Source organism: Anaeromusa acidaminophila DSM 3853 (assembly GCF_000374545.1).
Classification (GTDB): Bacteria; Bacillota; Negativicutes; order Anaeromusales; family Anaeromusaceae; genus Anaeromusa; species Anaeromusa acidaminophila.
In genome coordinates, this window is sequence record NZ_KB894587.1 from 1 (window position 1) to 57,671 (window position 57,671).

Annotated in this window: 50 protein-coding genes and 1 riboswitch (1 of these 51 running past the window's edge); of the genes, 2 read left to right on the forward strand and 48 right to left on the reverse strand. The window is 51.0% G+C overall.

The genetic code is table 11. The features are described from left to right. Positions 1–132: 132 nt before the first annotated feature. The 16 genes from C508_RS0105430 to C508_RS0105505 form a co-directional block, all read right to left on the reverse strand. Complete coding sequence (locus tag C508_RS0105430; RefSeq protein WP_026319377.1) at positions 133–1,707, reverse strand: IS1182 family transposase; 1,575 nt, start codon at positions 1,705–1,707, stop codon at positions 133–135. 95 nt (positions 1,708–1,802) lie between these two features. Continuing rightward, complete coding sequence (locus C508_RS0105435) at positions 1,803–3,041, reverse strand: M20/M25/M40 family metallo-hydrolase (RefSeq protein WP_018702529.1); 1,239 nt, start codon at positions 3,039–3,041, stop codon at positions 1,803–1,805. Between the two features lie 124 nt (positions 3,042–3,165). Further along, on the reverse strand, positions 3,166–4,671 hold the full coding sequence (gene lysS, locus C508_RS0105440; protein WP_018702530.1) for a lysine--tRNA ligase: 1,506 nt from the start codon (positions 4,669–4,671) through the stop codon (positions 3,166–3,168). A 23-nt stretch (positions 4,672–4,694) separates the two neighbouring features. Continuing rightward, a complete protein-coding gene (greA, locus tag C508_RS0105445; RefSeq protein ID WP_018702531.1) occupies positions 4,695–5,168 on the reverse strand; it encodes a transcription elongation factor GreA in 474 nt (157 codons plus the stop codon). Positions 5,169–5,320: 152 nt separating this feature from the next. Beyond that, on the reverse strand, positions 5,321–6,292 hold the full coding sequence (locus C508_RS0105450; RefSeq protein ID WP_018702532.1) for a hypothetical protein: 972 nt from the start codon (positions 6,290–6,292) through the stop codon (positions 5,321–5,323). 2 nt (positions 6,293–6,294) lie between these two features. After that, positions 6,295–7,296: a tRNA dihydrouridine synthase DusB gene (dusB, locus tag C508_RS0105455; protein ID WP_018702533.1), complete on the reverse strand. Its 1,002-nt coding sequence runs from the start codon at positions 7,294–7,296 to the stop codon at positions 6,295–6,297. Then, positions 7,280–8,044 carry a type III pantothenate kinase gene (locus tag C508_RS0105460; protein ID WP_018702534.1) on the reverse strand — a complete coding sequence of 255 codons (765 nt, stop codon included), beginning with the start codon at positions 8,042–8,044 and terminating at the stop codon, positions 7,280–7,282. The genes dusB and C508_RS0105460 overlap by 17 nt, the downstream gene beginning before the upstream one ends. A 27-nt stretch (positions 8,045–8,071) precedes the next feature. Beyond that, positions 8,072–9,046 carry a bifunctional biotin--[acetyl-CoA-carboxylase] synthetase/biotin operon repressor gene (locus tag C508_RS0105465; RefSeq protein ID WP_018702535.1) on the reverse strand — a complete coding sequence of 325 codons (975 nt, stop codon included), beginning with the start codon at positions 9,044–9,046 and terminating at the stop codon, positions 8,072–8,074. Positions 9,047–9,114: 68 nt separating this feature from the next. Next, complete coding sequence (gene panD, locus C508_RS0105470; RefSeq protein ID WP_018702536.1) at positions 9,115–9,498, reverse strand: aspartate 1-decarboxylase; 384 nt, start codon at positions 9,496–9,498, stop codon at positions 9,115–9,117. A gap of 1 nt (position 9,499) precedes the next feature. Beyond that, positions 9,500–10,357 carry a pantoate--beta-alanine ligase gene (gene panC / locus C508_RS0105475; protein WP_018702537.1) on the reverse strand — a complete coding sequence of 286 codons (858 nt, stop codon included), beginning with the start codon at positions 10,355–10,357 and terminating at the stop codon, positions 9,500–9,502. 260 nt (positions 10,358–10,617) lie between these two features. Then, positions 10,618–11,553 carry a cysteine synthase A gene (gene cysK / locus C508_RS0105480; RefSeq protein WP_018702538.1) on the reverse strand — a complete coding sequence of 312 codons (936 nt, stop codon included), beginning with the start codon at positions 11,551–11,553 and terminating at the stop codon, positions 10,618–10,620. 216 nt (positions 11,554–11,769) lie between these two features. Further along, positions 11,770–12,096 carry a YezD family protein gene (locus C508_RS17880; RefSeq protein WP_018702539.1) on the reverse strand — a complete coding sequence of 109 codons (327 nt, stop codon included), beginning with the start codon at positions 12,094–12,096 and terminating at the stop codon, positions 11,770–11,772. Then, on the reverse strand, positions 12,093–12,944 hold the full coding sequence (gene larE / locus C508_RS0105490; protein ID WP_018702540.1) for an ATP-dependent sacrificial sulfur transferase LarE: 852 nt from the start codon (positions 12,942–12,944) through the stop codon (positions 12,093–12,095). Before larE ends, C508_RS17880 begins: the two co-directional genes overlap by 4 nt. 60 nt (positions 12,945–13,004) lie before the next feature. Continuing rightward, positions 13,005–13,829, reverse strand: a complete 825-nt coding sequence (locus tag C508_RS0105495; protein ID WP_018702541.1) for a MetQ/NlpA family ABC transporter substrate-binding protein — start codon at positions 13,827–13,829, stop codon at positions 13,005–13,007. A 130-nt stretch (positions 13,830–13,959) separates the two neighbouring features. Next, positions 13,960–15,126, reverse strand: coding sequence for a pyridoxal phosphate-dependent aminotransferase (locus C508_RS0105500; RefSeq protein ID WP_018702542.1), 1,167 nt, complete (start codon positions 15,124–15,126; stop codon positions 13,960–13,962). Positions 15,127–15,224: 98 nt separating this feature from the next. After that, positions 15,225–15,342, reverse strand: a riboswitch (SAM riboswitch). Positions 15,343–15,435: 93 nt separating this feature from the next. Beyond that, a complete protein-coding gene (locus C508_RS0105505; protein WP_018702543.1) occupies positions 15,436–16,431 on the reverse strand; it encodes an asparaginase in 996 nt (331 codons plus the stop codon). A gap of 155 nt (positions 16,432–16,586) precedes the next feature. Here C508_RS0105505 and C508_RS17885 point away from each other — a divergent pair, with 155 nt between their 5' ends. Continuing rightward, positions 16,587–18,254 (forward strand): glycoside hydrolase family 26 protein, encoded by a 1,668-nt coding sequence (locus C508_RS17885; protein ID WP_018702544.1) that lies wholly within the window; start codon positions 16,587–16,589, stop codon positions 18,252–18,254. A gap of 296 nt (positions 18,255–18,550) precedes the next feature. Here C508_RS17885 and ftsH read toward each other — a convergent pair whose 3' ends face one another. The 12 genes from ftsH to C508_RS0105570 form a co-directional block, all read right to left on the reverse strand. Beyond that, on the reverse strand, positions 18,551–20,473 hold the full coding sequence (ftsH, locus tag C508_RS0105515; protein WP_018702545.1) for an ATP-dependent zinc metalloprotease FtsH: 1,923 nt from the start codon (positions 20,471–20,473) through the stop codon (positions 18,551–18,553). A 106-nt stretch (positions 20,474–20,579) separates the two neighbouring features. After that, positions 20,580–21,116 carry a hypoxanthine phosphoribosyltransferase gene (gene hpt / locus C508_RS0105520; protein WP_018702546.1) on the reverse strand — a complete coding sequence of 179 codons (537 nt, stop codon included), beginning with the start codon at positions 21,114–21,116 and terminating at the stop codon, positions 20,580–20,582. A 21-nt stretch (positions 21,117–21,137) separates the two neighbouring features. Beyond that, positions 21,138–22,517, reverse strand: coding sequence for a tRNA lysidine(34) synthetase TilS (tilS, locus tag C508_RS17890; protein ID WP_018702547.1), 1,380 nt, complete (start codon positions 22,515–22,517; stop codon positions 21,138–21,140). Next, positions 22,504–22,962, reverse strand: a complete 459-nt coding sequence (locus C508_RS17895) for a threonine/serine exporter family protein (RefSeq protein WP_018702548.1) — start codon at positions 22,960–22,962, stop codon at positions 22,504–22,506. The genes tilS and C508_RS17895 overlap by 14 nt, the downstream gene beginning before the upstream one ends. Before the next feature lie 2 nt (positions 22,963–22,964). Next, on the reverse strand, positions 22,965–23,729 hold the full coding sequence (locus C508_RS0105535) for a threonine/serine exporter family protein (RefSeq protein WP_018702549.1): 765 nt from the start codon (positions 23,727–23,729) through the stop codon (positions 22,965–22,967). Positions 23,730–23,825: 96 nt separating this feature from the next. Beyond that, positions 23,826–24,272, reverse strand: a complete 447-nt coding sequence (locus C508_RS0105540) for a S1 domain-containing RNA-binding protein (RefSeq protein WP_018702550.1) — start codon at positions 24,270–24,272, stop codon at positions 23,826–23,828. Positions 24,273–24,428: 156 nt separating this feature from the next. Further along, the gene (locus tag C508_RS0105545; RefSeq protein ID WP_039796922.1) at positions 24,429–24,716 is read right to left on the reverse strand and encodes an FtsB family cell division protein; all 288 of its coding nucleotides are present in this window, start codon (positions 24,714–24,716) and stop codon (positions 24,429–24,431) included. 99 nt (positions 24,717–24,815) lie between these two features. Beyond that, positions 24,816–26,876, reverse strand: a complete 2,061-nt coding sequence (locus tag C508_RS0105550; protein ID WP_018702552.1) for a methyl-accepting chemotaxis protein — start codon at positions 26,874–26,876, stop codon at positions 24,816–24,818. A gap of 109 nt (positions 26,877–26,985) precedes the next feature. Next, a complete protein-coding gene (gene pstA, locus C508_RS0105555; RefSeq protein WP_018702553.1) occupies positions 26,986–27,846 on the reverse strand; it encodes a phosphate ABC transporter permease PstA in 861 nt (286 codons plus the stop codon). Then, on the reverse strand, positions 27,846–28,751 hold the full coding sequence (gene pstC, locus C508_RS0105560; protein ID WP_018702554.1) for a phosphate ABC transporter permease subunit PstC: 906 nt from the start codon (positions 28,749–28,751) through the stop codon (positions 27,846–27,848). The genes pstA and pstC overlap by 1 nt, the downstream gene beginning before the upstream one ends. Positions 28,752–28,905: 154 nt before the next feature. Continuing rightward, positions 28,906–29,763, reverse strand: a complete 858-nt coding sequence (locus C508_RS0105565) for a phosphate ABC transporter substrate-binding protein (RefSeq protein ID WP_018702555.1) — start codon at positions 29,761–29,763, stop codon at positions 28,906–28,908. A gap of 113 nt (positions 29,764–29,876) precedes the next feature. Then, positions 29,877–31,013, reverse strand: a complete 1,137-nt coding sequence (locus C508_RS0105570) for an MGDG synthase family glycosyltransferase (RefSeq protein ID WP_018702556.1) — start codon at positions 31,011–31,013, stop codon at positions 29,877–29,879. Positions 31,014–31,234: 221 nt separating this feature from the next. On the opposite strand from C508_RS0105570, the gene C508_RS0105575 reads away from it, so the two are divergent. After that, complete coding sequence (locus tag C508_RS0105575) at positions 31,235–33,076, forward strand: HAMP domain-containing histidine kinase (RefSeq protein ID WP_018702557.1); 1,842 nt, start codon at positions 31,235–31,237, stop codon at positions 33,074–33,076. Between the two features lie 96 nt (positions 33,077–33,172). Here C508_RS0105575 and C508_RS0105580 read toward each other — a convergent pair whose 3' ends face one another. The 20 genes from C508_RS0105580 to C508_RS0105685 form a co-directional block, all read right to left on the reverse strand. Further along, complete coding sequence (locus tag C508_RS0105580; RefSeq protein WP_018702558.1) at positions 33,173–34,831, reverse strand: ABC1 kinase family protein; 1,659 nt, start codon at positions 34,829–34,831, stop codon at positions 33,173–33,175. A gap of 55 nt (positions 34,832–34,886) precedes the next feature. Continuing rightward, the gene (citX, locus tag C508_RS0105585; protein ID WP_018702559.1) at positions 34,887–36,269 is read right to left on the reverse strand and encodes a citrate lyase holo-[acyl-carrier protein] synthase; all 1,383 of its coding nucleotides are present in this window, start codon (positions 36,267–36,269) and stop codon (positions 34,887–34,889) included. Positions 36,270–36,374: 105 nt separating this feature from the next. Then, positions 36,375–37,430, reverse strand: coding sequence for a [citrate (pro-3S)-lyase] ligase (citC, locus tag C508_RS0105590; RefSeq protein WP_018702560.1), 1,056 nt, complete (start codon positions 37,428–37,430; stop codon positions 36,375–36,377). Positions 37,431–37,433: 3 nt separating this feature from the next. Continuing rightward, a complete protein-coding gene (gene citF, locus C508_RS0105595; protein WP_018702561.1) occupies positions 37,434–38,978 on the reverse strand; it encodes a citrate lyase subunit alpha in 1,545 nt (514 codons plus the stop codon). Between the two features lie 13 nt (positions 38,979–38,991). Further along, on the reverse strand, positions 38,992–39,864 hold the full coding sequence (locus C508_RS0105600) for an HpcH/HpaI aldolase/citrate lyase family protein (RefSeq protein WP_018702562.1): 873 nt from the start codon (positions 39,862–39,864) through the stop codon (positions 38,992–38,994). Beyond that, positions 39,855–40,157 carry a citrate lyase acyl carrier protein gene (gene citD, locus C508_RS0105605; RefSeq protein ID WP_018702563.1) on the reverse strand — a complete coding sequence of 101 codons (303 nt, stop codon included), beginning with the start codon at positions 40,155–40,157 and terminating at the stop codon, positions 39,855–39,857. Before citD ends, C508_RS0105600 begins: the two co-directional genes overlap by 10 nt. Positions 40,158–40,178: 21 nt before the next feature. Then, the gene (locus tag C508_RS0105610; protein WP_026319382.1) at positions 40,179–41,087 is read right to left on the reverse strand and encodes an alanyl-tRNA editing protein; all 909 of its coding nucleotides are present in this window, start codon (positions 41,085–41,087) and stop codon (positions 40,179–40,181) included. Positions 41,088–41,219: 132 nt separating this feature from the next. Further along, complete coding sequence (locus C508_RS0105615; protein WP_026319383.1) at positions 41,220–42,470, reverse strand: methylaspartate ammonia-lyase; 1,251 nt, start codon at positions 42,468–42,470, stop codon at positions 41,220–41,222. A gap of 137 nt (positions 42,471–42,607) precedes the next feature. After that, positions 42,608–44,059 carry a methylaspartate mutase subunit E gene (locus C508_RS0105620; RefSeq protein ID WP_018702566.1) on the reverse strand — a complete coding sequence of 484 codons (1,452 nt, stop codon included), beginning with the start codon at positions 44,057–44,059 and terminating at the stop codon, positions 42,608–42,610. Then, on the reverse strand, positions 44,050–45,447 hold the full coding sequence (glmL, locus tag C508_RS0105625) for a methylaspartate mutase accessory protein GlmL (RefSeq protein WP_018702567.1): 1,398 nt from the start codon (positions 45,445–45,447) through the stop codon (positions 44,050–44,052). The genes C508_RS0105620 and glmL overlap by 10 nt, the downstream gene beginning before the upstream one ends. Positions 45,448–45,468: 21 nt before the next feature. Then, positions 45,469–45,885, reverse strand: coding sequence for a methylaspartate mutase subunit S (gene glmS, locus C508_RS0105630; protein ID WP_018702568.1), 417 nt, complete (start codon positions 45,883–45,885; stop codon positions 45,469–45,471). 36 nt (positions 45,886–45,921) lie between these two features. Continuing rightward, positions 45,922–47,172: a dicarboxylate/amino acid:cation symporter gene (locus C508_RS0105635; RefSeq protein ID WP_018702569.1), complete on the reverse strand. Its 1,251-nt coding sequence runs from the start codon at positions 47,170–47,172 to the stop codon at positions 45,922–45,924. A gap of 545 nt (positions 47,173–47,717) precedes the next feature. Then, complete coding sequence (locus tag C508_RS0105645) at positions 47,718–48,626, reverse strand: LysR family transcriptional regulator (RefSeq protein ID WP_018702571.1); 909 nt, start codon at positions 48,624–48,626, stop codon at positions 47,718–47,720. Between the two features lie 105 nt (positions 48,627–48,731). After that, the gene (locus tag C508_RS0105650; RefSeq protein ID WP_018702572.1) at positions 48,732–51,644 is read right to left on the reverse strand and encodes an insulinase family protein; all 2,913 of its coding nucleotides are present in this window, start codon (positions 51,642–51,644) and stop codon (positions 48,732–48,734) included. Positions 51,645–51,851: 207 nt separating this feature from the next. Continuing rightward, complete coding sequence (gene phoU / locus C508_RS0105655) at positions 51,852–52,517, reverse strand: phosphate signaling complex protein PhoU (protein ID WP_018702573.1); 666 nt, start codon at positions 52,515–52,517, stop codon at positions 51,852–51,854. 19 nt (positions 52,518–52,536) lie between these two features. Continuing rightward, positions 52,537–53,292: a phosphate ABC transporter ATP-binding protein PstB gene (pstB, locus tag C508_RS0105660; RefSeq protein ID WP_018702574.1), complete on the reverse strand. Its 756-nt coding sequence runs from the start codon at positions 53,290–53,292 to the stop codon at positions 52,537–52,539. Between the two features lie 117 nt (positions 53,293–53,409). Further along, positions 53,410–54,102 (reverse strand): response regulator transcription factor, encoded by a 693-nt coding sequence (locus C508_RS0105665; protein ID WP_026319384.1) that lies wholly within the window; start codon positions 54,100–54,102, stop codon positions 53,410–53,412. A gap of 165 nt (positions 54,103–54,267) precedes the next feature. After that, positions 54,268–54,543, reverse strand: a complete 276-nt coding sequence (locus tag C508_RS0105675; protein WP_018702577.1) for a non-specific DNA-binding protein Hbs — start codon at positions 54,541–54,543, stop codon at positions 54,268–54,270. 156 nt (positions 54,544–54,699) lie between these two features. Next, positions 54,700–56,145 carry a bifunctional methyltransferase/pyrophosphohydrolase YabN gene (gene yabN, locus C508_RS0105680; protein ID WP_018702578.1) on the reverse strand — a complete coding sequence of 482 codons (1,446 nt, stop codon included), beginning with the start codon at positions 56,143–56,145 and terminating at the stop codon, positions 54,700–54,702. 80 nt (positions 56,146–56,225) lie between these two features. Then, a protein-coding gene (locus C508_RS0105685) for a putative polysaccharide biosynthesis protein (RefSeq protein ID WP_018702579.1) crosses the window boundary here: on the reverse strand, positions 56,226–57,671 show its 3' portion. The gene runs 159 nt beyond the window's last position; only the last 1,446 of its 1,605 coding nucleotides appear in the window; its start codon lies beyond the right edge, outside the window — the gene reads right to left on this strand; it ends in the stop codon at positions 56,226–56,228.

Consider the following 57,671-nt stretch of genomic DNA (forward strand, 5'->3'; position numbering starts at 1 on the left):
AAAGGGGCTGTGACAAAATGAGGAATCATTTTGTCCACAGCTCCTTTTTTTGTCCATTTTGAGTTTTTCACAAGATAAATCCGAAAAAAGAGTATACCCCCCCTTTCCCCATAAGATCTGCAACTTTTCAGCTTATGCGGCTTTTTTGATTCGCAATGTTTTATTGTGATATTTATATAGGTTGTAACCGACAGAAACCAGAAAAATCTCTAACCGAACCTGTTCCATGCCTTTTCGCACGATTCGTTTATACCAGCGGTTGTTTTTCAGGATGCCGAAGGTACCTTCAGATTGAATGGAGCGATTCATCCGCAGCAGCGCTCCATGGATGCTCTCTAAGTTTTCCACGACTTCTTGATGCATGGATGTCAATTCATGATTGAGCTGGATTGTCCGGTTTTTATCTGCTTTCTTACATTGAGCGGCATAGGGACACTCTGTGCAATCTTCGCACTGGTAGATTTCTTCCTGCCGTCCGTATTGGTTGCCTTTTACATTCCGACGGTATTGAAAATGAAAGGCTTTTCCTGCAGGGCAGCGGAGAGTTCCTTCTTCGTCTATCTTGAAGTTTACGGCCCGGAACGGATTGTCTCGATACTTTTTGTCCGTCGTTTCCTTTTTGAACATGGTAAACTTCATATACTTTTTCATCCCATGCTGCTCGCAATAGATGTAGTTGTTGTAAGAGCCATAGCCTGCATCAGCGACAGGATATTGGGGATAACATCCATAAGTTTCATGGAATTTCTCTAGCAAAGGAACGAAACAGTCCATGTCGGAACGGTACTGATTTACGTCGGCTACGGCAATATACTCATCGGCAATCCCAAACTGCACATTATAAGCCGGCAACAGCTGGTCGTTTCCCATATAATCCGTCTTGATCCGCATGAAAGTCGCAGAATGGTCCGTCTTTGAATAACTGTTCCGAGCTGGACCACAAACAGCAATCTTTTCGACATACTCCCGGAGCTTTGCCGTATATTCTCGCAGCCGCTCATAGTGGCGTTGCTGCGGCGTCTTATGATGCCCTTTGCCATATACGAATGTGGAGTAGTCAATGCCCACGATTTTCGCATAGCGTTCCGTGATTTCATCCAAATAATCTGGAACATATTCCGTATTCGTTTCAATGCGGATACCAAAGCCAGCAAGTTCGTTGTTGATTTCATTGAGCAGCAGGGTAATCTTTTCAAAAAGTCTGTATCTGGATTTTTCGGTCGCTTTCTTCCAAACCCAGCTGTATTTATTGGCATTTGCCTCGAACTTTGAGCCATCGATATACAAATGACTCAGATCCACATGCTCCTCAGCAAAGATAGCTTTATTGATATCCTTGAATAACTCCTCTATGGATGACTTCAATACATTTTCGATGAAATATCCAAAGGTTCGATAGGATGGCGTCTGATGCTCCATGAGATACATGAAACGAAGATTGACCTTGCAGCTATCTTCGAGCTCACGGAGTGAAATATATCCATTGGTCATAAATCCGAATAAGACTGTTTTCAGCATGCTGGCCGGGTTGTATCTGATGCGTCCGGTAACGTGTTCCGGAACATTCCTCAGGTACTTCTCCAAGTCAATTCCCTCCATGAATCTGTCGAAAACCAGCACAGGATCACAAATATCCAGAAAATCCGAAATGAATAGTGGCAAAAATGCCTGTTTCGCTTTAAAATGATTAGTGGTAATGTTTTTCATTGGTACGTAAAATTTTACCACAAAAAGAGGTCCGTCAGCTCTTCCGAGCCAACGGACCTCTTTTTATTTGTCAGGGCGTTATTTCACAGCCCCTTTTAAGAGTGTTTAGCGCTCAGCTCTGCCAGTAACAGCACTAGCGCGGTTGTACGCGGTACAAAAGCTTGCAAATCGACTTCTTCTTTGCGCGTATGCTCTAAAAGCGGATCACAATCAATTCCCAGCGCATCAATAGTCGGTGTAAAGGATGCCGTCACATTGCCAATAGTCATACCCCCTGCAATCCATTCCACCACGTCTGCATCAAATTCACGTTTCACAATCGTTTTATAAAGCTGGACCATTTCTTCCACTGCCGCGGTTTTTTCCATAGGAGGTTTTACAAAGCCCCCTTCAACCGTCACTGCCGTTCCCGCCACTTGCGGCTTAGCCGCCAGCTCTCGAATGGCCTGATCAATCCGTTCCAGCTCGCTTTGCTCATAACAGCGTACTTCCACCTTTAGCCAAGCTTCGTCAGGAATCACATTGACCTTTTCATTCGGAGTTCCTACAACTGCCGCATTGATGCTGTTCGGCGGAATAAACTGCCCGTGGTCCGCTACCCTGCGTTCCTTTAGGGCCGCCGTACTGTAATTTTCGGGATCTCGAGGCAGCGGGCTGGCAAGTTCATAAAGTCCTTGCAGTAAATGCCCTAGTTCCATAACTGCATTACCAGCCGCTTGCGGTGAATTTCCCGCATGCCCTCCAATGCCTTTCACACGAAAGGTATAACGTGCATTTCCTTTACGCTTCGTTACAATCCCCCAATTCGGACGCCCCGTGTCAGCGATAATGGCAACATCTACTTGTTGCGCCAATTCCTGTGCAAAGGCAAATTCATCAGGCGAACCAGTTTCCTCTTCAGCATCAAAATAGACAATCAGTTCGCCATACGGTTTTTCCCCAAGAGCCTGAAACGCCTCCACTACATAGAGCATTTGCAACGCCGAAGCTTTACAATCTCCAGCGCCCGGCCCGTAAGCAATGCCGTCAGCTCCTAGCTGGAAAGGATACCGTCCCGCTTCTGTATTGAGCACAGTATCGGTATGCACTACAAGTAACGCTTTTAGGGTCCCGTCCCCCGGGAAGCGCGCAATAACGTGTACTCCCCGCTCATTGGCCCGTTCTTCAATTCGTCCTCCCAGTTCAGCCACGCGCTGCGCCAACAGCGCAGCGATCTTGCGGCTGCCCTCGAGATTTCCCGTATCCGAATCAATATTAGTCCAAATCTCCAAATCCTGAATGAACGCCTCCCGGCGTTCATTCAAAATTTCTTTAACGCGATTTCCTGCAATCATAAATTGGCCACCTTTCCCGGCCGCTTTACAGCCTTATTTCTTTGTTTACACATTCGACGTCCCGTAAAAAAGTCCTCCTCAGAAGAACAACCCCTGCTTTCGTTCACGAAAGCAGGGGTTGCTATTAATCTTGACTCTGCCGCATATGCGGGAATAATAAAACATCGCGAATGGAATGGCTGTTGGTCAACAGCATTACCAGACGGTCAATGCCAATACCTAAACCGCCTGTAGGCGGCAAACCATATTCCAGCGCCGTAACATAATCACGGTCCATCATATGAGCCTCATCATCGCCGGATTCACGCTGAGCCACCTGGGCCATAAAACGCCCTTCCTGATCGATGGGGTCGTTAAGTTCGGAAAAACCATTGGCCATTTCACGTCCAAAGATAAACGCTTCAAAACGATCCGTAATTTCCGGATTTTCTTTGTTACGCTTAGCCAGTGGTGAAATTTCCGTTGGGTGTCCCGTAATAAACGTAGGCTGAATTAAATGTTCCTCCACCAATTCCTCAAAGGCGTTATTCAAAATACCGCCAATGCCATCTTTGGCTTCGTAGGGAATATTATGGGCATCCGCCAAACGACGAGCGTCTTCCAGCGTTTTCACCCCGCTAAAATCCACGCCGCCAATTTTCAGCACCGCTTCCGGCATGGTCATGCGATTCCAAGGCGGCGTCAGATCGATTTCCTGATCCTGATACATGATTTTCGTCGTCCCCAGCACCTGCTGGGCAATGCCGGCAATGACTTCTTCAGTCAAGCGCATGACATCTTCATAATCAGCATAAGCCTGGTACAATTCCACCATGGTAAATTCCGGATTATGCTTATAAGAAATGCCTTCATTCCGGAACATCCGGCCCAATTCATACACCTTATCAAAACCGCCGACAATTAGCCGCTTCAAATACAGTTCCGGCGCAATCCGCATATATAGCTTCATGTCCAGCGCATTATGATGCGTCACAAACGGCTTAGCCGCAGCACCGCCCGGGATGGGATGCATCATAGGGGTTTCTACTTCCAAAAAGCCTTTGTCATCAAGTTGGCGCCGCAAGGACTGGATGATGCGACTGCGTAACACAAATGTCTTTTGTACATCCGGATTGACAACCAAGTCCAAATAGCGCTGACGATAACGTGTTTCCACATCTTTGAGACCATGCCATTTTTCAGGCAATGGACGCAGCGCCTTAGACAGAAGCTCAAAGGATTTAGCCTTAACGCTGATTTCACCTTTATTAGTACGGAAAATCTCGCCTTCCACGCCAATGATATCACCTAAGTCCAGTAGGCGGAACAGCTCATATGCTTCTTCGCCGACCGTATCCTGGCGGAAGTAAATTTGAATCCGCCCAGACATGTCTTGGATATGCACAAAACTAGCCTTGCCATGCCCCCGCAGGCCCATAACCCGGCCGGCTACCCGCGCCGTTGATCCCTGCAGTTCTTCAAAGCCTTCCAGTATTTCCGTTGCCTGATGCGACCGGTCAAAACGACGCCCAAAGGGCTCTAGTCCCTTTTCGGCTACTTGCTTCATTTTTTCCCGACGCACCAGCATTTGTTCGTTTAGCTCTTCCCGTTGCTGTTGTTCTGTCTGTTGTTCTGACGTTCCTTCCGACATACCCTTGCCCCCACTTCTTTTCCTTACTTGCCGTTGAGCTGCATAATCTGATACTTTAGTACGCCTGCAGGAACATGCACTTCCACAATTCCCCCGACGCGCTGCCCTAAGATAGCTGCACCCACAGGAGATTCGTTGGAAATTCGGAATTCCATGGGATCCGCTTCCGTCGAACCAACAATTGTATATTCGGCTACATCATCCATTTCCAAATCCTTCAGTACTACTGTCGAACCAACCGTCACTACATCGGCATCGCCTTTTTTGATAATCTCTACATTGCGCAGCTTCTTTTCCAAGTCGGCAATTTTGCCTTCAATGAAAGCCTGCTCATTTTTAGCATCTTCATACTCTGAGTTCTCGCTGATATCGCCGAAATCAATAGCCTGCTTAATGCGCTCCGCTACTTGCGAACGACGCTCGGTCTTCAGAAACTCCAGTTCTTCTTCTAATTTACGCAAGCCCTCTTCTGTAAGAATGGTCTGTTTTTCCGCCATGTTTCGCGCTCCTTCTGTTTTATACTTACTTCAACCAACGGCATTACTACAAAACAATAGAAAGAGTGTCAAGTTTGCCTTGACACTTAAAACTTCTTTATGCTATTGGACAATATTATAGGCCCAAAGGTCGGCTTCGTCAATATAGCAAGTCAACCCCAAGGAGAAAAAGGGAAGCGCTGCAGCACTCGTTTGCACACAGCCACTGGCAGCGGCGTGTCATCATGACTCATCCCCTTCTTCAACCCCTCTAACGCTCTAAGCTGGGGATCTCCGGTCAAATCCAGATCTTCCATCACCTGAGACATCGCACTTTTGCGCGCTTTTGCCACTGCATCAGCGGCATTTTCTCCCGACTCGAGCTGTTCCAGAAACGTCTCGCTAAAGTAAGCCTGAGCCAAATAGGTCATGGGATTGCCGCAAGCTCCGCCTTGCGTCTGTCCCAAAATTTCAGGCATCGCAAACCGAATGCCCGCCTCTACTGACCACTTCAGCTCTTCCGTCTCATGGGTTATGGCGCTGAGCAACGTACGAACCGTGCACAAGCCAGCTTGCTGCAAGGCGCGTATAATACCATGCTCGATAGTGTGCGCCTGCTCCGAAGTTACCAGTCCGCCCAGATTGGCCGTAATGGAAACCTCTCGTCCTGTTTCCACGTCCAGTCCGTATATTGTTACCGGCAGATCCTCAGGCCCTCGAAACTCTGTATACCCGCCCGCAGGCTGCCAGCCCGCCCCGGAAATAGCCGGATACTTTTTGCGCATCTGCCGTAGCGGCACAGTCTCCACGCCTTCGGCTAAGACCAGATCTTGACTGCCTCGGAAAGAATGCCAGCGCATAAATTCCTGACCTTCTAAGGTCGCCAAAAAGACGGTCACTGCCTGACCATCCTCGTCAAAAGCAGGCTGCGCTTCCACCTCCAGTACGCGAGCCGACACCCCTACTGGATACAAGCGCTCCTCATCATTCAGCCAAGGGCAAAGAAGCAGATTATTACGGGTTCCTGCGAGCCTTGCCAGCCAATTACCGCCTTGATCCGGTAAAAAAATCCCCTGGGCCCGCCCGCCTCCCGGGCGCGGTAAAACACCGCTCATTAGCGGAAATAAAATCATGCTGTCACTCATGGTCAGCCCCCGTTTGCAGCAGACAATTCCGCTGCTAGCATTTCCTCCAGCAAACGCTCAAAATCATCACGACAAAGCGCTTGATTCAACAACTGCCGCCATCTAGCCGCGCCGCGCACGCCTTTCGTATACCAGGCCGCATGGCGGCGCATCTCCCTAACGGCGACATATTCTCCCTTCAAGGAGATCAACATATCCAAGTGGCGCAAAATAAACCGGCGCCGTTCTTCTAAGGACGGCGCTGGCGGCACAACACCCGTTTGCAAATACGCTAAAATATCGCGAAACAGCCATGGGTTGCCCTGGCAGCCCCGCCCAATCATAATGCCGTCGCAGCCGGTTTCCTCCAGCATGCGCTTCGCATCCGCAGGACTCCAGATGTCGCCATTGCCGATTACCGGGATAGTAAGAGCCGCTTTGACTTCGCGAATACTATTCCAGTCCGCTTTACCTTCATAAAATTGTTCGCGCGTCCGTCCGTGTACGGCTACCGCCGCTACGCCGGCATCTTCCGCCAGACGAGCCATGTCTACAGCGTTAGCTTCTTTGTCTGACCATCCTTTGCGGATTTTCACGGTCACCGGGACTTTTACCGCCGCTACAACGGCGCGCAAAATGCGCTGCGCCAATTCGGGCTGGCGCATCAACGCCGAACCTTCGCCATTTTTGACAATTTTCGGCGCCGGACAGCCCATATTAATATCAATAATATCCGCGCCTGCAGCTTCCACCTTTTGCGCCGCCTGCGCCATCAGCTCCGGATTAGAACCAAAAATCTGCATGGCTACCGGACGCTCCGCCGGTTCCATGCGCAGCATTTCCAAGGTTCGGTCATTATCAAAAAGCAAAGCATTATCGCTAATCATTTCCGATACGACTAGGCCGCAGCCTGCTTCCTTGCATAAAAGGCGAAACGGCAAATCCGTTACCCCGGCCATAGGCGCTAAAATAACAGGATTGGCGAGCACAAGCCCGCCAATCGCCAATTTAGGAATTCCGTTCATAGAGTATGCGTAATCCTTCCAACGTCAAGAAATGTTCTACTACATTAATAGTGGTTGAATTCTGGGCGATCAAGTTCGCCAACCCCCCGGTACCCACCACATACGCATCGCTGCCGAGTTCTTCTTTCATACGTCTAACGATCTCATCCACTTGCCCCGTAAAGCCGAAGATAATCCCTGACTGCATGCTACTTACCGTATTGCGGCAAATCACCTGTTTCGGCTGCACCAATTCGATGCGCGGCAGTTTGGCCGCCCGCTGGAACAGCGCTTCTGTCGAAATGCCGATACCTGGAGAAATAGCCCCGCCTAAATAATCGCCGTTGTCGGCAATGGCGCAGAAGGTGGTAGCCGTGCCAAAATCAATGATGATCAGCGGACCGCCAAACATTTCATAGGCGGCCACAGCGTTGACAATACGGTCAGCGCCGACTTCGCGGGGATTTTCATATTTAATACGAATACCGGTTTTGATGCCAGGGCCCACGACTAGAGGATCCACGTTAAAATAACGTCGGCACATCCTGACAAAAGGCACAATAATCGGCGGCACTACCGAGGAAATAATCACAGCCGTAATATCCTTCATTGTCAAACCGGAATAATGAAACAAATTATTCAAGAGCATGCCGTACTCATCGCCGGTTTTCTGACGGTCGGTCGAAACCCGCCAGTGATGTTGCATGGTTTTCCCTTCATAGGCTCCCAGAACGATATTGCTATTGCCAATGTCAATCACTAGTAGCATGTGATTTCTTCCTCCATTTTTAACGCTCTACCCTTGCAGACGCAGCGACACATCTCCCGCCAGCACGCGCCGCAAGTCATTTTCCGTGCGCACTAAGAGAGAGCCGTCTTCCGCCAGCTCTTCCGCCACGCCGTCATAGGTTTCCTCTCCAGCTAACACGCGAACCGGCTGTCCTAAGGTAATTGATTCGCGCCGCCAAGCTTTTAAAACCGGCTCAAAACCTTCTTTTTTTACCACTTCATACCAATATTCCAAGCGTTCCAAAAGCTTTTGCAGCACCTCTACGCGGGAAACTTCGCGTCCGGCTCCCATGGATATAGATGCACCTATATTCCTTAATTCTTCCGGAAAGTCGTTTTCCTGCAGGCTCACGTTAATGCCTATGCCCAAGACCACAAAATTAATGGCATCCATTTCCGCGCTCATTTCCGTAAGAATGCCCACCAGCTTTCGCCCCTGCCAAAGAATATCGTTCGGCCATTTGATGCCGCAAGTTAGACCGCTTGCCTCACGAATGGCTTCTACCGTCGCTACCGCCGCCATAAGAGTGCATTTCGGCGCTTCTTGCGGAGGGAAGGGGGGACGAAGAATGACAGATACCCAAACGCCGCCTCCCGGGGGAGAAAACCACCCTCGATTTAGGCGGCCTCGTCCCAGCGTCTGCGCTTCCGATACAACAATCGTTCCTTCTGCAGCCTCATCCGCCGCCAACCGTTTCGCTTCATTATTAGTAGAAGAAGTATCATAAAAATGCACGATCTGCTTGCCTAACAGTTTTGTAGATAGTCCTGCCCTAATTTCTTCTGGCAGCAGCAAGTCCGGACGGCTTTTCAAGCGATATCCCTTGCGCGGATGCGCCTCAATTTCATAACCGTGATTTTTCAATTCCTGAATATGCTTCCATACAGCAGTACGAGAGACCGCTAATTGCCGGCTGATCTCTTCCCCGGACAAATAATCCTGGGATTGCTGCCGCAGCAGCTTTAGTATTCGCGCTCGCAAAGCCTCGACCTCCCAGTTTCCGATGTATTCATTCTTACATCATAAACTACGGGTCTCTTTATTGTCAATCAACCGATTTCTCCGTGTTGTTCCGCCCCTTTGATGGCTTCAATACGGTTTCCCTCGCCCAAGAAAACTACTTTCGGCACATGCACGCGCGCCTCCGCCTCTTCCATCCAGGCATAGGCCATAATAATCACGACATCCCCCGGCTGCGCCCAGCGAGCGGCAGCGCCGTTCAGGCAGACAACGCCGGAACCGCGCGGTCCGGGAATAATATACGTCTCCAAGCGAGCGCCGTTATTATTGTTCACAATTTGCACCCGCTCATGAAGATACATGCCCGCTGCCTCTACAAGGTCTTCATCAATGGTAATGCTCCCCATATAGTTTAAGTTGGCTTCGGTTACCGTCGCCCGGTGCAATTTAGAAGTAAACATATGTCGCATCATCTTAGCATTCCTCCCACAGTAGGTTATCAATCAGTCGTGTCTTGCCAATACGAACGGCCAAAGCCAATACAACAGGCCCTTGGAGCTCGCTTACCGGCTGCATGGTAGCCGCATCCACCAGCTTAACATACTCCACTGCCGCCAAGGCCTCCTGAGCCAGCTCCTCTTTGGCTGCGGCTTCCACGACAGCGCCACGCCGTTCCCCAGCTTGCAAAACAGTTTTAGCCTTCTGCAGCGCCCGTGACAGCACTAGCGCCGCTGTACGTTCCTCTTGAGAAAGGTATACATTGCGCGATGATAAAGCTAACCCGTCCGCTTCACGCACAATAGGCACCGCTATAATCTCTACAGGCCAGTTCAAATCCATTACCATCTGCCGGATGACCGCCACCTGCTGAGCGTCTTTTTGCCCAAAATAGGCGCGGTCCGGTTGGACTAAATGAAGGAGTTTGGCAACTACAGTCGCCACACCTTGAAAATGTCCAGGACGAGACGCGCCGCACAACCCTTCGCTGACACCGCTCACGGTTACCAAGGTTTTCATGTTTTCATAGCCTTGAGGGTACATTTCTTCTACCGTGGGAGTAAACAGCACATCCACCCCTGACGCTGCAGCAGCTGCGGCATCACGTTCTAAATCGCGCGGATACACGGCAAAGTCCTCACCAGCGCCAAATTGCAGCGGATTCACAAAAATGCTGGCTACGACAAAAGCATTTTCATTTTTGGCCTGCTGCATCAGCGTACAATGCCCCGCATGCAAATATCCCATCGTAGGGACTAACGCAACACTTTGCCCCGCCTGGCGCGCTTCACCTACCAATTGACGCAGTTCTTCCACCGTTGTGACCTGTTTCATAAAAACCACTCTCCTCAAAAAAATAAGCCTCCCGGAAACCCGGAAGGCATAGTACGGCAGACAGAACGGCTTTGGCGTCTCAGTCCCGCAGGATCTAAGCGGCAAAAAAGCCTGATGAAATTGTCGGCAAAGCTGGCTGTCTGCGGTGCAGTTCCCCAAAAGGGATACCGCCCTGGTTCTTTGGTCATTGTAGCATGGCGAAAGCCAGCCTACAAGCCAAATTTACAAGTCAGCCTCTACTTTTTTCATAAACAAATTGTTTACTGCTCGCTCTGAAAAAGAGGAGTCGAGAGATAGCGTTCCCCAGTGTCCGGCAGCAGGGCCACAATAGTCTTACCGGCAAATTCCGGCCGTTTCGCCAGTTGCGTAGCCGCATAAACCGCTGCACCGCAGGAAATTCCCACCAAAAGCCCTTCGGTTGTAGCCAGTTCACGGGACGTAGCAAAAGCGTCCGCTCCGGGCACTTGGAAAATCTCATCCACCACGCCCGTATTTAAGATATCCGGCACAAAGCCGGCGCCAATGCCTTGAATCTTATGAGGTCCTGCAGCGCCGCCGGAAAGCACCGGAGACTCCGCCGGCTCTACTGCCACAATATGAATGTTGGGGTTTTTCGCTTTAAGCGCTTCCCCGACACCGGTCACCGTACCGCCGGTACCAACGCCGGCCACAAATACATCCACCTGACCGTCCGTATCAGCCCATATTTCCTCAGCAGTTGTCGTTCTGTGAATCGCAGGATTAGCAGGGTTTTTAAACTGCTGCGGAATAAAAGCTTTGCCGTTTTCGGCAGCCAGTTCTTCCGCGCGGCGAATCGCGCCTTTCATGCCTTCCGCACCGGGAGTCAAGACGACTTTAGCGCCTAACGCCGAAAGAAGCAGACGCCGTTCAATACTCATGGTCTCCGGCATGGTCAAAATAAGCGTATAACCGCGCGCCGCCGCTACAAAGGCCAAACCAACGCCCGTATTGCCGCTGGTCGGTTCGATAATAACCGTATCCTTGTCCAAAAGGCCTTTTTCTTCTGCATCCGCAATCATGGCATAGGCAGCCCGATCCTTTACACTGCCTAAGGGATTGAAATATTCCAGCTTGGCCACAATCTTCGCCGGTAGATTATGGTTCCTCTCATAATTCGTAAGCTCCAACAACGGAGTATTTCCAATCAGGTCAATCAAGCTTTTTGCGATTTTCATTTTTCTTCCTCCCATTCCTCATATCAGCCGACCATGCAGCCGATTTACACCGTAAATACAGCAAAAAAGGCCAAGGAAGACTCTCTCAGCACAATGCCGCGAAACCTCCTTGGCCTTCAGTCTTTCTGATCAGCCAAACTCGACTATTTAACTCTGAATTGATTACAGGATACCATGTGCGCAGTAGACTGTCAAGCTCCTTTTGCAATAACGCTCCTAGATGCCGTCTCCATCCATGCCTTGCCAGTCGCTGCCGCGCAGCTTGGCCGTAGTTTCCACTTGGGTCACCTTACCCCCCTGCACCTTCAACTCCATCCGTCCATATGCCAAGGCTCCGATTCCCGACAAAATGCGTTTGACCACCTGCGCTGCATCCGGCGATGCTGGGGTTGCAGACGTAGACGCCCCATAAGGCAACCGAAAGATCTCTCTTTTTTCCACCTGCAGCACCCGCCCGTCCTGGAGCGTAAGAATGACACTGCCAAAACTCAGCTCTTGCAGCATTTGCTGCAAGAGCTCCTGCAACCCTTCCTCCGGTCTCATTGGCTCAGTCCCTCCGTCTGCTGCTCTGAAGACAGCACTTCATTCATACTGCCCAAGCGATATCCGGCTAAGTCAAGCACTATATACACAAAGCCTAACTCTTGCAGCGTTTTCGTTAGCTTCGCCGCTACCGACGGCTCCGCCAGCTTCGCAAAGAATTCCGGCGCCACTTCAATGCGTGCGGTTTCGCCATGGTGTCGCACTCGCAAGTTTACAGGCCCGGTTATTTCCTTAATAGCCCGTTCCGCCTGATCTACCTGACTCAGCCGTTCCGCCGTAATCGGCAGTCCATAGGCCAATCGCGATACCAAGCAGGCTGCGCTGGGTTTATTCCAGGTAGGCAAACCCCATTCCTTAGAAAGAGCCCGCACATCGGCTTTGGTAAAGCCTGCATCCCAAAGCGGACTTTTTACCGAAGCGGCCAGCTCTTCAATGGCTTTCATGCCCGGGCGAAAATCGCTGGCATCGTCCAAATTGCTGCCCTCTACAACCCAAGGAATATTCTGCTCTTCGCACCAGCCCACAAGCGCTGTAAAACGCTCTTTTTTGCAATGATAACAACGCAAAGAAGTATTTTCAACAAAGGACTCTTTAGAAAATTCCTGAGTTTCCAGCACCACATGCCGCACGCCAATCGCTTCGGCAATACGCTTGGCGTCATTAAGCTCCCACTCCGGCAAAGACGGCGAAGATGCCGTAGCCGCCAAGGCCTGCCGCCCCAGCACTTTGTACGCCGCCGCCGCCAAGAGCGTACTGTCTACGCCGCCGGAAAAGGCAACCGCCACCTTGCCCATCTGCCGCAGCAGCTCTAAAAGCCGCGCCTCTTTTTCTTTCAATGTCTGGCTCACTCATTACGCCCCCTTTAGAAAACCGTTACTTCGAAACTGCCGCATGAAAATTGCACCGTTTTACCAAGCCGCCAAAGCCGAGCCTTTGAAATGCTCTGCTACAAACTTTTTCACTTCTTCAGACTGATAGGCTTTGATCAGCTTTTGCACAGCCGGATTCTCCTTATCCTGACTACGCACGGCAATCACATTGGCGTAGGGAGAATTGCCGTCTTCGATAAACAAAGAATCTTTAGTAGGAACTAAACCCGCCACCAACGCATAGTTCGTGTTGATCACTGCCAGATCGACGTCTTCCATGGAGCGAGGCACCTGAGCGGCCTCCAGTTCACGCAACTGAATGTTTTTCGGATTTCCCACAACATCCGCCACTGTCGCTTTCAGGCCAGCGCCCTCTTTCAACTTCAACAGCCCCTGTTTTTCCAAGAGCAGCAACGCCCGTCCCGCATTGGTCGGGTCGTTGGGAATGGCTACAATCGCGCCGTCTTTCAGTTCTGCAGCAGATTTCACTTTCTTAGAATATGCCGCCATCGGGAAAATTACTGTTTTTGCCACGCTGGTCAAAGCATATTTTCTCTCTTGAATCTGATTGTCCAAAAATGGCTGATGCTGATAGCTGTTCGCTTCCAGTTCCCCTTGATTCAAGGCAATATTGGGCTGAATATAATCGTTAAACTCCACGATCTGGATATTTAGGCCGTCTTTAGCGGCTACCTTTTTAACTTCTTCCATAATTTCCGCATGAGGACCTGCGGTCACACCAATTCGGAACGGTTTGTTGGCATCTGCCGCCGGCTTAGAAGCGCCGCCGCATCCTGCCAAAAGAGTTCCTGCCAAAACAACACCCAGAGCTGCACTGGTCCATTTCAACCATTTTTTATTCATTGTGATCTTCCTCCCTGTTTACGCATGATTTTGTTATCTATCGGCAGCGAACTTCCGGCCGTTTCATTCCCCTCTCACGCCCGGGCCCTGGGTATGGTTCAGGAAGATGACACCTAAAATTCGTTGACTGCTATTTTTTGCGCCACTGACGCAGGCGCTGCGCCGCCGCTTCCAAGGTCTCCATTTTTTTGCAGAAGCAGAAGCGAATGAAGGTATGACTGTCCGGCTGGTCTGGACGATAGAAGCTGGAACCTGGAACTACGGCTACGCCAATCTTTTCCGCCAAATAGAAGGCGCAGGCCACATCGTCATCCCAGCCCATTGGCCGGATATCGGCCATAATGTAGTACGCCCCTTCCGGCCGTACACAACCCAAGCCGACCTCCTGCAGCACCTTCAGCAAATAATCGCGGCGTTCGCGGTAAAACGACGCTAATTCTTCGTAGTATTGAGGCTCAAAGCGCACTGCTTCGGCCACTGCCATTTGCAGGGGCGCCGCAGCACCTACCGTCAAGAAGTCATGAACTTTGCGAATCGAAGCTGTCAGCTCCGCCGACGCCGCTACAAAGCCGATGCGCCAGCCAGTAACACTGTAGGTTTTGGAGACGCTGTTGATGACAATAGTCCGCTCTGCCATGCCCGGCAAGGTCCAAATGGGTTCATGCTTTGCGTTGTCATACAAAATGTGCTCGTAAATTTCATCAGTGATCGCTAAAGAGTCGTAACGCTGACACAATTCAGCAATAAATTCCAGCTCTTTTTTATTGAACACTTTGCCTGTAGGATTATTGGGGGTATTAATAATAATAGCGCGCGTCTTCTCATTAAAAGCGGCCGCTAATTCCTCAAAATCAAAAGAAAAATCAGGCGCCTTCAGCGTCACATAGCGGGGAGTGGCGCCGCAAAGCACCACATCAGCACCATAATTTTCATAGAACGGTTCAAAAACAATAACTTCTTCCCCTGGATTGATGGTTGCCAACAAGGTTGCAATCATGCCTTCGGTAGAACCACAAACAACGGTCAATTGCGTCTCCGGGTCCCAAGTTACGCCGTAATCGCGCTGTGTCTTCCAGACGAGGGCGTCTCGCAGCGGCTTAGAGCCCCAAGTAATGGCGTACTGATTATGGTCTGCAAAAATGGCTCGCTGCGCCGCTTCCTTCAATTCTTGAGGCGCCGGAAAATCCGGAAAACCTTGGGCCAAATTAATCGCGCCATGCGCCGCCGCCACGCGGGACATCTCGCGGATAACGGATTCCGTAAATTGTTTGGCTTTCAACGATGCAAAATTTCTCATGGTACTAATCGTCTCCTTCAGTTGTTTTCAGCTAGTTAAATAAAAAAGATCTCTTCGCGCAGCGAAGAGATCCCGGTTTCATAAAGTTGCCGTCTCCCTCTTCATCTGCCAGGATTTCCCCCTGCAGGAATTGGCACCGTTCATTTCCGCTCAAAAACGAAAATGTGGTTGCCGCGGCGTCATAGGGCCAGTCCCTCAGCCAACTCATGATGAAAAGAAATTATATGGAGTTGTTGAAATCAATACTATCACGACTACAGATCCTCTGTCAACCGCCTATTCGTAGTTTTCTTATCATTTTTGTCTGGATTAAAAAAGAACCTCAATCGTACCGATAATATCTCCTCGGTGATTTTTAAGCACCGGCGGATACTTAGCCCAAAGCGCAGCCTCTTCTTCCTTGGTCAAAAGGCCCGCTCTTTTCAGCACGCCGATAACCATAGGATTGATGCTGCGGTAGGAGCCGTCCTCCACTTTAAAGGTCATTCCCAAACCGCTCTGGGTATCCGCTAAACAATAGACGGCTTCTGAACCAATTTTGGCCACAAGGCGTCCTTTCGTTAATTCCATAAGAACCGTATCAATACGACCGGTTCCTGCCACTGCATGCGGGTACGCTACCATTGCATTACGCACGGCCGTAATGGACTCTTCATCCGAACCCCAACCAGCGCCTTCCGGTTTAGCCAAGCGGGCATACCCATAAGCCATGCGATCTAAAGGCAGCCAAAAAACCGGCACGCCACAGCCGTCAATGCCTAGCTCCACCTCGTCCTGCCGCAACCCCACCGCCGCAGCCACCTCTTTATGCATCACCTGCTGCACCGCATGCTCTGCTAACGTATAGCCGTCGATAGACAAGCCCCGCAGCATAGCCAAGGCCAACATACCGCTGTGTTTGCCGGAGCACGCGTTATGGACGGCCTGAAACTTTTCGCCAGCCAGCAATACCGCCGTGGCCGCCTTGCCGCTCATAGGCTTGGCCGCGCCGCAAGCCAACGCGTCCGGCGTCAAGCCCACCTTAGCTAAAACGCTTTGCGCCAAAGCCACATGTTCCTTTTCACCGCTATGGGAAGAAACCAAAAAAGCCAGTTCCTCCTGGGTCAGACCAAAATGCTCCACCCCGCCATCCCGGACAAAAGGCAGCACTTGAAACGGTTTCGCGGCGGACCGCCAAAACATGGGACGCTTGGCGTCACCCACAGCATCTACAAGTTCTCCTTTTAGATTCACAAAAGCAATATCCGCCCGATGCAAGCTTTCCACTTTGCCAGCCCGGGTATAATGCAATACAACTTCACTCATTGTTTTTTCCTCCTGCCTCTAGAGAGCAAACCGCTCATTTCTTTCTGCTTAAAAGTATACATGCCTCCCCCGCTTCCGTAAAGACTCATTGCGCCGGTCTTTATTTCCCGCTACACTAGAAGAGATCAGTTTATAGTTATGAAGGGAGTTTTTTCATGCGCCATTATTTTTTGATTTTATTGCTGCTTTGCAGCGCCTTTCTCGGACCGCAAATCGCAGCGGCGGAAACTCTGCATTTTATCAACGGCTATGCAGCCGATCCGGCAAGCCGTCAAGCAATGGACGACTACAAAACACTCGAGGACGCCAACGACGGCTGGCAGCGTTATCAAGATTACGCCAACGGCTACGCTCTGTCGGTTCCTGCCGGCATGAATCTTGACATCAGCCTTTCCGCGGTGCGTACCGTTTTCCAGACTCCGGCCCATAAAATTGAAATTTATCGGGACGACTTACGCCACACAGGCAGTACGGTCAGCGAATACATGGAATACGGCAACCGCTTCTTACATAACACTAAAGACCATGAACTGCTCCAAGACAGTTATATCACCGACGACGCCGGCCGTCTCGTACATATCCTGCAGTGGCAGCGCCGCTCCTTAAAAGCAGTGCCGCAGGACCGCAACCACTACTACTGCGCGGAAATCGCCACCGGCAGCAGCGAAGTGTATACCATCCTCATCAAATCCACAGAGCCCATCGATTGGGGAAATGCCGTACGGCGCAGCTTCCAGCGCATCTCCCGCGAAGGTAATGCCGGCATTTTCCGGCGCGACAACTCTGCGGCCAAAGCCTTCAGCCATCAAGAATTGCAAGCCTTCTGGCAGCGTTACTTTTCTCCTTCCAGCACCTGGACCTGGGGCATTTTCGAGCCTTCCGCACCGGAAGTATTGCGCCCGCTAAACGCCATTGAAGAAAGCACTAAGCATAAATTTCCTTTCTTGCTTCGTTATCAAACGCTAGAAGAACGCGCCCCTGTACGCGGCCTGCAGCAAGCTTACGAGGAAGGACGCTATGTAGAACTAACTTTAAGCACCATTCGCACCAGCGATGAAGCGAACGCGCTCTGGACCGGCGGCAGCAGCAACGCCAGCTTCGTCTACGAAGTGCTGGACGGGCAACACGACGAGTATTTTCGCCTCCACGCCCGGCAGCTGAAATATTTCAACCACCCTGTATTGCTGCGACTCAACAATGAAATGAACGGCGACTGGTGCTGGTACTCCGCTTATCATCTTTCCAAAGACGCCGACCTGTATATCGCCCTTTGGAACCATTTGCGCCGCTTATACGCCGAAGAAGGGGCGGATAACGTCCTTTGGGTCTGGAATCCTCATGACGTCTCTCGCCCGGATTTCGGCTGGAACCACTCCTATGTCTACTACCCGGGAGATGACGCCGTCGATATTGTCGGCATGACCGGGTACAATAACGGCACTTACTTTCCTTCAGAAAAATGGCGTACTTTCCAGGAAATCTATCAACCGCTCTACCAAGGCTATAGCACAGCTTTCCCCGGCAAACCCTTTCTCATTGGCGAGTTCGCCAGCAATTCCGTCGGCGGAGACAAGCCCGCCTGGATTCGCGATATGTTTTCGCATTTAAAAGAATACCCCAATATCAAAGTGGCCATTTGGTGGAGCGGCATTGATTACGATCAAAACGGGCAGCCTGGACGCATCTACATTTTGGACGAAGACGAGCCGACACTACAAGCTTTCCGCGAAGGCGCAGCCAAGCAAAATCCGCCCGCACCGGTTCCCTCTCCCGTACAACCGCCTGCTGTTACGCAGCCTGAGAAACAAAAAAACAAACGTTAACGCCAAGTATTTAAACAGGAATAGAGCAAGTAAAGCGGGGGACCAATCACGACTGCTTTTTTTACTCTCGAAAGCCCCTTTCGTGTATTTCGCGGTTCGTTAGCAACGTCTCTCGAAGTTATTATCCAACCGCAAAAATCGCGAAAAGCACGAAAATTGATTTGTCGTTCTCTCAAGCCTTCTCTATTCCTCCTTTCCCAGACTCTCAAAACTTATAAATTCTGGTATAGAAAAAAGAAAGCGGCACAGCCTAATTCAAGGCTGTGCCGCTTTCTTTATCTTGGCCTTACTACCTGTTAGTACACGGCATTCGGCTGATTATCGCGTTTAGGCTCCTCTGCAACAGAAACCGCTTCAACAGAAGCTTCCTCAGCGGGTTCCGCCGCAGCTTCTTCTGCAGATGTTTCGGTAGCTTCGGTTGATGCAGAGGCATCTTCCATCTGCACCAAGCGCAGCAATTCTTCCGCTTCCAGCGTTTCTTTTTCGATCAATGCAGCAGCAATGACATGCAACTGGTCGATGTTCTCCCGCAAAATAGTTTCTACGCCAGTATAGGCTTCTTCCATCATCTTGCGGACTTCCTTGTCAATGGAATGAGCCACTTCCTCGCTATAGTTGCGATCCCGAGAAATATCGCGGCCCAAGAACACCTGCTCTTGTTTTTTGCCAAAGGCGATAGGTCCCATGGTTTCACTCATGCCGTATTCACAAATCATCTTGCGGACCAACTCAGTAGCACGTTCAATATCGTTTTGCGCTCCGGTGCTGATTTCATTCAATACCACTGCTTCAGCCACACGGCCGCCTAAGAAAACCTTTAGCTGCGCCAATAGTTCCGAGCGCGTAGCATAATACCGGTCTTCCTTGGGCAGCATCAGCGTATAGCCGCCAGCGCGTCCCCGTGGAATAATCGAAACTTTATGCACTGGGTCTGTATGATCCAGCAGCATGCCTACCAGCGCATGGCCTGCTTCATGGTAAGCAGTAAGGCGTTTTTCCTTGTCACTGATAACCCGGCTCTTGCGCTCCGGCCCAGCCACAACACGCTCCACGGCCTCTTCCATTTCACCCATTTCCACGCGTTTCTTATTGCGCCGCGCTGCCAAGAGCGCCGCTTCATTCACTAAGTTGCTCAAATCCGCCCCAGTAAAGCCAGGTGTCCGGCGAGCCAAAACATCCAAGTCCACTTCTTTCGCCAAAGGCTTGCCTTTCACGTGAACTTTAAGAATTTCTTCCCGGCCTCTGACATCTGGACGGTCTACGACAATCTGTCGGTCAAAACGGCCTGGACGCAGCAACGCCGGATCCAGAATGTCCGGACGGTTGGTAGCGGCGATAATGATGATTCCCTCGTTGACGCCAAAGCCGTCCATCTCAACCAGCAATTGGTTTAAGGTCTGCTCACGTTCGTCGTGGCCTCCACCCAAACCAGCGCCGCGCTGACGCCCTACGGCGTCAATTTCATCAATAAAAACAATGCACGGGGCATTTTTCTTGGCTTGTTCAAAAAGATCCCGCACCCGGGATGCGCCTACACCAACAAACATTTCCACAAAATCGGAGCCGCTGATGCTAAAGAAAGGAACGCCTGCTTCACCGGCTACCGCCCGCGCCAGCAATGTCTTGCCCGTACCGGGAGGTCCAAAAAGCAATACGCCTTTCGGAATCCGAGCGCCTAAATCATTAAACTTTTTCGGATGCTTGAGAAATTCCACAACTTCTTCAAGTTCTTGCTTCGCTTCATCCGCTCCGGCAACATCCTTAAAGGTCACTTTGATTTTTTCATCGCTGTGCAGCTTGGCACGGCTTTTGCCAAACGACATTACCCGATTGCCGCCACCTTGGGTCTGCTGCATGATGAAAAACCAAACTCCAATCAACAACAGCATAGGCAAAATGGATGAAAAAATAGTGGTCCACCACGGCGGCTGCGGCGGCTGTTCCGCCTTGATCTCAATATTCTTGGCGCGCAGAGTGTTAATCAACGTCGGATCATCCGGAGTTACGGTTGTAAACTCCGTACCATCCTTGAGTTTACCACGAATCGTATTTTCCACTATCGTGACTTTTTCCACCTTCTGCTCGTCCACCTGGCGCAGGAACTGGGTATAAATGATTTCCTGCTTGTTCGTCGTCTTCGACGAATAGTAGTCGATGATGGAAATAGCGATAATGATGATAAGCAGGTAAAAACTCACATTCCTGAAAAATTTATTCAATCGTAGCCCTCCTCTCATTGGAGCGCACACAGCTGTTCACTTTGGCCTCCATAGAAATTAATTATATCATTAACCGTTTCTGCGGACAACAAAAAGAGCCGCCTGCTCATGCATAAATCGCAGGCTTCAAAATGCCAATAAAAGGCAAATTGCGATATTTTTCCGCATAATCCAGTCCATAACCAACGACAAATTCATCAGGCACTGTAAAACCGTTATAATTTACTTCCAAATCTACCTTACGCCGCTCCGGCTTATTCAATAAGGTGCAAATACGCACACTAGCCGGTTGACGAGATTTGATATTATCTACCAAGTAACTTAGCGTCAGGCCTGAGTCAATAATATCCTCTACAATCAGTACATGCTTGCCAGCGACTTCCTCGTCCAAGTCTTTTAAAATACGCACGATACCACTAGAAGAAGTAGAAGTTCCATAACTGGATACCGCCATAAAGTCGATCATCACCGGCACGTCTATCGCCCGCGCCAAGTCAGCCATAAACATAACGGCCCCGCGCAACACACCAATCATCAAAATTTCCTTGCCTGCATATTCCTTGCTGATTTCTTCGCCCAGTTCGCGCACGCGCTGCTGCAACTCCTCTTCACTTAGCAGAACGCGTTCAATATCTTGCAACATACCCTTCCAATTCCTCCTACATCATTGAGTGTTTCTTTGCAATCGCACATACAACTGCTTGCCCGCACCAGCCGTACGAGCATCCGCTCGCAGCCCAACCACCCAAAGAATCCCTTGGGCATCGCACAATAACGGCAATTGATCTCGCTGCAGTTGTGGCACTTTAGCATCAATCAAATAATTCTTTAGCTTTTTGCTTCCTCCCATCCCGATGGGACGAAATACATCGCCGGCTTGACGAAAGCGCACCACCAAGGGAAGTTCCACCGCCTCCCAAGCCATCGACAACACGTCCGCCCCTGCAGCATCGGCAAACGCAAGCCAAGAAGTTTCCAAGCGGCTTCCGTCCGGCAAGTCCGTCACGCTTGGCACATCGACCTCCCGCTGCCACCTTGACTCTTGGAGCGACGCTTTGGCAACCGCAGCCAAAGGCTCCAGCACCAAACAGTCATAGTCCTTACGAACTTGCCAGCCTCCAGGCAGCACCTGTACAGCGCCGGTTCGTCCTTCTGCGGCTAACTTTAAGAGATTTTCCACATGCACAAAGCAGATTCCTGTCAAGGAGCCCCGTTTTTTTTCTAAAACCTGCCGCCACAGCTCCCGTTGCACCGCCGGATGATAGGAAGAATAAGCAAGCAACTCCACTTGGCAGGAATTGCCCATCCAAAAAACACATCGTTCCTGCGCCTTTAACGCCTCTTGGCGAACGAAATCGTGTTCCTCGCGAATAATATCGGCTGTCCGTGTTAACGCCGACACAATTTCTGGATTATAGTCCCTCAAATCAGGCAACAGGTGATGCCGGATACGGTTGCGCAAATACTTGTCTTTTAAATTGCTTTCATCCAAACGCGGTTCTAAGCCCTGTTCGCTACAGTACACTTCAATCTCGCGACGGCGCACCTGCAAAAATGGTCGTACAAGAAGCGCCTCCTGTTCCGCCATCGCCGCCAAACCCTCCGTCCCTGCACCTCGAAGCAAATGCAGCAGGAAGGTTTCCGCTTGATCATCTGCATGATGTCCAAGGGCGATATAGGAAGCCCCCAACGAGCTCGCGGTCTCGCGAAGCCACTGATACCGCAAGCGCCTGGCCACATCTTGCGATGACCCGCCGTGCTCCCGCAAATAGCCGGGCACATCAATCGCCACCGAGTGATACGGAAGCTGACGCTGTCGGCAAAACTCCGCTACAAACCGCTCGTCCGCAACAGAAGCTTCGCCGCGAAAGCAATGATCCACATGGGCCACCGCCAAGCGAAAGCCTTGTTCTTCCGCCAATCGCCGCAACACATGCACCAGCGCCAGAGAATCCGGGCCGCCAGAGCAAGCAACCAACACCAGCGAGTGTGCTGGAAATAACCGCCGCCGCTCGCACCAGGAGCGCACTTTAGACAGCAGCATGCTTCCCCGCCCCCTTTCCACTGCGGCGCAGCATACGAATCAACGCCGAGCTTAAAAACAGTCCAAAAGCAATAGCGCCGGCAATTAGAAGCATGCGCACCGCCATAGAGCCAGCTTCTGCATAAGTCCCTTCCACGAGAAGCCGCATCGTATGGTAGGCTTCCGCCCCCGGTACCAAGGGAATAAAACCAGTAACAATATAGATAGTGGCAGGCTTATGCGTACGCCGCGCCAGCCACTCCGCAGCTAAGCCCAATGCCAAGCTGCCAAAAAATACTGCCGCCACCAGTTTGCCTCCCGCCTGGCTTACGGCGTACATTACTGCCCAACATAACGCCCCTCCTGCGCCGCTCCACAAGAGCGCCGACTGAGGAATGCGACAGAGAATGCCAAAAGCTGCAGACATCAAAAAGCATGACAACAATCGCAATAAAAAAATATCCATTGTCATCCTCCCATACGCATCGGCAAAGCCAGTACAAGAACAACTCCCATCGCTACAGCCACCGCCGTAAGGGCCGCTTCCAAAATTCTAGCGGCGCCGCTCATTAAGTCTCCAGCCAGCAAGTCCCTCAAGGCGTTAGTAATCGCCACTCCGGGTACAAGCGGCATAAGACCGCCAACGATGATAAGGTCCCGACTGAGCTCTTCCCAAGCCCGCCCCAGCCAGGCCCCTAAAAAGGCCACCACCATAGCGCCCACTAAATCAAGCGTAAAAGGAGCTGCATGATACTTAGTTAACCATGACAACAGCCAGCGCATGCCTGCAGCCACAAAAAAAGCGGCAGCTCCTTCATCCATTGTTCCGCCTAAGAGCAGAACTGTCGGTCCGCCCACTAAACCGGCTGCGCACGCCAATAGCCAAACCGGCACAGCCCTATGCTCCCGCGCAATACGCTGCAGTAACAAAGCTGCCTTGCGAGGCGTTGTCCGGCCTTCTTCCAAGCGACGAGCCACCGCATTCACTTTATGAATCCGGTCCAAATGAATGCTTCGAGTCCCTACGCGGCAAATTCTAGTGACGCACTGTCCATCAGCCGCCTCAACTTCCAGCACCAAGCCGGTATGAAGCACAAGACTTTCCGCCCGTTTAGCACCGCAGGCCAAGGCGATCCGTTCCATCGTTTCTTCTACGCGATAGGTTTCCGCACCGCTTTTGAGCAGCTCTTCTCCAGCTAATACGGCCAAAGAAGCAATATCCTTGCTTTCCATTTTTGCTCCTCTCAGAGCCTTCAAGCTCCGTGTTCGCCTGTAGCGCAAACAGAAAAAGAGCATTTTTGCAAATGCTCTTTGCTCTTACTAAACCACTTATTCGCCGCGGCGCGCTCCACGACCGCCCCGCTTTGATTCGGTACTGCGTTTAAGTTCCGACAGCCGCTCATCGCTGTCTTTGAGAAATTTGCTTAGTTTGTCTTCAAAGGTTACCGTAACCGGACGATGCGGACGCCGGTTATCATGAAAACCTCCGGGACGACGCGGCGGAGGCGCACTGCTAGGCGCTACGCTGGGAGCCGCCGGAGGCGGATTCAAGCGTTTTACCGACAAACCTATTTTCCCGCGTTCATCAATAGAAAGCACCTTAACTTTGATGCGATCCTGCTCTTTCAAAAAGTCACGCACGTCGCGCACATATACATCCGCAACCTCAGAAATGTGGATAAGGCCCACTTTGCCTTCCGGCAACTCAACAAATGCGCCGAAGTTAGTGATACCTGTGACCACTCCTTCAACCACGCTGCCTACTTCGATGGCCATACTGTTATATGCTCCCCCTTAAATGATCGCTTGTTTTAGGCATGTCGCCAAATATTATGTTCTCATTATACCTGCCCGCTTTCCAGCATGTCAAGGGAACTACCCAGGAAATAAAGCTATAAAAAGCCTTCTGCTCCGCAAAACCGCCTTTACCGTTCACCGGCGAGGCGCTGCTAAATATAACGCTTCTTCCGGTTTAGCCAAGCCCAACTCTTCTCGCGCAAGCTTCTCTATGTATTCCGGCGTCTGAAGACGATCCTTTTCCTCTAACAGAGCCTGACGCTGCTGCTGTAGTTGCTCTAGTCTCACTTCCGCCGCCGCTCGCTCTTTGCGTACTTCGCAAAGTTGCTGATAATGTCCGCCAATCAGGTACATACCATATAAAACCAAAGCGCCGGCAAGCAGACGAAACCCAGACAGTTTTCGAGTCCGGGTTCTCCCCATATGCTGCACCTCCATTCCGCTTCTGCAAGATAAGCTTTTTCTTTTATTCGCCGCCGGCAAGCATTTTCCTTTCCTTTGTCCATAAAATTGCTGCACTTCTCAGATTTCAAACTTACGAACGCCTTCTTCCAGACCTTCCGCCAACTGTCGCAAACGCAGAGAGGTATCCGCCATTTCCTCTACAGCGGCGGCCTGCTGCTGCGCCGTTGCTGCGATTTCGCTCACAGCATTGCTGCTTTCTTCAGCAAGCTCCTTTACTTCCCGCACTTGATTTTGCGTTTCGATGCACAGTTCATTCTGACGGGATGCTTCGCTGCGAATATGGTCCGCCGCCGTATGAACCGCAGCCACGGCTTCAACAATATTCGAGAAAGCCTCCCTGCTTTGCAGCGCCCCTGCCACCCCTTCTTCCATCAAAGCAAACGTGCTTTCCATCGTTTCCAGCGTCTGCACCGTACTCGCTTCAATGGCGGTAATAATATGCATAATATTGCCGCTCGCTTCATCGGATTGCACAGCTAACTTGCCGATTTCTCCCGCCACTACGGCAAAGCCGCGTCCCGCCTCGCCCGCCCGGGCCGCTTCGATCGCCGCATTCAACGCCAAAAGCTTAGTTGAGCTGGCAATATTACGGATCAACTGAGTAATTTGGCTGATGGACTGTGCATTATCAGACAAGGTTGCGGCGTACTGTCTAGTTTGTTGCACCGTTTTTTTTGTCTCTTCCAATTGCGATACTGTTTGAAACAACGCAGCTTGACCATCTCTGGCCAAGGAGGAACAACGTTGCCCCTTTTCTTCGGTAACATGGCCTAAAGCTACAATTTCTTGAGAACGACGCGTTATATCCGCCAAGCGTTCCGCCGCATTCAACACCACGCTTTTTTGACCTTCCAAACGAGCGGCAATTTCTTCCACCGACTGAGCCATGTCCCGGCTTCCCTCTTGTCCTTGTTCCAACGCCGTTTCTAAAAAGGAAGCGGACGTCAGTACATCCCCCGAGGATTTTCTGGTTTCTCGCACAACTTGCTGCAAATTCTCCGTCATGCCATTAAATGCCGCCGCCAATTCTCCCAGTTCATTCTTGGCTGCACAAGCTGCCCGCGCAGATAGTTTGCCCCTTCCAACCTCTTGCACGCCTCGCATCAGCGTTTGCATAGGCTGCAGCGTCCGACGCACCGCCCAAAATCCGGCCGTTAAAAAACAAACAACCAATACACCAATACCCCAGACTGTACGCCGTACCATCGCCTGGCTTTGGGCCAACGCCATATCTTTAGGATAAAGTGAAATAACAACCCAATCCGTATTGGCAACTGGGCGGTAAGATAAAAAATAATCTTGGCCGCGCACCTGCGTTTCTAAATTTCCTGTTTTTTCCTCCAACACTTTCGTATAATATGGTTCTTCCAACGGTCGACGCTCTTTTACCGCTTCCGCATTACTAGGATGAAAAAGCGGCACCTTTTGCTGGTTTAACACCACAACTCCATAGCCCGGATTTTCTGAAAGCACCCGTTCCAGCAAAACTTGCAAGTTTTGCAAAGGAAGCACAACCCCTAAGATGCCAATAGTTTCTCTATTCTCTCCTTGGATCGGCACGGCTCCGACTACGCCCAACTGCCCGGCTCCTTTGCTAAGTACCGGTTCCGACATAACAGTATTCCCAGCCATAACCTCTTGAAAATAACGGCGCTCCGCCACATTTTGCAAGTTTAGCCCATCTGTACGCCATACTTGCCTGCCGCTTCGGTCTGCTACGAACAACAATTCATTTCCGCCATAGTAAGGCTGTACTAATTTCAAATATCGTTCCAACCGTTTGGCGTCTAAACTGCGGATCTCCTCGTCGCCGCTTGTAACAAGCAAAAAATTCCGTTTGTTTTGTATGTAACCAGCCACATCATTAGCAACGCGATCGGCAATCTTATCATTATTCTCTACGGCCGCTTTAGTTAACGCATCAGCAGAGCTGACGGCAAAATAACCGCCAGCTCCAACCAACGGCACTAAGCACGTCAAAAGCAGCAGCAAAACCGCCTGGGTCGTCAGCGAACGCCATGACATACTCTGTAGCAGGTTCAGCCCCTGGCTGCTCACCCTTCTATTCGCCAACCACTGTTTTCCGCATTGAACCCATTTTGTCAAGTGGCGCACCATGGAATCTCCTCCATTTAACTCTTTTTTAACAGTTTCCCCAAAGACTGCGGAAGCCGCCTTCTTAAAGGCGGCTTCCAGAGTCTATTTCATTGTGAGCACCCAACAGGTCTTAGTGATTCGCCGCGCCGCGACGCCGGCGCAGTATCTCCACAGGCAGCGTAAAAAGCAAATTCATCACCAAAACGGAGAGAATCAGCAAGGCGCCAATGCCATTGGCAATGTCCACGCGATCCGGCACCAAACCCACGCCCATGACATACCACATATGCACCGCCAGCGTCTCGCCGGCTGCCAACAAATCCGGATCCATCATATGTCTGGACACGGTAGTGCCGGCGGTAAAAATCAAAATCGCCGTTTCTCCAATCGCCCTGCCAGCCGTCAAGGTAATGCCGGTTACAATGCCAGGCATCGCATTCGGCAAAACTACCTTCCAGATAGTCTGCCATTTCGTAGCTCCCAGAGCCAGCGACGCCTCACGATAGTATTGCGGCACCGTCCGCAGCGACTCTTCCGTCACCCTCACCAGCACCGGCAAATTCAACAGCATCAAGGCTAACGATCCGCCAATAATGCTAAAGCCAAGTCCCAAAATATTGACAAAAATGATCATGCCGAACAATCCCAAAACAATCGAAGGCACCGTAGCCAGGCTTTCCGTACTCAAACGCACCAAATCGGTAATCCGGTTATTGCCGGCATACTCTGCCAGATAAATACCGGCCCCCACCGCCAAAGGAACCGAAAACAGCATGGACAGTCCTAAAATGTAAAAGGTGTTGAAAAACTGCGGACCTACGCCGCCTCCTGCGGTAATATCACTAGGCTTTCCAAAGATAAAATCAAAACTGAGCACCGGCAAACCTTTATAAAGCATATACCCTAGAAAAGCTGCCAGAATACCAATAATCAAAAAACCTGCTAACCAAAGTACTGCTGTCGCTAATTTATTCTGCCACTGTGCCGACATCAAACCATCCTCCTCTGCGCCATGCGACGAATCAGTAAAATCATTCCTAAAGACATAAGCAAAAGCACCAACGCCATTAAAAACAATGAATTTCCCCAGGCCGAACCAAAGGGCGTATTCCCCATCTCCACAACAATCTCACTAGGCAAGGTGGAAGTTGGCATGAACAATGATTTGGCAAGCTGCGGCGTATTGCCAATTACCATTTGCACCGCCATGGTTTCTCCGACCGCCCGCGCCATGGCCAAAATGACCGAGGTTAAAATCCCCGGCAGCGCCGCCGGAACCAATACCCGCCAAATGGTTTGCCAGCGTGTAGCTCCCAGCGCCAACGAAGCCTCTTCCAAGGAACGCGGCACCGCCTGCAAAGCATCCTCGGAAATGCTAATAACGGTGGGCAAAATCATAATGGCCAAGATCGCTCCCGCCGTAAATAAACCAAAGCCGGTACTAAGCTGAAAAAATTCTCTCACAAAAGGCACCACAACGGTCAAGCCGATAAAGCCGTACACCACCGAAGGAATAGCCATATAGAGTCCTACCGCAGGCTTTAAGATGTCCCGCAGCCATTTGGGAGCTACCTTCGCCATAAAAACAGCGCCGCCCAACCCCAACGGAGCGCCCAAAACTACAGCCAGCAGGGTCACATACACTGAACCAAGAATAAAGCTCAGCGCGCCATAAGAGCCTTCTACCGGATCCCACTTGGAAGAAAAGAAAAATTCCCAAGGACTTACTTCCAAAAAAGTCTGCAATCCTTGTTGTCCCACAAAAATAATAATTGAAGCAATAATGACGGTCATCAGCAAGGCGCTGACAAAAAAGAAATAGCGAACATAGCGGTCATATCTCAAACGCCCTTCATGCCCCTGTTTACTCATCGTCTCCAACTCCACAGCTTCCATTTTTTTCGCTCCTGTCATCTTCGTTACTAGTGACTTATTACATTTATTATAAGAAGAACGCTCCTCTGCTGTGTTAATCCATTGTTAAGTTCTTGTTAAGAAAACAAATAACAAAAAAGCTCCGCTCGTATTGAGCGGAGCTTTTCAGCGTATCTTATTTCTTCATTTTAGTAACAGGTACAAAGCCATTCTTTTCAGCATAACTTTCTTGGAACTCTTTGCTGGTCACGAAGTCAATGAAGGCTTTAATCGCCCCTGTAGGTTCGCCTTTGGTGAACATACGGCCAAAGGTAAAGACCGGATACTGACCGCTGACAACGCCGTCAATGGAATATTTCACGCCATTATACGCAAGAGCCTTGATGCTGTCATCCACATAGGCTGCATCCACGTAGCCGATAGCGCCGGGAGTGCTGGCAATAGCTGCCCGTACTGCGCCGTTAGAATCCTGAATAACCGCATTGTCAGTGAAGGCTGCATTTTTCAGCACCACTTCGGCGATGGTCGCCCGAGAGCCGGAAGATTTAGAACGATGAATCAAGGTGATTTTCTGATCCTTACCGCCAACTTCTTTCCAGTTCGTGATTTTGCCGGTCATAATATCGGTATACTGCTGCTGGGTCAAATTATCAACAGCAACATCTTTGTTAACAATGAAAACGAAAGGAATGCCTACCAGCTTATGCTCCACAAGACCTTTATCCTTTAAGCTGTCTTGAATAGCTACGTCGGAGTTGCCGATATTAACGGCTCCGGAAGCCACTTGGTTTTGGCCGGTAAAGGACCCGCCGCCAGCGATATTCACTGTAACCTTAGCGTATTTTTTCTGGAATTCTTCCTGACCGGATTTCAGCAGCGGCAACAGCGCTGTCGAACCAGCGGCCGTTACAGTACCCTGCACCTCTGCCGTTTTGCCTGCATCCTTGGAACCGCCGCAGCCAGCCACCAAGCCAACGCCCAACATCAGCGCCAAAGCTGCCGCCCACATTTTCGACTTACGAAATACGTTCATTTCATACCCTCCCGCTAAATTTTTAGGACAGTTTTATTCTAGCGCTGAGAGAATGTTTTTGTGTTACGTATATGTTAAGTCTATGTTAAAGAACCGTTGCTTTCTTTAAATGATCAGCGTTTACGCCGCAACAAGGCTAACGCCGCCGTCGCCACCGCGCCTGCCGCAGCTGGCCGCCGCAGGGCTTCCGCTTCTTTGCGCAGCTTCTCCACCTGGTCCGGCCGGGTTAATAACGTTGTAACTCCGTCTTTTAGCTCCTGGCGGTTTTTTGCCCATAACGCAACGCCTCGCTGCGTCAAAAACACGGCATTCTCCCATTCCTGGCCAGGAATGGGCTCATACAAAAGAAGCGGCGTTTCACTTACCAACGCCTCGCACACCGTCAGAGCCCCTGGTTTAGTCACCAACATAGCCGCCGCTCTCATTAGCTCGGGAATGCGATCTGTATAACCCAAAACCCGTACAGCATGACGCAGGTTTTTCGTTTCTTCCTGCAGCTTTTCTTGCAATTCTTTGTTTTTCCCAGCCAAAACTACAAACTGCAGCGGTAAATTCAATTCATCCATACTGGCCATGGCTTGACGAATACCGCCCATGCCCAAACCGCCGCCCATCAAGAGCACCAGCGGCTGATCCGCCGCCAAAGACAACTCTCCGAGAATTCCTCTGCCATCCGCATGAGTCGTAAACTGCGGATGAACAGGGATACCACTGGCGTAAATGCGTCTAGAAGGCACCCCTAAAGCAGACAATTCCCGCTTTATTTCCGGTGCAGCCACAAAATACGCATCGACATGCTCATACACCCAAAGACGGTGTACTGCAAAATCAGTAATAACTCCTACCAAGGGGGCTCGCAGACGCCGGCTATCCCGTAAGTACGCCGCTGCGCCGCAAGGAAAGGGATGCGTAGCAATAATTAAGTCCGGCCTATGACGCCGTACCAGCTGCGCCATGCCTCCCTGCAAAACCCGCGCCAACAGGCCCTGCGCCTTAAACCCTGGTAGAGGCGCTTGCGAAACCCGATACACCAAATCATACATATTCGGTGACAGTTCGAGCATCTTCAAGTACGCTTCCTTCATAAAGGCTGCTAAATAAGAATCCGTATCTTCCATAAAATCAGCAATCGTTATTTGCAGATTATCCTGGCGACGCGCCAGCTCCGCCGCAATCGCCCTGGCCGCCTGATGATGGCCGGAGCCAATCGACGCTGATACAATTAAAACCCGTTTCTTCGCTGCTGCCATTCTTCACACTCCGTCCGCTAGGTCCGCTCATTCTAAAAAAAGCGCCTGCTTTGACTATACCTTGCTTCACAACAGGAAAAAACCTGCTTACTATTAATTCTTTGTAAATCTTCGCGTTTGTGCTCTTGCGAAGTCAGCTACAGAAGCTTATCATCTATGTAATGATGGTTCATTGCCAAATCTCTTATATTTTACTCCATCAGGGAGGTTAACGCCAGATTATGAGTATAAAAGGAATTAATACCCGTCTTAGCTTGGCTTTGCTGCTGCTGATTCTTGTCACAGTCGGCTCCTTGGGAGGCTATTTATTATGGCGCACCCACGATCATACCATACAGTTATTGACAAATTCATTGACCCTGCAGGCTCTCACTACCCGGCAATATATTGAAAAGGATTTGGCTTCACCGGCGCACTATCCTAAACTGCAGGACGAAGTGCAGCGACTTTCGGCGGAAACAAGCCTGCGCATTACCTTGGTGCTGGCAAACGGTACGGTTGTAGCCGATTCTTGGGAACGGCCGGAAACGCTGGACAATCACAGCAATCGCCCGGAAGTCAGCGGCGCCCTCGAAGGGCATCCTGCCCAAACGTCCCGTTACAGCGATACTCTGCACGAAAATCTTCTCTATGTGGCAGTCCCTGTTTTGCAAGACGGCCGCACCATCGGCGTCGTACGCATCGCCGGAACCCTCGCCAGTATTGAAGCCACGTTCCAACAGTTGCAAACCGTCATGCTGTGGGCGCTGCTTCTTACTTCCTTATTGGCCGTTTTAGTTGGTATGCGTCTAGCCAAGCAATTCACAGCTCCCATCGAAGAAATTACCGCTGTCGCCCGAGAAATCGCCGGGGGGAATTGGGAAAAGAGGGCCCATATCCGCACTGGCGACGAGGTGGAAGTGCTGGCCCATACGCTCAATCAGCTAACTTCTCACCTAGACGACAAGGTCAAGGAAATGGCGGCGGAAAAACACAAGTTGGAACTGATTCTAGAGCATATGGAGAACGCTGTACTGCTTCTGGATCGCTACGGCCGCATTACTTCCATCAATCGTCAAGGCCGCGATCTCTTCAACCTGCAGCCCCATCTTTTGGGACAACATAACCTACAAGTTATCGGCAACGGTTCTTTGGAGCAAGGCATTCAAAACGTCTTGCACTTGCAAGAAACGCAAAGCATTGAATTACAGCTCAATCTGCATGGACGTCGCCATGTTTTCCAGGTTTTCCTCGCCCCCCTGCCGGAAAGCAGCGGCAGCAAAGAAGGGGTACTCGCCGTCTTACACGATATTACCGCTTTGCAGGAACTGTATGAGCGTCAAACGGATTTCGTAGCCAATGCTTCCCATGAACTGGCCACGCCGCTGACTGCAATTAAAGGTTTCGCGGAAACCTTGCTGGACGGCGCTTTAGAGAACCCCGAATTAAGCCAAAAATTCATTTCCATCATCCACACGGAATCCGCCCGTATGCATCGCCTCGTTACGGATTTGCTGCAATTGGCTAAACTCAGTTCCAAGGAATACCTGCAAAAAGTCACATTGCAGCCCACCTCTCTTGCGCCGCTGTTTGAAAGCGTTGTCAATGAAATGGGGGGTCTTGCCCAACACAAGGAACAGCAGCTGCTCTGGGAAGGACCTGGCGAACCGCTTTGGATACAAGCGCAAGCGGACTGGTTCAAGCAAGCCTTGGTTAACTTAGTCCATAATGCGATTAAGTATACTCCAAAAGGCGGTAAAATCCTGCTAAAATCCTGGAAAGAAGCCAATGAAATTCATATTTTGATTAAAGACAGCGGTATTGGCATCCCCCCCTCAGAACTTCCGTATATTTTTGACCGCTTTTTCCGAGTCGAAAAAGCGAGAACCCGCGAAGCAGGCGGCTCCGGCCTAGGCCTATCCATTGTGAAATTCATTGTGGACATGCATCATGGCCGCATTGAAGTCCAAAGCCAGCCAGATGCCGGAACCTCGATGCTGCTGCATTTCCCATTGTTGCGCCAGCCTGATTACTCCCCAAAACGCAATCCGCAAAACGGCGCTAAACTGTATAACATCGAATAAGCAGTCCTGCTTTAATTTTCCGATCCGTTGAACACATTCTGTTTGCGGATTAAAAAGCTCTTCTTGCGAGCAAACGAGCTCACAAGAAGAGCTTTTTTAGCGCCGCACATGGCGGAAAATGCGCAAATACAGATAGATCGAAGCGCTAATGGCGCCTAAGAGGAGCAAATAGCCTGTCGTACGGATAATGTCTTCAAAGGCTCCCTGGGCGCTCATCATAATACCGGCGGTCACCACCAGGCTCGCAATTACCAAGCTATACGCCACGGTATGCACCGCTCTTTGCAGACTGTCGCCAATATGTTCCATGCCCCCTACTTCAATAGGAATGCGTTTTTCTCCCCGTGTCAACGCCGATACATAGTATGGCAGCTCATGGCTGAAAATCTGCCACTTTTTCTTCAGTTCCAAAGCCTGTACGCTAAAATCCACTTCTAACTGCTGCCGCACATAGGCCTCGAGCACTTCTTCCACCGCTCGCTCCAGATTGATATCCGGATCCAGCCGCCGCGCCACCCCTTCGGTCATCGCCAGAGCCTTGGCAAAAAAGAGCATCCGCTCCGGCATGCGCACCCCGTAACGCTGGGCTACCTTGAACATGCTCGTCATAATACCGCCCAGACCGCCGCTGCTGTGACCGGCTTCCAAAGCCATAAACAACAGTTCCGCCGTATCCTCATAATAGTTCTGCCAAGAAATATCTCCCATTGGTTTGCCCATAGCAATGGAAACATTCATCAAGCCTTCTACATCCAAATTGCGAATAGCCAAGAAGTTTTCAAAAAGCAGCCGCTGCATCCGGCTTTCCATGCGTCCAACCAGGCCGAAATCAAAATAAATGACATCGCCCTGTAAGTCAAAGCGCAGATTTCCCGGATGCGGGTCCGCATGAAAAAAACCATGTAAAAACACTTGACCTAAAAAGCTATCCAGCAAGCTGCGCGCCCATTTGCGCCGCAGCGCCGCCGGCTGCTTGAGAGCCTGTTCCAGAGACAACGCTTCGATATATTCCATGGTCAGCACGGCCTGATTGCTCCACTCCGGCAAACAAGCCGGTATGCGCACCGGTCCGTCTGCAGGCAACTTCCTGGCAAAAAGCGTCATATTCGCCGCTTCTACGGCAAAATCCGTTTCTTTTTGCAAACCATGAGCAAAAACCGATACCAGTTGCTCTAGGGCAATAATGCGCTTTACCTCAGGCTGTTCGCCAATAAAGGCCGCTGTACGCTTCAGAATCGCTAAATCCACTTCAATGGTATCTACCACGCCAGGCTTGCGTACTTTGACCACTACAACGCGGCTATCCTGCAACCTGGCGCAATGGATCTGCGCAATGGACCCCATGCCAAGAGGCTCCGGCTCCACTCGCAAAAAATCCTGCCGCCAAGAAGGAAGATTGGCATCCAGAGCCGCTTCCACCTCAGAAAATGGAATCGGCGCCACCTGCTCATGCAGGCGTTCCAGGGCTTCCAGCAAAAATTCCGGCAGCAAATCCGGCCGGCTGCTGAGAAACTGGCCAAACTTAATAAAAGTAGGCCCCAACTCTTCCAGCATCAAGGGCAGACGCTGCGCCATGGTACGAATCTTTTCCTGCTGCTCATCGGTATAAAAATCTTTGGCCACCAGCAAGCCTTCTTCGCCTTTGCCCACCTGCCGCCAATCCAAGTCCCGTAAAAGAAAGCCAAAGCCATGACGAATGAAAACGCGCGCAATCTCTCGCGTCCGTTCACGCAGCGCCGCTTTTTGCACACTCATAGCCTCGCCTCCTCTTTTCTTTCTTCTTAGGAGGAGAATTCGCCCCGCAACTAGGTCATTCCTGCTCGCCTTGCCAGCCTTCCAGGCGATGCAAAAACCAAGTTACCGCCAGCATGTCCGCCGCCCCTCCGGGGCTGATATTCCGGGCAATAAACAATGTATCCATCTCGCTTAGACGTTTCGCCCCACCAGCAGCCAACATGCCTCCTGACGCTAACACCTCTGCTGTCTGCTGACGCACCCAGCCGCGCATGGTTTCTACATCATGGCGGTTCATAACCGTAGTATCGTCTACTTTCATAAACAGCTCCAACAACGTTTGCACTAAAGCGTCGTTAGTATTTAACCCAGCCGCCAACGCTTCGCGCAGCTTCGGCAAGCCGCACAAACGCACAGCCGGCAGCGCCGCCGCCACTTCGCCGCGAATACCCTGCACGCCATATTCCAGATACAAGCGCTCCCCAGCAGTCAGTTCTTCCGGCTTTTTACGGGCCAAAGACTTCAGCTCCGCTTCCACAATGCCTTGCACCATCTCGGCGGCCGCCGCCAAAACCGCTTCTGTTTGCAATGTTTTGCCTGCATGCAACACCCAGGCGGCGGCAGCCACAGCCAGTCCCAAGGAAAAGAGCAAGCCTTTTTGCGTATTGACGCCTTGCGTCGCCGTCAACATGCGCCGTTCCCCTTCCAGGCCAAGCAGGCGCAGCAAAGGAAGCAGCTCTTCCAGCGTTCCCTTATGGCGAAAAGCCGCTTCCGCACAGCGCCCCAGTGTATGAGACAACGCCGCCGAGCTGGACAGAAACGTAAAAATATCCATATCCTTGTGAGCGCCGCTATTCGCGCGATCCACCAAACCTGGCGCTGGCGTGGCAGCCACTTCATACAGCATGGCCTCTACCGCCAAGGCAGCCAATTTTTCCGCCGCCGGACGTACGCGCCGGGTTTGTTCCGCCTGAAAGGAGAGTAATTTTTGCTGCACCACTCTTGCAAGCTCCTCTGGCGAGTGGCGTCTTTCCCTCATGCAAAGCCGCGCATCATCCGCACAGAGCATGCACGAACGGCGACGTCCTTGCTGCTGTCTGGATAAAAGCTGGCCATCTGCCGCAAAAACATCAATATCCCATAAGCGTCCATAAGACCGACTCTCTTCCAGTTCTACCGCTGCCGCCTTAATTTCCGCCGCCGCCGCGTCAACGGCCAGTAGAATTTCCGGACCTGTAGCCGCATAGGTTCGCTCCTCCGCCGCCACCCTAAAAAGCAAGGTCAACGCATCCGCCGCCGCCCGGCACAATTGCCGTAACACCTCGCCATCTTTGACCGGCCCCGGAATATTCAAGGTAATACTGACTAAGGGCAGCCCTGTGCGCGAACGCAACGCCTGTTGGCGCTCTTGTCTGGCCTCTTTAGCCGCCAATACCTCTTCTAATGTAAGCTGCTTCACAATATGACCCCTTTACTCAACTGCTTCAAATTCCGTTTCAGCATACTACAACAAAGCTGCCTGCACAAGATGCAGGCAGCTTTCTCGTTAAAACAAAATAACAAATCAATGGCGCGAATCGCTGGCGCGAATGGCCGCCAACACTTCTGCCGCCGCGGGAGAACGCAAATAGCGCAGCGTGCTCTCCGGCACCAACGGCGCCACCTGCTCCCATCCAGCGCCCTGGCGCAAGAGTTCCCGAACTCGAGAAGCGCTGATGGGCTCGCTTCCTTCCGCTAAACGCGGTATTTCCACTACCTTTACGCCATAAGACGGCAGTACTTCCTGCAAGGCTTGATTGTAAGCTCTCGTCACCTCGCAATAAGGCTCCTCGCCGACATAACGCACAGCTACGCCCAACCCTGGCGCAATATAGCTGCCAAAAACATGCGCGTCCAGGCGAGTCTGGGCAATAACCGTATCTTCGCCACGCGTAAAATAGTCAGGAAACGTCGCTGCGGAAATAATATATTTACCAGCTTCCACTACCCGTACGTTCGGCAGATGAGCCACCCCCTCCTGTACCAGGCGCAGGCGCACGGCAAAAGGAAACAGAGAACGATCCTCGCTTACTACCAGCACCACCACCCCGGCGTGCGCTGCCGCCGCTCTGGCAATTACCGCCTGGTGTCCTCGAGTAAAGGGGTTGCAATTGACAACAAGGGCCGCCCTGTCACCGCTCGGCAAATCGCCCACAGCTGCCGACAAGCGTTTCACTTCCTCTTGAATTGACCCCAGACCGCCTTCCAGCAGCACCGCCTGTGGTTCCACCCGCGCCAGCTCATGAAAACCCAAGCCGGTAAACTGCGGCGCCGCCGACGGTTTGGTAAAGATGAAAAAATGCCGCACCCCTGCTTCGCCGCCTTGACGCATTAAGGCGGAAACGATGGTCGCCGTCAGCCCCTCGCCCTGCAAATCCGGATGCACCGCAATATTGCGCAACACTTCGCCGCCCCGGGAACCAGTGGCAATCATCCGACCATCTTGATAAAGAGCGATCGTATGCTCCACTGATGCCGGATCGTAAGCAAGGCCAAAAGCGGTGAGGAATTCCCTCACCGCTTGACTTTGCCTGGGGTTATTGCGATTGATGACCCGTTCTTCCCATTGTCCCCAGGCCATGACTTACACCTCTTTCGCCTGACGAACCACGTCGATGACCGTGCCGTCGCGGTATTCCACCACGGCGACAATTTTCTCGCCGGTTTGCACCGCTGCCGGAGCGCCTGCAATGGCTTCCGCCAGCTCTTTGAGCTGCGCAATGTCTTTTACCGGCAAGCCAGCTTCGGCCAGACGCTGGCGCAGTTCCGGCCGCCGCGGATTCACAGCGATACCGCGTTCGGTTACCAAGACGTCAATGGATTCTCCCGGCGTCGTCGCCGTGAGCACCTTATCGACAATAATCGGCAAGCGTCCGCGCAGCAGATTGGCTACGACAATGGTGACTTTGGCTCCTGCAGCCGCATCGGAGTGACCGCCGCTGCCGCCCATGATAACGCCATTGGAACCGGTAACGACATTGACGTTGAAGTCGGTGTCAATTTCCGTGGCTCCTAAGATGACGACGTCCAGCTTGTTAACCAGGCAGCCGCCGTTAAAAGGACTGGCATATAAGCCGGCGCCTACTTCAATGTGATTGGGGTTATCACGCAACGAGCGCTGCGCTTCCAGGTCAAAGCCCTGCACGTCGAAGACGCGACGGAAAAGTCCCTTTTCCAGCATATCCACCATATAGCCGGTAATACCGCCCAAAGCGAAGCTTCCTGTAACCTCTTTGGCTTCCATCATTTGGCGTACAAAATGCGCTGTAGCTAAAGAAGCGCCGCCAGCGCCAGTCTGGAAGGAGAAACCGTCTTGAATGAGACCGGTGGCTTCAATCACCTTGGCGGCGTTAGTCGCGATCTTGAGACCCACCGGGTCTTTGGTAACCTGGGTCGTGCCGGAAACAATGCCTTTAGGATCGCCAATACTAGGCACAACCACCACCGCATCTACCCGGGTCTGGGAAATAGAAATGGGCGCCAGCGGGTAGGGTTCAATATGGTCGGTAACCGCCACTACATAGTCGGCATATTCCGCATCGGGAAAGGCATAGCCCAGGGAGCCGCAAGCAGTATCGCCGGATACGCCGTTTAGATTGCCGTAATCGTCAGCCGCCGGAGCGGCAATAAAGGCAACGTCGATTTTGAGCTGCCCGCATTCGATAGCCCGGGCGCGCCCGCCATGAGTGCGTAAAATGACGGGTTTGTCTAAAAGGCCTTTGGAAACGGCTTCCGCCACAGGGCCTGACATGTAGTTAGCGTCAAGGCCTGCAACTACGCCGTTTTTAATGTGTTCAATCAACGGCTTATGCACCGGAAAGACGGAGCTAAGGGCGATATTCAGATTTTTAAGGCCCAGCTTAGCCGCCACATCCAGAACCTGGTTTAAAACGCCGTCGCCATTACGAAAATGATGATGGAACGATAAGGTCATACCATCTTTAATGGGTACGCGTTTAAAGATTTCTTCCAAGCTTTCTACTAGTTTATTCTGCCCTGGCAGCATGCGCTTAACCGGCGGAGCCTGGCGCTTGCCATCCGGCACGGTGGCAAAGGCGCCCGCAAAGGCGTTGACTTTGCCGTACCCAGGGATACTTTCAGGTATTTCACGTCCAATTTGATTTTTCATTGTTTCGCCCTCCTCAGCCTTGTTCCGCGACCATGCCCAAACGGCGCGCCAGATGCAGCACGCTCTGCGCCCGCTGCACCACAGGGGCGTCGACCATTTTGCCGCCCAGGGAGGCGACGCCGGAGCCTTCGGCTTCGGCTCTTCGAATGGCTTCGATCACTTGTTCCGCCCAGTCGACGTCTAGAGCCGTAGGGTTGAAAATGCTGTGGATGGAGTCAATTTGCCGAGGATTAATAGAAAGTTTTCCTTTAAAACCCAGCGCTTTAGCCAAACGAGTATCCGCCAGCAGACCGGTTTCATCATTGGCATCAGTGAATGGAGTATCAATGGACTGAATACCAGCGGCTGCAGCGGCGTTAATCAAAAGCGTCCGGGCCGTATAGATTTCTTGCCCTTCCTTGGTCCGAGCCGCGCCTAAGGCCGCGGTATAGTCTTCCGCTCCCAAAGCCAGCGCATCTACGCGCGGATGCGCTACGGCAATACGCCCCGCTTCCGCAATCCCCTTGGGAGTTTCTAACAAGGCAATCAGCTTAACCGGTTTTTGTCCCGGCTTTTCGGCTTTCTCCACCATCGCCGCCACTTGGCAGATATCTTCCGCGCTCTCCACCTTGGGTACTACCAAGGCGTCCGGACCGCTGGCAACAATCAAGGGAATATCTTGGGCTGCAAAGGTATCCAAAGGGTTAATCCGTACCGTCCGCTCGCTATCGCCGTAGTCGACGGTACGCAAAGCGTGGCTGACCAGGTAACGAGCCGCGTCTTTTTCGTTCGGCGCTACCGCATCCTCCAGGTCTAAAATAACCGAGTCAGCGCCGAAAACACCGCCGTTTTGCAGCATCGCCGGGTTGTTTCCCGGAATAAACAGCATAGTCCGTCTTAATTGCATGACGCCATCTCTCCTTTCAGCGAAACGCCCGCCCGGCTTAAAGCCGTTAAGAAGCGGGCCCGAATGGTACAATCCAGCGCCCCTCGGTCTACGGCTTTCACCTGCACGTCAGCCACGCCTTGCTCTTGCGCTACCGCCTGCAGAGTTTGCCGGATGGCTTCCCCATATTGAATCATGACGATGCTTTCCAGTTCTACGCTCAGGCCCTTGCCCGCTTCTCCCGGACTGACCTGAATCATGATGTCTCCTGATTCCAACGTGCCAGCCTGCGCTGCTTTAAGCACACTTGCCATGCCAATTCCTCCTTCATTCGCCTATAGGCTGGCTGCATAGCTAACGCCGGCAAAACCATCCAGGTTATTGTCCGACGGCGTGCCAACCAGACCAATAATCAAATAACTCTTGCTTTTTTCGTCAAGCTTATATTCATGTAACAGACGGAAATTTTCGATTTCCTCCGTATTTTTCACATGGGTACGCGGCCCCGTACACAGCCAAGTATCGTCGCCAATACAAATATGATCCTCGTCACTGTAGAAAACAGGCAGCCCTTCATCAATCATACGCTTTACCTTTTTCTCCACTTCCGCTAAATCCACATCCATATCGACCGGATACTCCAGTACAAAGCCATGATGCACGTCACGATGTTCAAACGGCAGAATCGCGCCATATTCGCGCAACAAAATGCGCGCGGTCAAATCCTCCGCCGTATGGGCCATTTTTCGATATTTAAGCGTTTTCGTCACAACATCTTTAATTTCCTGTGGAAAGGGACCAAACACATTCGGGCGCACAACAATCACTTCGCCGCCCACCCCTAACAGTACGTCGGCGTTAATATTCAGAGCCGGATACAACAAGTCAAAATGCTCAACAATTACTCGTTTGCCGTGCTCCAGCGCCTTAGAAACAGCTTCCGCCAAAGTATGAAGCTGCGTAAAGGCCATTTCAAAACGCACATCCATATGGTAGGTGTGGCTGGAAAAAAAGCCTTTATCAATATTCTTTAAAAGCGGCAGCGGACGCACATTAACGCCTTCATCATCATTGGTAAGCTCCAGTCCCGGAAACATGCCCTTGATAAGAGAGGATTTACCGGCTCCGGGACCGCCGATGACGCCGATGAGCCGATCCAAAGGAGACAAATACCGTTCACTGATCTGTTGTCCCAAAATATACATGCGCTTGCGCCCCCACGGGGCAAAGTAACTGGCATACATCAATTGCTCGAGCATCATGGATTTCATCGCTCCACCTCAAATTACGCCGACCTTAAAAAACAGCTTCCCTTAAAAAAAGGCAGCGCGAGCGCGCCGAAGCGCGCCCCGCCGCTGTTGCTAACGCCGGTCTTGTTACGCCTGGCGTGCCTTGCGCACCGCCAGAATGCGCTCCATTTCATTGTAAACAATCATCAGGCCTTCGTCTACACCCATGCCTGGTTTTGCCAGCATTTGCACCGGCTGCGTAGCCATAGCTACATGGACGCAAACCTGCGCCGAGCGGTCTGTTTCATTGCAGGTACCGCCTTGGTAAGCGCCAACGCCTTTTTTCTTGCAATAGATAACCGATTCAATAATATTGTTGATGCCGCCCAAATCCGGCGTTTTAATTTGCAGCATATCGCCAGCGCCATTGTCGGCAAAATATTTAATATCGTCAAATGTGTTGCACCATTCATCAGCCACCACTTGCACGCCAATTTTTTCCGCATGCAGGCGGGCAGTCAATTCTTTCAGCGCCAACATCTGTTTTTCCCGCTCTTCCATGTCCATAGGGCCTTCAATGCGCAGCTGCAACGGAGCCGCAGCGGCTTCGGCTTTGCGGAAAAAGTCCACCATTTTATCCAGATCATTATTGAAGGCAATACCGATCGTGCCGTATACGTCAATGTGCAGCACCGGCTGGTAGTCTTCGCTGGTGCGCAACTGCATCACCCGATTTTTCAGCCAAGTAATGTACTCCAGCAGCAAGCCGCCATCGTTGCCCAACTTGGTTTCCACATGATTGATCAATGCATGAGGCAGCACTTGAGCGCCTTTGATGATCATCTTATCGGAATTCTCATAACGGTTGTCGCCAGACTGCGTAAAGATCGGAATTTCTTTTTCGCTAACCGTTGTGCCGTATTCCTCCGCAATGACTTCACACATTAGTTTATGTTTGCCTTTAGCCACAGCGTCTAGAATCGCTTGGGTTACGCCGTAACGCAACGCCGTATGGATGGACTTGCCGGTTTTTGCATCCTTCATGGAGTCGATTTCTTCCGCCAAAGCCTTGAAGGAATTCAGTTCACGACCTACCAAACGAGGCTTGATTTCCTTTTCAATCACCGGAATGAAATCCTTCGCCAAGAACAAGGGGTCCCGTCCGCCGGCGCCGCTGTACTGCACGGCAGCGCAGTCGCCATAAGCAACTTGGCCGTCTTCCAGCACAAGCATAACGGACACGGCTTCGCCGGACTGGCGAATAGCCTGGAAACCGGGAGTTACGGGGTCGCCAATATAAGTAAAGCCATCATGGTCGGCGCCTTTTTTAATGGCCCGCTGATCGTCAAAATAAAAACCAGTAAGAGCTTTCGAGCAAACAACATCAACAATTTTCATGAGAACACACTCCTTTTTGTCTTTGGAGCCGCCAGCAAGACCAGCAGCTTCCCCATAATTGACAAACGCCGCCACGCAGCCGGAACTCCTGACGGAGTTCCGGCGTCGCAGCTTGGTTCCGAAAACTTTTTTGTGTTTTAGCGCGGGCGTCCTACAAGGCGTCCTTTAGAAATGGCGTAAATATCGTCGATAACCATCTGGAAGCTGGCCGGGCGGCGTTCCGCTTTGGCCCGCTCTTCGATTTTACCGCGATGGAAATCAATGATGTCCTGCGTAAAGGGCAAGTTGCCGCAATCGAAGAGGCGCACGGCGCCGTGATGGTCACGAGCCGGCAGAATCTTATTGATGGCATGGTTGCTGGGGGCAAACGGAACATCCAGTACGCCGGCTTCAAAAGCCCGCACCGTACCAACGGCAATATCTCCTTCACCCAATTCCAAAACCTTATCCACGATGCAGCGGGTTTCCGCTTTGATCATAGCGATTTCGTCTTCCAACTGTTGTGTAGCCGGGAAGGTCTGATCCGCCAGCATATTAATCATCTGCTTGGTGGTGCGCAGGCCCATGGCATTAGCTTCTTTTGTAGGAATGCCCAGTGCTTCATGCGGCGTTTTCACGATAACTTTGGTCGCTTTTGCAAAAGCAGCAGCCGCAGCACCCCAGGAAATAACGGCGAACGCCTTGGCTTCATCCTGCGGGAAGCCGCCCATCCATTGATGGAAAACCGTAGTCAGCGTGCAGCCTTCATAGCCGAATTTCGCGAAATACTCTTCAGCCAGCGATTCTAACGAACGAATGGCTGCGATATCCTGCACCAGATTGCCGCATTGGCCATAGCCGAGAGTAATGTTTTTAACGCCTTGTTCGGCAGCCAAAATGCCTTCGATAATCGCCACAGCATGAGAAATGCTCGGCGGCACCAAGGTACCTGTCAAAGGTCCGAAGGGCTCGCGGTTAATTTCAATGCCATGCTCGGCATAGAGACCTACTAAACGGTCTGCATACTGCCAATCAAGAATGGTCTGTTCCAAAGATACGCTCTTAGCGTAAGGAATATTGTAGGAAATACCGCCGCCCTCGTACGAAGTAAAGCCGCCGGCCAGCGTAATTTCCGTCAACAGCCGCGCATCCGGCGTACCATGACGCACCTGAATGGGACCATCCACTTTTTCGGCCAATTTACGGACCGCATGCACGCCATGATTGACGGCAGGGAAACCGTTGAGTAAAGAACGGCCAGCCTGTTTGCTCTCCTCAATACCTACCTGAGCTTCTTTGTATTGATTTTGACGGGTGTAGCTGTCAATCGTAGTTGGCAACAGATCGGCTTCCCCTTCAGTGCGCAGGAAGTTCAGCAATTCAATATGCTGGTCCAAAAGCGCAACGCCAGCACGAGGCTGCGTCAAGGTACGGCCTTCTTTTTTAGCTTTTACAAGCTGTTTGGAAAAATGCTTGCGCGCCGGGATGGTTTCATGGTATTTGACGGCTTCGTCAAAATCCACCTCCGCACCTGTAGGCCATTGGGCCAAAATCTCTTTGCGCATTGCGAAAAATTCGTCATGGGACCATTTCTTATTTTTCAATTCCACGCTGATTGCCTCCGTTTCAGATATTTTTTCATCATCCGCAGAGCCACCTCGGGCTGTTCTTCCGACAGAAGCCCCATGGCGGAGAGAATGTATTCACCATCAATATAGTAATCACATTGTTTGGGTTTTAAATATTCCGCAGTCGCAGTGTCGTAACGAATGCCTTCAAGAATGCATTCCGGCCGTTCATGATGCACGATAACGCCGCCGGTGCCGATGACTTTCTCAACCGTAGTCAAGTCTTTGCCAACCTGCACGAATACCTCGCCTACGCAGCTGAAGACCGATTCGATTTTTCCTACATGGCGCTGCGCCGCCACTTTGGTGCACGCCCATCCAAGAGCATCCTCTATAGCCTGCTCCCGTGGCGTTTGAGGCAGCGTATCCACCTGGTTCTCCACCAAATGGCAGTACGCCGCAACCTCTTCTTCGCTGACGCCAGCCTTCTGAGCCAGCACGGGTGCGCCAGCCGCCTTCAATAAAGCAGTCGCGCTGTAGCGCATGCCCAAATCTCCTTCCACCGTACGCTTGGCAAAAGGTTCGGGCAGGCCCCGCATGGTCACGGTCGGCTGTTTGGGCTCTCCTTTGGCAATGGAATATAAGTCAGTAGTTGCACCGCCAATATCCACAATCATTAGATCGCCCCAGCCGCTTTCATGCGGCGTTCCAGTGCCCAGCAGCTCTGCTGCTTTGAGTACAGCCGCAGGGGTGGGCATCATCATCTTGTCAATAAATTTGTTGGCTTTATTCAAGCCTTTCGCTTCGATAATGCGCCGTAAAAATAAATCTCTGATGGCGCCCCGAGCAGGGTCAATGTTCAGTTCGCCCAAGCGCGGCATGACATTTTCCGTATGCACCACTTCGGTCATAACCTTGCTTAAAATCCCAACCACCTGGGGCGTCACTGATTTATTGCCTGCCACCAGCACCGGCACATCCATGCCCAGCGTGCATAACATGCGGGCATTATGGAGAATGACCTCCTTGTTGCCCCCGTCCGTACCGCCGGCCAAAAGAATAATTTCCGGCTTTAAGGCTGCAATTTCTTCAATTTCGTACTCGCTGAGTTCGTTGCAGTATACGCCCAGCACCTTGGCTCCAGCCCCTAAGGCCGCTCGCTTCGCAGCCTCAGCCGTCAATTCCGGCACCAGGCCAATGGCTACCATTTTCAGGCCGCCTGCAGCGCTGGAGCAGCCCAGCACCCGCTGAAACTCCAGCTTGCCTGTCTGTGCAAAAAGCACATCCAAGCCTTCCTGCAACCCTTCCATGATGTCGGTCTCTACCGTGGTAATGCCCCGTGCCGTGCCCAAAATTTCTTCCTTCTCGACATCTACAGCCGTAAGCTTGGTATACGTACTGCCAAAGTCAATGAGTAGCACATGGCTCATGGTCGTCTCTCCTCTCCCGGTTTACGCCCGGGCCAGGTCCTGCTTCAAGTCTTCAATTACCTGGTCTGGCAAAATGCCTGGTTCATATACACGGTCATAACCCATGGCAAGGAATTTTTCTTTTACTTCGGTGAAATCGGTCTTGCCTACAACCAGGTTACCGCCTACATACAGCTTAATGCCGCCGATGCCAGCTTCTTTGCAAGCATCCCGCAGGCCCCGGCAGTCAATTTCGCCGTGTCCATAGAGAGACGCCACCAAGATGGCCTTCGCATCGGTTTCAATCGCCGCATTGACGAATTCCTGCTGCGGCACCAGCACGCCCAGATTGACCACCTCAAAACCTGCCGCCCGTAAGGCATGGGCCAGAATTTTGTTGCCCACTGCATGACAGTCGGCGCCGATAACTCCCAAGACGACCTTATCACTGTTTTCCATGGTTTGATCGCTCCTTACTTTGTGATTGCTATTGTATCAGTCGTCGTACTGCTGCGCATAGGCGACAGCCAGTTGTTCGTCTGGAAGCTCATGCTCCCAGCGAGCCACAACGACTGAGGCAATACAGTTGCCAATAAGATTGCACGCCGTGCGCGCCATATCCAAAATTCGGTCGACTCCCAAAATGATTGCAATTCCCTCTACAGGCAGCCCAAAAGCGGCCGCTGTCCCTGCAATAACAATCAAGGACGCCCCGGGTACTGCCGCGATGCCTTTTGTGGAAAGCATCAAGGTCAGCACCATAAGCAACTGCGTAGTAAGAGGAAAGTCAATATTGTAGACCTGGGCGATAAACACTACCGCTAGGGCGCTATATAAAGTCGAACCATCTAAATTAAAGGTATAACCTGTCGGAAGTACAAAGGTAACGATATGCTTGGGCACTCCGAATTTTTCCAGTTTTGTCATAGCCACCGGCAGCGCCGCTTCGCTAGATGCCGTTGAAAATGCAATCAGCAGCGGCTCTTTTAAGGCTCGCAACAGATGAAAAAAGTTTACCCGAATCAGCACGGAAGCTATCGTCAGAACCAACAACACGAAAACAATCAGCGCGAAATACAGCGATCCAATCAGTTTCGCTAACGGGATCAGCATACCCAGGCCAAACTTACCTACGGTAAAACCAATCAGCGCAAATACGCCAATCGGGGCTAAACGCATGACATAGTTCGTGAATTGAAACATGACTTCCGCAATACTGATGGCGACCTTTACCACCGGTTCGCCTTTGCTTCCCACCGCAGCCGCAGCTACGCCGAAAAAGACGGAAAACATGATGATTTGCAGCATATCGCCGCGTGCAGCCGCATCTACTACATTGGTCGGCACAATATTGATCAGCATGTGCGACATATCAATGCTTTTCTTCGATGCTGCAGTTACTGCCGCTGCATCGGTTGCGGTAATTTGCAATCCTTGACCTGGTTCAAAAACATTGACTACTGTCAGGCCGACTACCAGCGCCAGCGTCGTAGCCGCTTCAAACCAGATGATGGACTTTAAGCCCAGCCGCCCGAGTTTCTTGAAATCGCCAGTCCCGGCAATTCCCATAATCAGTGAACTGAAAATCAAAGGAACCACAATCATTTTGATCATCCGAATAAACATGTCGCCGATAGGTTTGAGATCGACGGCAATGGCTGGAAACAGATGTCCGAAAAGCACCCCCAGAATCAATCCTAGAAAGATCTGAGTGGTCAGACCCAATTTCCATTTGCCGTTTTTCATTGTCAAGGCATCTCCTTTTTCGCTCCGGCCCGCCTCCTCTTGTGTCGGAGTGTTACTTTTGCCGCCCCTGGCAGCGAGTTGAGCTGCAGCCTCTAAACTCATTATTGTTAACAAAATACAGAAAACTACAGGACACGACAAAAGGTTTTTTATAACATTTGTAAAAAAAGTTCAAACAATACAAACTTTTGTATTCTCTGGAAAAGGACTAATTTTAAAGTAAGTCCTCCCTTTGCGGACTTGTCGCTTTTTTCGGTTTTGAAGGAAAATTCCATTTTTATTCTGCTTATTCCAAGGGCAGCCTGTGTCATTCAGCCCGTCTTAATTCGCAGTAAAAAGTGTAATCATTACACTTTCCGGCATCTTCCCAACAACCCTCAGGCCTTCAAGAAGGCCATACTTCCACAGAGCAGCGACATTTTACAAATGCTTTCTCCGATATTCAGATTTTTTTGATATATCCGGCGACTGTATTCATTATACTACTCCGCTCTCCCACAGTAAAATCGGACATTTTTGTGCCTTGTATAAGTTTTTTTGATGTGTTATTTTATGGAAAACGAAGGAAAATCCAATTCATGATGTTCCTCCAGCCACGCACGCGTACAGTTTACAAAATTACGCGCCGCCGGCGATAAATATTTCAGCGAAATGGCAGCTAAACCAATGGTTCGATAATCTTCATCATGAGCCAGCGGCACCAATTGAACCCCTTCCGGCAAATGCACTAGCATTAACTGCGGCAAAATACTGATCCCCAGCCCCATTTGGACCATAGCCAAAATGGTCCGCTCTTCGGCCACCTCATACTGAATGCGAAAATTCACCTTGCTTTTCGCCAACACTTTACGAATATTGTCATCACTGCCCCACAAGGGCATGATCAGCCGTTCATTTTCCAGTTCCTTCAACATCAGTTCCCGGCGCTTTCCCAGCGGATGCTCCGGCGGAATGACTACCATCAATTTATCTCGTTTCAGCGGAATGGCGTCAAACTGTTTGGATGCCGGCAGCGCCACAAACCCAAAGTCCACCACTCGGTGACTGATCCATTCATTCATTTCATCATAGCCGCCCATGCGCGTTTTGACTTCCACCGCCGGATGCAGCCTTTGAAATTCTCCCAAAATACCAGGCAGCCAGCGCATAGAAACACTGGCCAGCGTCCCGATAGACACCGTACCGATATCTACGCCTTTAATAGCGGCCGCCTCTTGTCTCAGCAACTTTTCTTGATGCAAAATCCCGCGAATGCATTGAAGAATCCGCTCTCCATTCGGTGTCAAAGTCACCCCGGAGCGATCCCGTTTAATCAAAGAAAATCCTAATTCCGCCTCCAGCGTCGTCACCGCATAGCTGACCCCTGACTGGGTCAAATTTAAGCGCTCCGCCGCTTTCGTCAGACTTCCCGCATCAACAATAGTGGAAAAAATTTCATACTTTGCTAAAGACATATTGCCACCCCTTATCAAACAAACTCGATAATTTCTTAAAAAAGCCTCCTGAGGGCACGATGTTTCGTTACCACCCAGGAGGCTTGCTTGTTGCAAACAAATTCTTTACGAAAAAACTGAAACCAAATTCCCGAACAGACCTGCCTGTTCTTGCAGCTTGCCGGCATTACCTACTACGCAAAGGTGATTGCGCGCCATGCAGGCGCCCACTACCCCGGCCAGCTCCTTAATGGCAGCGGCATTAGTATTCAGCACAGCGTCCCTTTCCTGTTGGACCTGCTCCCATGTCAGTTCGATCAGCCACATAAGTTCCGCCTTTTCGCCCTTCATCGACGGCGTAAGAGGCGCATCCAGCTGGCTCATCGTGCCGATAATATATTTGGTCATTTCTCGCTCCGACACGCTAAAAGAGCGCAAATACTCCTCCATCTCTTCATATACCTGTAACGTCTCCTTTAGGTTCGGATCCCGATAAGAAGCGAAAGCCAGGTTCCCATTGCGCTCAAAGCGTGCAAACGCCCCATAGGCGCCGCCTTGAACACGAACGCGGTTCCACAGATAGTCGAATCGTAGCACTGTTTCCAGTACCTTCATGCTGCCAGTATATGCATAATTTAGTTTCGCAAAATTATAGGCCTTGGCTACATACTGCACCTTGCCCGCCGTCATCAACCCTTCGTTGGCCGCCTGCAGCGTAAAACAATAGGAAACGTTCGGCAAGCCTCCTTGCGGCAACGCTGCGGTAAACTGCTGCAGCAAGGGCTCCAACTCTGCATACTGCTCTTCTTCGCAAGTAACGCCCCATTGCAAGCGATCCTGGCAGAATACTCGCTGCGCCACACGCTGCAAAGCCGCCGAAGCTTGCTCCGCCCGATCCGTCCAGTTCCGTTCCAAATCTTCCAGAAAACGATAATACGTAAAAACGCCGCTCTCGTTATAGCTTTCCACGGGTGATACATAGGACAGCACGCGGCTAAGCGCCACCGTATGGCCGTATTCCAACATGACCAGGCCCATGCGGGCCTTGCTTTCCGCCACAAGCTCCTTGAGGCGCGCCAGGTTGTCATAGCGGCTGCCCTGACAAACGCTGCGCAGCAGCCGGAAAAGCTGCGGCGCTTTTTGCAACAGCGCCTTAGATTTCACAAGCAAGCGCGGCTTATAGGCCTCTGCATCATAAGCCTTGGGCAAAGCCATCGTTTGATAGGAAATACCGCCTGTATGCAGATTGATCTCCTTCGCTAGTTGCTGGTAGGAACCATCGCAGGTATCCACCTTGCCCAAAACGCTAGAGAGCAAAAAGAGATAAGGTAAATCCTCCTGCTCCACCGCGGTAGTATCAAAATAAAGATTGACATAGGCAATACGATTCGTAAAGATCGGCTGCAGCAAAACCGGCCTCCCTTCCACTTGGCGCTGTTGCTGCGGAATCCGAGTTACCTTCTTCTCTATATCTTCGAGAGCCAAGAGCGGAATGGAAGCAAGCGCCTCCGGGCTGTCCGGCTTGGTCTGTCTAGCTTTGAGCTGTTTGGTCTGCTCACAAATGCGCTGCACTTCTTCCGGCGCAAGCGTGGCCTTAATCTGAACCAGCTTCTGCCTCAGCGCTTCTGTGCGGCGCTCCTCCAAGCCGGCTTCCGGCACGACGGCCACCAGGACTTGATGCGGATTTTGCAGCAAATACCGTTCAATAAGCTCTTCAAAATATCTACTGGCCAATCCTTCTTTCATCTTGGACAGGAGGGGTTCATAACTCAGATGCAGCAAGGGATCGCCGCCGTAGAGCCAGCTGTCCAGCATGCGAATATGGTAAATTAGCCCCTTGGGATGCGAGCCGAAATTGGCTTCGCGCAGTTCAAATTCCTTGCGGTTGATGGAAGCTTCCAGAAGTTCCTTGTCAATTCCTTTAGTTACCAGTTCCTGCAGCGTCTGCTGCACTACCTGACGCAGCTTGTCTCCTGCATCAGCCGCTGCGCCGCGCACCAGGATGCTAAATACCGGCTGCAGCAACGCATCTTCATACCGCCCCAGCACATCCTGGCCGATCCCGGCGGCAATCAGAGCCTGCTTCAAGGGCGCACCCGGCGTTCCTAATAACAAATGGTTTAATATGGCAAAGGCCAGCCCCAATTCCGCATTGCAAGCCTCTCCTACCGCTTGGCTTAAACCAAAAAACGCCTTGCTTTCCTGGCTTTCGCTTGCATCCACCGGATAGGGAACTACGACCTCCAGCGGCGCTGCAAAAGGACGCTGTTGCTCCACTTCCGCTACAAAACCCTCTTGGCGCTGGAACCGGCTTAAATAAGCTTCGTCCAAGAAAGCCAGTTGCTCCTCTATATTCATCTTTCCATACAGGTAAATATAGCTGTTCGCTGGATGATAGTAACGGCGATGAAAATCTAAAAATTGCTCTTGCGTCAGCTGCGGAATAAAGTCCGGATCGCCGCCCGATTCAAAATGATAGGTCGTATCCGGAAACAACGCCTCCAAGGTCTTGCGTTCCACCAATGATTCCGGCGAAGAAAAGACGCCTTTCATCTCATTGTACACGACGCCCTTGTACGTAAGCTCCCCTTCCGGCGTTTCCAATTCGTAATGCCAGCCTTCTTGCATCAAAACTTCCGGTTGCTCATAGATAACAGGAAAAAACACTGCATCTAAATAGACATCCATTAAATTCCGAAAGTCTTTATCATTTTGGCTGGCCACAGGATACATGGTCTTGTCCGGAAAAGTCATGGCATTCAAAAACGTATTCAGCGAACCCTTAATTAACTCAACAAAAGGCTCTTTCAGGGGAAATTTGCGAGAACCGCAAAGAACGGAGTGCTCTAAGATATGCGGCACGCCAGTGTGATCCGCCGGCGGCGTCTTAAAGGTAATCGAAAAGACTTTGTTATCATCATCATTTTCCAAATATACCAGTCTGGCCCCGCTTTGCTCATGCTCGTACGTATAAGCCTTAGAAGCCAGTTCTGCAACCGTCTGTGTTGCTATTAGCCGAAAACCGGATTTCATCATCATTATCTACCTCATCTTCGTAAAATGGCGCTTTTAGTAACCAATTCTACTTGAGGCGTCTCTTTCCTGCTTAAGTAACAAGAAAAACCAGAGTGCAAGGATTGAACAGGAGTCGCGAGGAGAACCAGAGGGCACGGAAGAGGAGGTAAAATGATAACTTGTAGTATATAAAGAAAAACCGCTGACGCGGTTTTCTTGTAAGTTCATTCTTTAGTTTTTGTGCAAGCGCTGTCCGGTTTGCAGATAGATAACCCACTCGGCAATATTTGTCGTATGATCAGCTACGCGCTCCAGATAGCGCGCTACAAAAATGAGCTGTGTAGCGTCATTAATGACCGCCGGATCCGCCAGCATATAGGTTAAAAGCTCTCGAAACAACTGATTGTACAAAGCGTCTACTTCATCATCCGCCTGGCAAACCTTATCCGCCAGTTCTACGTCCATATTTACGTATGCCGTCAGAGCATCCCGCAGCATTTGCGTCGCCAGCCCGGCCATACGGGGTATGTCCAGAAGCGGCTTGATATGTCCATTGCCGCCTTCCCCTAAGCGTTTGGCAATTTTAGCAATATCAAAGGCATGATCGCCGATACGTTCCAAATCGGTACTAATCTTCAGACCCGTGCTCAGTATGCGCAAATCTTTAGCTAAAGGCTGCTGCCTGGCAATGAGCACTACACAGCGCTCTTCCAATAGCAGCTCCAGCTCATCAATAGCGTCATCCCCTTGGATCACCTGGCAAGCCAGCTCCATATCCAAATCCACCAGCGCCTGAATGGAACGTTCAATCGCCGTAATTACCATCTGTCCCATTTGCAAAATATCATTGCGTACGCCTTGAAGTTCATAGTCATAATTATGCCGCGTCGTATTCATAGCCATCCTCCTCCGTTTTTCATCCAAACCGGCCTGTAATGTAGTCTTCTGTGCGTTGATCCTGAGGACGGGTAAAAATCACATCGGTCTGATCATGTTCCACCAAATCGCCATTAAGGAAAAACCCGGTATAGTCCGATATCCGAGCTGCCTGTTGCATATTATGCGTAACAACAATGATGGTATAGCGTTGTTTCAGCTCCGATACCAATTCTTCAATCTTCATGGTCGAAATCGGGTCCAGAGCCGAACACGGCTCATCCATGAGCAATACTTCCGGCTCCACCGCCAGCAAGCGAGCGATACAAAGACGCTGCTGCTGACCGCCGGAAAGACCCAGCGCCGAAGAATGCAAGCGGTCTTTCACTTCATCCCACAGCGCGGAGCCGCGCAAGCTGCGCTCCACCAACTCATCCAGCACGCTTTTTTTATTATTCCCATGAATACGAGGCCCATAAGCCACATTATCGTAAATGGACATCGGGAACGGATTAGGACGCTGAAAAACCATACCTACGCGTTTACGCAGCATAACCACATCGGTATCGGGATGATAGATGGAGTTGCCGTCAAGCAGCACTTCACCTTCAATACGCACATTTTCAATTAAGTCATTCATACGGTTCAAGGTACGTAAAAAGGTAGACTTCCCGCAACCGGACGGACCAATCAAAGCCAGAACACTGTTCTTTTCAACTCCTAAGGTAACCTTCTTCAGCGCCAGCGACTCCCCGTAATATAGTTTCAGCTTGTTAGCTTGGATCTTATTGCTCATAGTATGGCATCCTCCTGCTTGCTTAGCCAAGGCTAAACTCTTCTCATTTGCACTATACCATAAAACAATTGGCGCTACTGTTAAGTTTGCATTAATAAAAAAAGAACACCTGATTTCTCAGATGTCCTGAAAACGATAGCCTACGCCTCGCACCGTTTCAATGGCCTCCGCCACTTCCGGCACCGCCGCCAGCTTGGCCCGCAAATGACGCACATGCACGTCTACGGTGCGAGTATCCCCGAAATATTCATAACCCCATACTTTTTCCAGCAGCTGTTCCCGGCTGAACACACGATCTGTATTGGTAATAAACAACTTCAGCAACTCATATTCTTTCGGAGTCAGTTCGAGCTTCTCTTTATCCAGCCAGGCCTCATAACGGCTAAAATTCATCCGCAAAGCCCCCATGGATATCTCGCTATGTCCATGACTTCCTTTTTGACTTCGCCGCAATACGGCTTTAACGCGAGCCATCAATTCCCGCAAACCAAATGGCTTGGTTTGGTAATCATCCGCTCCCAGTTCCAGGCCCAGAACTTTATCTACTTCCTCATTCTTAGCGGTCAGCATGATGATCGGAATACCGGCAGTTCCCTGTTGTCCCTTGATTCTGCGACACACTTCCAAACCATCCATGCCTGGAAGCATTAAATCAAGAAGCACCAAGTCGGGCCGCTGCTGCTTGATTAGTTGCAGCGCCTCCAAGCCGTCCGCCGCTTCCGACACCACATATCCTTCTTTTTGCAGATTAAAACGCAACAACTCCCGAATGGAAGCCTCATCATCCACAATTAAAATGCTGCCCATCATGCCATTCACTGCCCTTTCCTGCTCTTTGCCATGTTCTCCTGAAACCCTGCTGTAACAACCAAGTCCATCTTCGCTGCATCAGGCGCCTCAAGGCAGCATGACATTTGCAACTTTCGAGAAAAAAACCAGGCCATGACAGCCTGGTTTTTCGACAATCACGATTCCTTATTTATTAACGCTGTCTTTAAGAGCTTTACCAGCTTTAAATACAGGGTTCTTAGACGCAGGAATTTTAATTTCAGCGCCGGTCTGCGGATTACGGCCGGTACGAGCTTCCCGAGCTTTTACTTCAAAAGTGCCAAAGCCAATGACCTGTACTTTTTCTTCTTTGGCAAGAGCTTCTTCAATGCTGGCAAATACCGCATTCAGAGCTTTTTCCGCATCTTTTTTGGTCATGGCTGTCTTCTCGGCCACACTGGCCACCAATTCAGTCTTGTTCACAAATCCATCCCCCTTGTCTTTTTTTGACGGCAATGCCGTCAGCGCGCTCTATCAAAAAGCGCCTTGATTTCATGATTGCGAATAAGTGTATTCGCTACGCGCCGCCAGATTCCTCTATCCTTTGAAAAAAAAACGCTATTTTCTCGCATATTTTCTCTATTCTAAGGCTTTTGCGGCATTCCAAAGAGCATCCAACTCCGTTAATGAAGATTGCTCCCAAGAAATTCCTTTTTCTTGTAACTGTTTCTCAATGAAGCCAAAGCGGTTTTCAAACTTCAAACATGCTTTCAAAAGAGCGGTTTCTGGTTCCACATGTAAGAACCGCGCCAAATTAACCATAGCAAACAACGCATCGCCTAGTTCATCTTCCCTCGCAGCTTCATTGTCCGCTTCGCGCAGTTCTTGAAGTTCTTCTTGTACTTTTCCCCATACCGGTTCAACATCAGGCCAATCAAAACCTACCTTAGCCGCTTTGCCTTGCAATTTACAAGCTTTAAGCAACGCCGGAAATTCACGCGGCACCCCGGCCAGAACACCGCCGCGATCCTTTTCCTCACGCTTAATACGTTCCCAGTTTCGTACCACTTCCGCCGCATCTTCAATGGTAACTTCGCCAAATACATGAGGGTGGCGGCGAACCATTTTATCGACTACGCCGTCGATTACCTCCTGCATGGAAAATTGTCCGCTTTCTTCGGCAATGCGGGCGTGGAATACCACTTGCAGTAAAAGATCGCCTAACTCCTCGCAGAGAAGTTCCATATCATCCTTTTCTATGGCTTCCAGCACCTCATAGGTTTCCTCCAACAGATACCGCCGCAAGGAACGGTGATCCTGCTGTCGATCCCAAACACAGCCTTCGGGCGAACGAAGCACTTCCATCACTTCCGTCAAGGCGTCTAATTCAAAAGGCTGCACATCGGTTCTGCTTTTCAATGAAGGGACATAAATCGAGGTCAAATGATCAATATCCTGCTGCCGATCAAGTTCGCATAAAGGTATGGAGCGAACGCTTTCATCCTCCAACCCTAAATGATTAACCAACTCAACCGGATAAAAGTCGCCATAGTGTTCCATCAGCGTCAATTTCACGTCTGAAGCCACTTGACGATTATAGACTTGCGTCACAACCATTCCTGTCGGAAGTGCGCCACAGCAAACACTCTCCAAATCCGCCGCATCCAAAATAGTCAGCCCGTTAATCGGATCCAAGCCTAAGCGCACACAAAGTACTTCCACAAAGCTCATTCCTGGCAAAACTTCCACGGAAATATTCCAGGCCGGCGCTTGGTCGCAAAGCATCTGCACGGTCCGTTCCGCCACGGCCGGACTGCCCGGCACAGCATACACCACATCCGCGGTTTCCGCGCGACGCAGCACATCTACCGCTATCGTTTGGTAAACCGCTTCAAAAGAACTTTCTGTTTCATAGACTTCGTCGTAAGTCAAAAAAGAAATTCCTAGCCGTTCCAGCTCTGCGACCGTGGGATGACGCCCCGTACGCAGCAACAGACAGGAAGCGTCCTGCATGGCCTTTACAGCCCCCAGCGTTAGTAGATCCGCACTACCAGGTCCCAAGCCTACAATTGTCAATTTACCCATGGTGCACGCCTCCTCAACAGCCACAGCAACTGCGGAGCAGCCCCTTGGCCGGAGATTAGATTCTCTTCTTCCCTTAGCTTCTAACGACGCAACAGGCCCATGCGCTGCAGAGACGCAGCCAACTTAGCGCCTACACGGGGAATTTTCTCCACTTCTTGGGCAGTCACGCCGCCAACAACAAGCATAGATGCAAAGTAAACCGTGGCTCCTAATAAAATAGCCCCCAGCGTAGCCAAGGTATTGCTATGCAGCATCTGAAACAAACCTTCAAAAGAAAAGACAACTACAATGCCCATCACAGCGGCTGACGCCACCGTCCGCAGCGTATGCCCCCAGTCAAGACTAAAGCCGACATACCGATGCACAAAATACATATTCAACAGCGCCGCCACGCCAAAATCGACGTTCGTCGCCCAGGCCGCCCCTTTAATGCCTAAATCGGGCATCGCTGTCAAATACCAACTCATGCCGATTTTGACAACAGCCGAAGCCACCATGTTCACTAAAGGAATGGTCGTATGTCCTAACCCCTGCAACACGCCAGTTGTAACTTGATGAATTCCTAGTAAAACAATACCAAAAGACAAAATAGCAATGCAAACTCCTGCATTCGGAGTTCCGTAAAGCATTTGTGAAATCGGCGTAGCCAAGAGACACATGCCGGCAAAACTAGGAATGGTAATCAGATTGGCAATCCGCATAGCTGTCGCCGTACGATTGTAAATCCGCTCCTTGCGTCCCAAGGTAAAGGCCTCTGAAATAGCCGGCACCAATCCTACCGCCAAAGAAGCCGTCAAAATCGTCGGCAAGTTAATCAGCGCCACAGCCATGCCCGTCAAATAGCCAAAAAGCTCCGTCGCCTCAGCAACAGTATACCCAGCCACTTCCAGTCGGGCGGGCACAATAAACAAGTCGATGCTAGAAACCACCGGCAGCATGATATTAGCCAGTGAAACTGGCAACGCCAACTTTACAATTCGGCTGATAATCCGCCAACTTGACTGCGGCGGCAAATCCGGCTGGGTCGCCATTTTTTCTTTAAACTGCGAACGTTGACGCATATAAAAGAAAATAAGCACCGCTAAACCGGCCATCGCTCCCGGCCCAGCTCCAAAGCTAGCGCCGGCTGCAGCATATTCCAAGCCGTACGGCAACAGCATGAAAGCCAGCGCAATCATGGTAATTACCCGCAGCAGTTGCTCAAATATCTGCGAAACCGCCGTAGGCGTCATCATTTGCAAGCCCTGAAAATAGCCGCGATAGCTGGAAAGAACCGTCACGAAAAAGATAGCCGGAGCTAAGGCCGCCAAGGCGTAATAGGCCCGAGGATCTCGTACAAACTGCTCCTCTATCAGCCAACCTGCCCCTGTGTACAGCAAAATGGTAAACAAGACGCCCGTAAAGGTCAACAGCGCTAGGGAAATACGAAACACACGGTTAGCGCCCCGATAGTCCGATAAGGCAACACGTTCCGCCACCAAAATGGAAATAGCCACAGGAATCCCGGCGGATGAAACGCTCAATGC

Bases quoted from the DNA above. Each gene is read 5' to 3' on its own strand.
- C508_RS0105430 (WP_026319377.1), bottom strand. From the start codon at position 1,707: ATGAAAAACATTACCACTAATCATTTTAAAGCGAAACAGGCATTTTTG.
- C508_RS0105435 (WP_018702529.1), bottom strand. From the start codon at position 3,041: ATGATTGCAGGAAATCGCGTTAAAGAAATTTTGAATGAACGCCGGGAG.
- lysS (WP_018702530.1), bottom strand. From the start codon at position 4,671: ATGTCGGAAGGAACGTCAGAACAACAGACAGAACAACAGCAACGGGAA.
- greA (WP_018702531.1), bottom strand. From the start codon at position 5,168: ATGGCGGAAAAACAGACCATTCTTACAGAAGAGGGCTTGCGTAAATTA.
- C508_RS0105450 (WP_018702532.1), bottom strand. From the start codon at position 6,292: ATGAGTGACAGCATGATTTTATTTCCGCTAATGAGCGGTGTTTTACCG.
- dusB (WP_018702533.1), bottom strand. From the start codon at position 7,296: ATGAACGGAATTCCTAAATTGGCGATTGGCGGGCTTGTGCTCGCCAAT.
- C508_RS0105460 (WP_018702534.1), bottom strand. From the start codon at position 8,044: ATGCTACTAGTGATTGACATTGGCAATAGCAATATCGTTCTGGGAGCC.
- panD (WP_018702536.1), bottom strand. From the start codon at position 9,498: ATGATGCGACATATGTTTACTTCTAAATTGCACCGGGCGACGGTAACC.
- panC (WP_018702537.1), bottom strand. From the start codon at position 10,357: ATGAAACAGGTCACAACGGTGGAAGAACTGCGTCAATTGGTAGGTGAA.
- cysK (WP_018702538.1), bottom strand. From the start codon at position 11,553: ATGAAAATCGCAAAAAGCTTGATTGACCTGATTGGAAATACTCCGTTG.
- C508_RS17880 (WP_018702539.1), bottom strand. From the start codon at position 12,096: ATGAGACCGGAGGAAGGGTTGCAGGAGCTCTTGCAGCAAATGCTGCAA.
- C508_RS0105495 (WP_018702541.1), bottom strand. From the start codon at position 13,829: ATGAATAAAAAATGGTTGAAATGGACCAGTGCAGCTCTGGGTGTTGTT.
- C508_RS0105500 (WP_018702542.1), bottom strand. From the start codon at position 15,126: ATGAGAAATTTTGCATCGTTGAAAGCCAAACAATTTACGGAATCCGTT.
- C508_RS0105505 (WP_018702543.1), bottom strand. From the start codon at position 16,431: ATGAGTGAAGTTGTATTGCATTATACCCGGGCTGGCAAAGTGGAAAGC.
- C508_RS17885 (WP_018702544.1), top strand. From the start codon at position 16,587: ATGCGCCATTATTTTTTGATTTTATTGCTGCTTTGCAGCGCCTTTCTC.
- hpt (WP_018702546.1), bottom strand. From the start codon at position 21,116: ATGTTGCAAGATATTGAACGCGTTCTGCTAAGTGAAGAGGAGTTGCAG.
- tilS (WP_018702547.1), bottom strand. From the start codon at position 22,517: ATGCTGCTGTCTAAAGTGCGCTCCTGGTGCGAGCGGCGGCGGTTATTT.
- C508_RS17895 (WP_018702548.1), bottom strand. From the start codon at position 22,962: ATGGATATTTTTTTATTGCGATTGTTGTCATGCTTTTTGATGTCTGCA.
- C508_RS0105535 (WP_018702549.1), bottom strand. From the start codon at position 23,729: ATGGAAAGCAAGGATATTGCTTCTTTGGCCGTATTAGCTGGAGAAGAG.
- C508_RS0105540 (WP_018702550.1), bottom strand. From the start codon at position 24,272: ATGGCCATCGAAGTAGGCAGCGTGGTTGAAGGAGTGGTCACAGGTATC.
- C508_RS0105545 (WP_039796922.1), bottom strand. From the start codon at position 24,716: ATGGGGAGAACCCGGACTCGAAAACTGTCTGGGTTTCGTCTGCTTGCC.
- C508_RS0105550 (WP_018702552.1), bottom strand. From the start codon at position 26,876: ATGGTGCGCCACTTGACAAAATGGGTTCAATGCGGAAAACAGTGGTTG.
- pstA (WP_018702553.1), bottom strand. From the start codon at position 27,846: ATGTCGGCACAGTGGCAGAATAAATTAGCGACAGCAGTACTTTGGTTA.
- pstC (WP_018702554.1), bottom strand. From the start codon at position 28,751: ATGGAAGCTGTGGAGTTGGAGACGATGAGTAAACAGGGGCATGAAGGG.
- C508_RS0105565 (WP_018702555.1), bottom strand. From the start codon at position 29,763: ATGAACGTATTTCGTAAGTCGAAAATGTGGGCGGCAGCTTTGGCGCTG.
- C508_RS0105570 (WP_018702556.1), bottom strand. From the start codon at position 31,013: ATGGCAGCAGCGAAGAAACGGGTTTTAATTGTATCAGCGTCGATTGGC.
- C508_RS0105575 (WP_018702557.1), top strand. From the start codon at position 31,235: ATGAGTATAAAAGGAATTAATACCCGTCTTAGCTTGGCTTTGCTGCTG.
- C508_RS0105580 (WP_018702558.1), bottom strand. From the start codon at position 34,831: ATGAGTGTGCAAAAAGCGGCGCTGCGTGAACGGACGCGAGAGATTGCG.
- citC (WP_018702560.1), bottom strand. From the start codon at position 37,430: ATGGCCTGGGGACAATGGGAAGAACGGGTCATCAATCGCAATAACCCC.
- citF (WP_018702561.1), bottom strand. From the start codon at position 38,978: ATGAAAAATCAAATTGGACGTGAAATACCTGAAAGTATCCCTGGGTAC.
- C508_RS0105600 (WP_018702562.1), bottom strand. From the start codon at position 39,864: ATGCAATTAAGACGGACTATGCTGTTTATTCCGGGAAACAACCCGGCG.
- citD (WP_018702563.1), bottom strand. From the start codon at position 40,157: ATGGCAAGTGTGCTTAAAGCAGCGCAGGCTGGCACGTTGGAATCAGGA.
- C508_RS0105610 (WP_026319382.1), bottom strand. From the start codon at position 41,087: ATGTATGCCAGTTACTTTGCCCCGTGGGGGCGCAAGCGCATGTATATT.
- C508_RS0105615 (WP_026319383.1), bottom strand. From the start codon at position 42,470: ATGAAAATTGTTGATGTTGTTTGCTCGAAAGCTCTTACTGGTTTTTAT.
- glmL (WP_018702567.1), bottom strand. From the start codon at position 45,447: ATGAGCCATGTGCTACTCATTGACTTTGGCAGTACGTATACCAAGCTT.
- glmS (WP_018702568.1), bottom strand. From the start codon at position 45,885: ATGGAAAACAGTGATAAGGTCGTCTTGGGAGTTATCGGCGCCGACTGT.
- C508_RS0105635 (WP_018702569.1), bottom strand. From the start codon at position 47,172: ATGAAAAACGGCAAATGGAAATTGGGTCTGACCACTCAGATCTTTCTA.
- C508_RS0105645 (WP_018702571.1), bottom strand. From the start codon at position 48,626: ATGTCTTTAGCAAAGTATGAAATTTTTTCCACTATTGTTGATGCGGGA.
- C508_RS0105650 (WP_018702572.1), bottom strand. From the start codon at position 51,644: ATGATGATGAAATCCGGTTTTCGGCTAATAGCAACACAGACGGTTGCA.
- phoU (WP_018702573.1), bottom strand. From the start codon at position 52,517: ATGAATACGACGCGGCATAATTATGACTATGAACTTCAAGGCGTACGC.
- pstB (WP_018702574.1), bottom strand. From the start codon at position 53,292: ATGAGCAATAAGATCCAAGCTAACAAGCTGAAACTATATTACGGGGAG.
- C508_RS0105665 (WP_026319384.1), bottom strand. From the start codon at position 54,102: ATGATGGGCAGCATTTTAATTGTGGATGATGAGGCTTCCATTCGGGAG.
- yabN (WP_018702578.1), bottom strand. From the start codon at position 56,145: ATGGGTAAATTGACAATTGTAGGCTTGGGACCTGGTAGTGCGGATCTA.